This window comes from Curtobacterium sp. MCPF17_018, from assembly GCF_003234135.1.
Taxonomy (GTDB): domain Bacteria; phylum Actinomycetota; class Actinomycetes; order Actinomycetales; family Microbacteriaceae; genus Curtobacterium; species Curtobacterium flaccumfaciens.
Map to the genome: position 1 here is coordinate 1 of NZ_QKSJ01000010.1, position 57,671 is coordinate 57,671.

Annotated in this window: 47 protein-coding genes and 1 rRNA gene (1 of these 48 running past the window's edge); 27 read left to right on the plus strand and 21 right to left on the minus strand. The window is 69.4% G+C overall.

What is annotated here, in order from left to right:
• The 4 genes from rrf to DEJ27_RS12405 form a co-directional block, all read left to right on the plus strand.
• Positions 1-103 (plus strand): 5S ribosomal RNA (gene rrf / locus DEJ27_RS12390); the annotation flags it as partial.
• A 138-nt stretch (positions 104-241) separates the two neighbouring features.
• Positions 242-1,372, plus strand: a complete 1,131-nt coding sequence (locus DEJ27_RS12395) for an ROK family transcriptional regulator (protein WP_110862794.1) — start codon at positions 242-244, stop codon at positions 1,370-1,372.
• Positions 1,373-1,477: 105 nt separating this feature from the next.
• Positions 1,478-3,493, plus strand: coding sequence for a beta-galactosidase (locus tag DEJ27_RS12400; RefSeq protein ID WP_111091021.1), 2,016 nt, complete (start codon positions 1,478-1,480; stop codon positions 3,491-3,493).
• Positions 3,490-5,649 (plus strand): alpha-galactosidase, encoded by a 2,160-nt coding sequence (locus DEJ27_RS12405; protein ID WP_258370031.1) that lies wholly within the window; start codon positions 3,490-3,492, stop codon positions 5,647-5,649. The genes DEJ27_RS12400 and DEJ27_RS12405 overlap by 4 nt, the downstream gene beginning before the upstream one ends.
• A 355-nt stretch (positions 5,650-6,004) precedes the next feature.
• Here DEJ27_RS12405 and DEJ27_RS12410 read toward each other — a convergent pair whose 3' ends face one another.
• Positions 6,005-8,575, minus strand: coding sequence for a glycoside hydrolase family 2 protein (locus tag DEJ27_RS12410; protein ID WP_111091022.1), 2,571 nt, complete (start codon positions 8,573-8,575; stop codon positions 6,005-6,007).
• 116 nt (positions 8,576-8,691) lie between these two features.
• Here DEJ27_RS12410 and DEJ27_RS12415 point away from each other — a divergent pair, with 116 nt between their 5' ends.
• From DEJ27_RS12415 to DEJ27_RS12450, 8 genes are all read left to right on the plus strand, one after another.
• Positions 8,692-10,377: an ABC transporter substrate-binding protein gene (locus DEJ27_RS12415; protein WP_110862797.1), complete on the plus strand. Its 1,686-nt coding sequence runs from the start codon at positions 8,692-8,694 to the stop codon at positions 10,375-10,377.
• A 34-nt stretch (positions 10,378-10,411) separates the two neighbouring features.
• Positions 10,412-11,401 carry an ABC transporter permease gene (locus tag DEJ27_RS12420; protein ID WP_110862798.1) on the plus strand — a complete coding sequence of 330 codons (990 nt, stop codon included), beginning with the start codon at positions 10,412-10,414 and terminating at the stop codon, positions 11,399-11,401.
• A 14-nt stretch (positions 11,402-11,415) separates the two neighbouring features.
• Positions 11,416-12,456: an ABC transporter permease gene (locus DEJ27_RS12425; RefSeq protein WP_110862799.1), complete on the plus strand. Its 1,041-nt coding sequence runs from the start codon at positions 11,416-11,418 to the stop codon at positions 12,454-12,456.
• Entirely contained in the window at positions 12,453-13,409 is a 957-nt protein-coding gene (locus DEJ27_RS12430; protein WP_110862800.1) for an ABC transporter ATP-binding protein, read from the plus strand. The genes DEJ27_RS12425 and DEJ27_RS12430 overlap by 4 nt, the downstream gene beginning before the upstream one ends.
• Positions 13,406-14,299, plus strand: coding sequence for an ABC transporter ATP-binding protein (locus tag DEJ27_RS12435; protein WP_110862801.1), 894 nt, complete (start codon positions 13,406-13,408; stop codon positions 14,297-14,299). The genes DEJ27_RS12430 and DEJ27_RS12435 overlap by 4 nt, the downstream gene beginning before the upstream one ends.
• The gene (locus tag DEJ27_RS12440; RefSeq protein ID WP_111091023.1) at positions 14,296-16,404 is read left to right on the plus strand and encodes a glycoside hydrolase family 36 protein; all 2,109 of its coding nucleotides are present in this window, start codon (positions 14,296-14,298) and stop codon (positions 16,402-16,404) included. The genes DEJ27_RS12435 and DEJ27_RS12440 overlap by 4 nt, the downstream gene beginning before the upstream one ends.
• Positions 16,405-16,668: 264 nt before the next feature.
• On the plus strand, positions 16,669-16,974 hold the full coding sequence (locus DEJ27_RS12445; protein WP_111091024.1) for a hypothetical protein: 306 nt from the start codon (positions 16,669-16,671) through the stop codon (positions 16,972-16,974).
• A complete protein-coding gene (locus DEJ27_RS12450) occupies positions 16,971-18,131 on the plus strand; it encodes a hypothetical protein (RefSeq protein ID WP_146244696.1) in 1,161 nt (386 codons plus the stop codon). Before DEJ27_RS12445 ends, DEJ27_RS12450 begins: the two co-directional genes overlap by 4 nt.
• On the opposite strand, the gene DEJ27_RS12455 is transcribed toward DEJ27_RS12450, so the two are convergent.
• The 6 genes from DEJ27_RS12455 to DEJ27_RS12480 form a co-directional block, all read right to left on the minus strand.
• The gene (locus tag DEJ27_RS12455; RefSeq protein WP_111091026.1) at positions 18,132-18,764 is read right to left on the minus strand and encodes a response regulator transcription factor; all 633 of its coding nucleotides are present in this window, start codon (positions 18,762-18,764) and stop codon (positions 18,132-18,134) included.
• Complete coding sequence (locus DEJ27_RS17800) at positions 18,761-19,963, minus strand: sensor histidine kinase (RefSeq protein WP_181430149.1); 1,203 nt, start codon at positions 19,961-19,963, stop codon at positions 18,761-18,763. The genes DEJ27_RS12455 and DEJ27_RS17800 overlap by 4 nt, the downstream gene beginning before the upstream one ends.
• A gap of 29 nt (positions 19,964-19,992) precedes the next feature.
• Positions 19,993-20,814 carry an ABC transporter permease gene (locus DEJ27_RS12465; RefSeq protein WP_111091028.1) on the minus strand — a complete coding sequence of 274 codons (822 nt, stop codon included), beginning with the start codon at positions 20,812-20,814 and terminating at the stop codon, positions 19,993-19,995.
• The gene (locus DEJ27_RS12470; RefSeq protein ID WP_181430150.1) at positions 20,811-21,650 is read right to left on the minus strand and encodes an ABC transporter ATP-binding protein; all 840 of its coding nucleotides are present in this window, start codon (positions 21,648-21,650) and stop codon (positions 20,811-20,813) included. Before DEJ27_RS12470 ends, DEJ27_RS12465 begins: the two co-directional genes overlap by 4 nt.
• Positions 21,651-21,780: 130 nt before the next feature.
• Positions 21,781-23,277: a M23 family metallopeptidase gene (locus DEJ27_RS12475; RefSeq protein ID WP_181430151.1), complete on the minus strand. Its 1,497-nt coding sequence runs from the start codon at positions 23,275-23,277 to the stop codon at positions 21,781-21,783.
• 154 nt (positions 23,278-23,431) lie between these two features.
• Complete coding sequence (locus DEJ27_RS12480; RefSeq protein WP_111091031.1) at positions 23,432-24,004, minus strand: hypothetical protein; 573 nt, start codon at positions 24,002-24,004, stop codon at positions 23,432-23,434.
• Positions 24,005-24,143: 139 nt separating this feature from the next.
• Here DEJ27_RS12480 and DEJ27_RS18060 point away from each other — a divergent pair, with 139 nt between their 5' ends.
• Both DEJ27_RS18060 and DEJ27_RS18065 read left to right on the plus strand, forming a co-directional pair.
• Complete coding sequence (locus tag DEJ27_RS18060; RefSeq protein WP_258370350.1) at positions 24,144-24,527, plus strand: alcohol dehydrogenase catalytic domain-containing protein; 384 nt, start codon at positions 24,144-24,146, stop codon at positions 24,525-24,527.
• Positions 24,524-25,075, plus strand: a complete 552-nt coding sequence (locus tag DEJ27_RS18065; RefSeq protein ID WP_258370351.1) for a zinc-binding dehydrogenase — start codon at positions 24,524-24,526, stop codon at positions 25,073-25,075. The genes DEJ27_RS18060 and DEJ27_RS18065 overlap by 4 nt, the downstream gene beginning before the upstream one ends.
• 35 nt (positions 25,076-25,110) lie before the next feature.
• Here DEJ27_RS18065 and DEJ27_RS12490 read toward each other — a convergent pair whose 3' ends face one another.
• A complete protein-coding gene (locus DEJ27_RS12490; protein ID WP_111091032.1) occupies positions 25,111-25,626 on the minus strand; it encodes an HNH endonuclease in 516 nt (171 codons plus the stop codon).
• Between the two features lie 436 nt (positions 25,627-26,062).
• Positions 26,063-26,587, minus strand: coding sequence for a hypothetical protein (locus DEJ27_RS12495; RefSeq protein WP_111091033.1), 525 nt, complete (start codon positions 26,585-26,587; stop codon positions 26,063-26,065).
• Between the two features lie 268 nt (positions 26,588-26,855).
• Here DEJ27_RS12495 and DEJ27_RS12500 point away from each other — a divergent pair, with 268 nt between their 5' ends.
• Genes DEJ27_RS12500 through DEJ27_RS12525 form a run of 6 tightly spaced genes read left to right on the plus strand, consistent with a single transcriptional unit; the run spans position 26,856 to position 37,832 of the window.
• Positions 26,856-28,658, plus strand: coding sequence for a hypothetical protein (locus tag DEJ27_RS12500; RefSeq protein ID WP_111091034.1), 1,803 nt, complete (start codon positions 26,856-26,858; stop codon positions 28,656-28,658).
• A 23-nt stretch (positions 28,659-28,681) separates the two neighbouring features.
• On the plus strand, positions 28,682-30,814 hold the full coding sequence (locus DEJ27_RS12505; RefSeq protein WP_111091035.1) for an McrB family protein: 2,133 nt from the start codon (positions 28,682-28,684) through the stop codon (positions 30,812-30,814).
• Entirely contained in the window at positions 30,795-31,997 is a 1,203-nt protein-coding gene (locus DEJ27_RS12510; protein ID WP_111091036.1) for an McrC family protein, read from the plus strand. The genes DEJ27_RS12505 and DEJ27_RS12510 overlap by 20 nt, the downstream gene beginning before the upstream one ends.
• Positions 31,998-32,050: 53 nt before the next feature.
• A complete protein-coding gene (locus tag DEJ27_RS12515) occupies positions 32,051-33,616 on the plus strand; it encodes a type I restriction-modification system subunit M (protein ID WP_111091037.1) in 1,566 nt (521 codons plus the stop codon).
• Positions 33,613-34,785 carry a restriction endonuclease subunit S gene (locus DEJ27_RS12520; protein WP_111091038.1) on the plus strand — a complete coding sequence of 391 codons (1,173 nt, stop codon included), beginning with the start codon at positions 33,613-33,615 and terminating at the stop codon, positions 34,783-34,785. The genes DEJ27_RS12515 and DEJ27_RS12520 overlap by 4 nt, the downstream gene beginning before the upstream one ends.
• A complete protein-coding gene (locus tag DEJ27_RS12525; RefSeq protein ID WP_111091039.1) occupies positions 34,782-37,832 on the plus strand; it encodes a type I restriction endonuclease subunit R in 3,051 nt (1,016 codons plus the stop codon). Before DEJ27_RS12520 ends, DEJ27_RS12525 begins: the two co-directional genes overlap by 4 nt.
• Before the next feature lie 12 nt (positions 37,833-37,844).
• Here DEJ27_RS12525 and DEJ27_RS17805 read toward each other — a convergent pair whose 3' ends face one another.
• The 6 genes from DEJ27_RS17805 to DEJ27_RS12555 form a co-directional block, all read right to left on the minus strand.
• Positions 37,845-38,213, minus strand: a complete 369-nt coding sequence (locus DEJ27_RS17805) for a 3'-5' exonuclease (RefSeq protein ID WP_181430152.1) — start codon at positions 38,211-38,213, stop codon at positions 37,845-37,847.
• A 211-nt stretch (positions 38,214-38,424) separates the two neighbouring features.
• A complete protein-coding gene (locus tag DEJ27_RS17810) occupies positions 38,425-39,018 on the minus strand; it encodes a hypothetical protein (RefSeq protein WP_181430153.1) in 594 nt (197 codons plus the stop codon).
• Positions 39,019-39,023: 5 nt separating this feature from the next.
• A complete protein-coding gene (locus DEJ27_RS12535; RefSeq protein ID WP_111091041.1) occupies positions 39,024-39,626 on the minus strand; it encodes a hypothetical protein in 603 nt (200 codons plus the stop codon).
• A 103-nt stretch (positions 39,627-39,729) separates the two neighbouring features.
• Positions 39,730-40,209, minus strand: a complete 480-nt coding sequence (locus tag DEJ27_RS12540; RefSeq protein ID WP_111091042.1) for a DUF4395 domain-containing protein — start codon at positions 40,207-40,209, stop codon at positions 39,730-39,732.
• Positions 40,206-40,691, minus strand: coding sequence for a co-chaperone YbbN (locus DEJ27_RS12545; RefSeq protein ID WP_111091043.1), 486 nt, complete (start codon positions 40,689-40,691; stop codon positions 40,206-40,208). Before DEJ27_RS12545 ends, DEJ27_RS12540 begins: the two co-directional genes overlap by 4 nt.
• A gap of 359 nt (positions 40,692-41,050) precedes the next feature.
• The gene (locus tag DEJ27_RS12555; RefSeq protein ID WP_110862523.1) at positions 41,051-41,665 is read right to left on the minus strand and encodes a TMEM175 family protein; all 615 of its coding nucleotides are present in this window, start codon (positions 41,663-41,665) and stop codon (positions 41,051-41,053) included.
• Positions 41,666-41,711: 46 nt separating this feature from the next.
• Between DEJ27_RS12555 and DEJ27_RS12560 the strand changes: the two genes are divergently transcribed.
• On the plus strand, positions 41,712-41,930 hold the full coding sequence (locus tag DEJ27_RS12560) for a DUF1653 domain-containing protein (protein ID WP_258370352.1): 219 nt from the start codon (positions 41,712-41,714) through the stop codon (positions 41,928-41,930).
• A 68-nt stretch (positions 41,931-41,998) separates the two neighbouring features.
• A complete protein-coding gene (locus tag DEJ27_RS12565) occupies positions 41,999-45,493 on the plus strand; it encodes a TM0106 family RecB-like putative nuclease (protein WP_111091045.1) in 3,495 nt (1,164 codons plus the stop codon).
• Positions 45,494-45,502: 9 nt separating this feature from the next.
• Here DEJ27_RS12565 and DEJ27_RS12570 read toward each other — a convergent pair whose 3' ends face one another.
• The 3 genes from DEJ27_RS12570 to DEJ27_RS12580 all read right to left on the minus strand — a co-directional run bounded on the left by DEJ27_RS12570 (position 45,503) and on the right by DEJ27_RS12580 (position 47,813).
• Positions 45,503-46,189 carry a hypothetical protein gene (locus DEJ27_RS12570; protein ID WP_111091046.1) on the minus strand — a complete coding sequence of 229 codons (687 nt, stop codon included), beginning with the start codon at positions 46,187-46,189 and terminating at the stop codon, positions 45,503-45,505.
• A gap of 384 nt (positions 46,190-46,573) precedes the next feature.
• Positions 46,574-46,999, minus strand: a complete 426-nt coding sequence (locus DEJ27_RS12575) for an SseB family protein (protein WP_111091047.1) — start codon at positions 46,997-46,999, stop codon at positions 46,574-46,576.
• A gap of 148 nt (positions 47,000-47,147) precedes the next feature.
• Complete coding sequence (locus DEJ27_RS12580) at positions 47,148-47,813, minus strand: GPP34 family phosphoprotein (protein WP_111091048.1); 666 nt, start codon at positions 47,811-47,813, stop codon at positions 47,148-47,150.
• A 141-nt stretch (positions 47,814-47,954) separates the two neighbouring features.
• On the opposite strand from DEJ27_RS12580, the gene DEJ27_RS12585 reads away from it, so the two are divergent.
• Positions 47,955-48,689: a hypothetical protein gene (locus DEJ27_RS12585; RefSeq protein WP_111091049.1), complete on the plus strand. Its 735-nt coding sequence runs from the start codon at positions 47,955-47,957 to the stop codon at positions 48,687-48,689.
• A 26-nt stretch (positions 48,690-48,715) separates the two neighbouring features.
• Here the strand turns inward: DEJ27_RS12585 and DEJ27_RS12590 are convergent, their stop codons facing one another.
• Together DEJ27_RS12590 and DEJ27_RS12595 are read right to left on the minus strand one after the other, a co-directional pair.
• The gene (locus DEJ27_RS12590) at positions 48,716-49,522 is read right to left on the minus strand and encodes an HNH endonuclease family protein (protein WP_258370353.1); all 807 of its coding nucleotides are present in this window, start codon (positions 49,520-49,522) and stop codon (positions 48,716-48,718) included.
• Positions 49,523-49,586: 64 nt separating this feature from the next.
• Positions 49,587-53,015 carry a DEAD/DEAH box helicase gene (locus tag DEJ27_RS12595; RefSeq protein ID WP_146244698.1) on the minus strand — a complete coding sequence of 1,143 codons (3,429 nt, stop codon included), beginning with the start codon at positions 53,013-53,015 and terminating at the stop codon, positions 49,587-49,589.
• A 122-nt stretch (positions 53,016-53,137) separates the two neighbouring features.
• Here DEJ27_RS12595 and DEJ27_RS12600 point away from each other — a divergent pair, with 122 nt between their 5' ends.
• The 3 genes from DEJ27_RS12600 to DEJ27_RS12610 all read left to right on the plus strand — a co-directional run bounded on the left by DEJ27_RS12600 (position 53,138) and on the right by DEJ27_RS12610 (position 55,495).
• Positions 53,138-53,335 (plus strand): hypothetical protein, encoded by a 198-nt coding sequence (locus DEJ27_RS12600; RefSeq protein ID WP_110862532.1) that lies wholly within the window; start codon positions 53,138-53,140, stop codon positions 53,333-53,335.
• A 116-nt stretch (positions 53,336-53,451) separates the two neighbouring features.
• Positions 53,452-54,435 carry a helix-turn-helix domain-containing protein gene (locus tag DEJ27_RS12605; RefSeq protein ID WP_110862533.1) on the plus strand — a complete coding sequence of 328 codons (984 nt, stop codon included), beginning with the start codon at positions 53,452-53,454 and terminating at the stop codon, positions 54,433-54,435.
• Positions 54,436-54,550: 115 nt separating this feature from the next.
• On the plus strand, positions 54,551-55,495 hold the full coding sequence (locus DEJ27_RS12610; protein ID WP_111091051.1) for a D-alanyl-D-alanine carboxypeptidase family protein: 945 nt from the start codon (positions 54,551-54,553) through the stop codon (positions 55,493-55,495).
• A 262-nt stretch (positions 55,496-55,757) separates the two neighbouring features.
• Here DEJ27_RS12610 and DEJ27_RS12615 read toward each other — a convergent pair whose 3' ends face one another.
• Entirely contained in the window at positions 55,758-57,191 is a 1,434-nt protein-coding gene (locus DEJ27_RS12615) for an amino acid permease (RefSeq protein WP_110862535.1), read from the minus strand.
• A 215-nt stretch (positions 57,192-57,406) separates the two neighbouring features.
• Between DEJ27_RS12615 and DEJ27_RS12620 the strand changes: the two genes are divergently transcribed.
• Positions 57,407-57,671 carry the 5' portion of a DUF427 domain-containing protein gene (locus DEJ27_RS12620; protein WP_110862536.1) on the plus strand. Its footprint extends 236 nt past the window's final position, so the window shows 265 of its 501 coding nt (coding positions 1-265); it begins with the start codon at positions 57,407-57,409; its stop codon lies beyond the right edge, outside the window.

The window sequence follows — 57,671 nt, forward strand, 5'->3', positions numbered from 1 at the left end:
CGAGAGGGAAACGCCCGGTCACATTCCGAACCCGGAAGCTAAGCCTCTCAGCGCCGATGGTACTGCAAGGGGGACCTTGTGGGAGAGTAGGACGCCGCCGGACTTAACGTAGAAGAACCAGGGAACCCCTGACCATTCGTGGTCAGGGGTTTTCTGCGTTCCCGGCCCGTTCCCGGCCCGTTCTGGGTCCTTGTCGCCGGGGCCTGGTCAGGCCGTAGGATCAGCCGACGACGGAGGAACGATGACCGAAGCCTGGCCGGCCCTGCCCGACGGCTCCCGATTGGCGCTGCGGGAGATCCTCATCCACGGGGTGCTCTCCCGTGCCGAGATCGCTCGGTCACTCGGGCTCTCACGGGCGAGTCTCACCCGGGCCATGCGCATCCTGGTGTCGCAGCGCCTCGTGGTCGAGGTGGGGACGGACGTGCGAGGTGCTACAGGTCGCCCGTCGGAGCTCCTGCAGGTGAGCAGTGGGCAGTGGGAGTTCCTCGGCGTCAAGCTCACGAAGGACCGCCTGTACGCCGCGGTCACGGACCTGGGCGGACGGGTCCTCGCCCTGCACGAAGAAGGCATCAACGACACCGCCGCCGAGCCGCTCGCGGAGCAGATCACGGCCGTTCTGGAGCGACTCCTGGTGGCCCACCCCGCGATCTGCGCGATCGGCGTCTCGCTGCCCGGTGACGTCATCGTCCGCGAGGGGGAGTCGGTGGTCGCCGGGTCGGTGTTCCTCGGGTGGCACGAGGTGCCCTTCGCCCAGATGCTCGAGGAGCGGACGGGCATCGCCACGTTCACAGCGAACGACGTCCACGCGTTGACGGCGAAGGAGCACTGGTTCGGCGCCGGCGCGGGTCGTGGATCGATGGTGCTGGTGACCGTCGGTGAGGGCATCGGCCTCGGGCTGATCGCGAACGGGCAGGTCTCGACCGGGGAGCACGGGCGCCTGGGACGGATCGGGCACCTGCCGGTCCTCGGCGGTGGGCCGGACTGCGGGCTCGGGCACGCCGGGTGCGCCTCGAGCTACCTGCCGAGCCCGGTCATCGTGCGGAACGCCGGGCACGAGGGGAAGACGTACGACCAGGTGGTCGAGCTCGCGCGGGACGGCGACGAGGGAGCCCTCGCTGCGTTCGAGGATGCAGGCCGCGCCCTCGGGGTCCTGCTCGCCACCGCCGTGCACATCGCCGACCCCGCAGCGATCGTGCTGACGGGGGATGGGCTGCCCGTGTACGACCTGGCGCGGGCGACCGTCGATGAGTCGATGCGGGCCGCCCTGGCGCCGTACACCGAGCCGGTCACGGTGGAGGTGCAGCCGTTCGAGTTCTCTGAGTGGGCACGCGCTGGGGCGGTGCTCGCCATCCGCCGGCTGCTGGGGGAGTGATCCGCTGCAGGGCCAGGCAGAGGTGTCGACGCGTTAGTTACGCACGTTGACAAACGTGGACGCAGGCGGAAGGCTTGAGCGGTCCACACCATCGAAGGAGATGCCGTGACCGCTGCCCCCACCGTCCCGTGGCCGACCGACGGCCTGTCGTTCGGCGGCGACTACAGCCCCGAGCAGTGGCCCCGGGAGACCTGGCTCGAGGACGTTCGCCTGATGCGAGAGGCCGGCGTGAACCTGGTCACCGTCGGGGTGTTCTCGTGGGCGCTGCTCGAGCGGTCGCCGGGGGACTTCACGTGGGAGTGGCTCGACGACGTGCTCGCGCTGCTGCACGCGCACGGCATCGCGGTGGACCTCGCGACGCCGACCGCCGCCCCGCCGAACTGGCTGCTGACCGCACACCCGGAGATCCTGCCCGTGGACGCCACGGAGCGGCGGGAACGACCCGGTGGGCGACTCGGGTGGTGCCCGGCCTCCGAGCTGTTCCGGGAGCACGCGCTCCGCATGGTCGACGCGCTGGCCGAGCGGTACGGCCGACACCCGGCGGTGCGACTCTGGCATGTGAGCAACGAGCTCGGCGGCGGCAACGGCCGGTGCTACTGCGAGGAGTCGGCAGCGGACTTCCGGCACTGGCTCGTCGCGAAGTACGGCGACGTTGAGGCCGCGAACGACGCCTGGGGCACGGCCTTCTGGGGGCACACCTACACCTCGTTCGACGAGGTCTCGCCGCCGCGCGGTGTCGGCGGCGCGCCGAACCCCGGGCTCGCGCTCGACTTCGAGCGGTACTCGTCCGACGCCCTGCTCCGCCAGTACGACGCCGAGAAGGCCGTCATCGAGCAGCACTCGGACGTGCCGGTCACCACGAACTTCATGGTGGGCGCCGGCTCACAGGTCGTCGACTACGCCGGGTGGGCGAAGCACGTGGCGATCGTCGCGAACGACCACTACACGCTCGTCGACGACGCTCGCCGCGAGCAGGACCTCGCGCTGGCCGGTGACCGGATGCGCGGGATGTCGGCGGATCGCCGTCCCTGGCTGCTCATGGAGCACTCGACGGGTGGCCCGAGCTGGCAGCAGCGCAACCGCGCCAAGGAACCCGCGGAGCTCGTCCGGAACGCCCTGGCGCACGTGGCGCACGGTTCCGACGGGGCGATGTTCTTCCAGTGGCGGGCCTCCACCGCGGGCGCCGAGCAGTTCCACTCCGCGATGCTCCCGCACGCCGGCACCCGCACGCGCATCTGGCGCGAGGTGCTCGCCCTCGGCCGGGCGCTGCAGGACCTCGCACCCGTGCAGGGCACCCGAGTCCAGCCGGCCCGGGTCGCGATCGTCGTCGACGAGGCCTCCGGGTGGGCCGTGCAGTCGGGCCTCAAGCCGCACCGGGGTCTCCGTTACGGCCGGGAGCTCCGCGCCTGGCACCGCGCGTTCCACGACCGGCAGGTGCTCACCGACGTGGTCCCCGCCGACGCCGACCTGGACGGCTACGACGTGGTCGTCGTGCCGACGATGCTCGTCGTCGACGACGCGACCGCCGCGCGGTTGTCCGGCGTGCTGGACCGCGGCGCCACTCTGATCGTCACCTACCTGTCCGGCGTCGCCGACGAGACCGCGCGCATCCGCACCGGCGGGTACCCGGGAGCGTTCCGCCAGGTGCTCGGCGCCTGGAGCGAGGAGTTCACCCCGCTGCAGCGCGACGAGCGCTGGACCCTCGACGACGGTGAGGTCGTCACCGACTGGGCCGAAGCGGTCGTGCTCGAGGACGCCGAGTCCGTGCTCCGGTACACCGACGGCCCGCTCGCGGGCCGGCCCGCCGTCACGCGCCGCGCCGTCGGCGGCGGCGCCTGGTACGTGTCTGCGATGCTCGCGGACGACAGCATCCAACGGCTCGTGGACGGGGTGATCGCCCAGCGGGGGATCCTGCGGACGGTCACCGGGCCTCCCGGCCTGGAGGCGGTGCGTCGCGTCGGCGACGACGGTTCCGCCTTCCTGTTCCTCGTCAACCACCGTGCTGACGACGTCACGGTCGTCGCGTCCGGGACGGACCTGCTCGACGGGTCCGGCCACGGGCCGGACACCGTCGTGCCGGCCGGACGCGTCCGCGTGCTGCGCGAGGAGCGGGTCTCGTGACCGTCGTGGAGCGCGAGTCGACAGCCGTCGGTGCAGGCGATCGACGCGTGCACGTGCTGCGGTCCGCCGGGGTGTCGCTGGTGCTGGCATCCGCGGCGGACGGCCTGCCCGAGGTCCTGCACTGGGGTCGGGACGTCGGGCCCGTCGCGCCGGACGACACGGCCGACCTGCTGCTTGCACTCGGCCGGCCGCTCGGACCGAGTGCGCTCGACGCGCGGTGGCCGCTCACGGTGCTGCCGACCGAGCGCGACGGGTGGGAGGGGCGGCCGGGGATCGCCGGGCACGTGGACGGGATGCCGCTGGTGCCGCGGTGGCGTGACGTGATCGTCCTGGCGGATGACCGGCGGATCGTCGTGACCGCCGAGTCGGACCCGTTGGCGCTCCGGAGCGAGTTCGCGCTCGACACCGCGGGGGTGCTGCGGGTGCGGCACACGGTGACGAACACGCACGCCGAGCCCGTGCACCTGCAGGCGCTCGAGGCGACGCTGCCCGTGGGGGAGCGGATCACCGAGGTGCTCGACCTGGGCGGACGGTGGACCCGTGAGCGCACACCGCAGCGCCGGGCCGCGACCGCCGGGAGCCACGCACGCGAGAGCCGTCGCGGGCGCACGGGCCACGATTCGCCGACGTTGCTCGTGCTCGGGACGCCCGGGTTCTCGGATGCCGAGGGCGAGCTGTGGGCGGTGCACCTGGCCTGGAGCGCGGACTCCGTGTACCGGTACGACCAGCTCGCCGAGGCGCGGCCGCTGCTCGGCGCCGGGGAACTGCTGCGCGCGGGCGAGGTCGTACTCGTCGAGGGGGAGTCGTTCACCGCCCCCGACGCCGTGTTCGTGTGGAGCGACACCGGGATCGACGGGCTGTCCGACCGCCTGCACGATTCGCTGCGGAGTCGCCCGGGGCACCCGCGACGGCCCCGGCCCGTGGTGCTGAACACGTGGGAGGCCGTCTACTTCCGGCAGGAGCTCGAGCCCCTGGTGGCATTGGCCGAGACCGCGGCGGACATCGGGGTCGAGCGGTTCGTGCTCGACGACGGGTGGTTCCTCGGCCGGCGGTCGGATTCGACGTCCCTGGGGGACTGGCGGGTCGACCCGACGGTGTGGCCGGACGGGCTGGCGCCGCTCGTCGACCGGGTGCGTGCGCTTGGCATGGAGTTCGGGCTGTGGTTCGAGCCCGAGATGGTGAGCCCGGTGTCCGAGCTCGCCGCGGCGCACCCCGAGTGGATGCTGCAGCGCCCCGAGGACGACGTGCGGACGTGGCGGAACCAGTACGTGCTCGACATGGCGAACCCGCTGGCCCGGCACCACGTGCTCGAGAGCATGTCCCGTGTGATCGGTGAGCACCACGTCGACTTCGTGAAGTGGGACCAGAACCGCGACATCGTGCACGCGGTGCACGCGGGTCGAGCTGGCATCGACGCGCACACCCGCGGCGTCTACGCGTTGATGGACGAGCTGCGTGCGCGGCACCCGTGGCTCGAGATCGAGGCGTGCGCGAGCGGCGGTGCCCGGATCGACCTCGGCGTGCTCGAGCGCACCGACCGCGTGTGGCCGTCGGACTCGAACGACGCCTTCGAGCGACTGCCGATCCAGCGCTGGACCGAGGCGCTGCTGCCGCTCGAGCTGATCGGCTCGCACGTCGGGCCGGAGATCTCGCACACCACTGGACGGCACCTCGACCTGGACTTCCGGATGGCGGTGTCGCTGTTCGGCTCGGCCGGCATCGAGACCGACATCACGAAGCTGTCGCCCGAGGAGCTCGACCGGCTCCGGGCCTGGACAGCGCTGTACCGCCGGGAACGCGGGCTGCTGCACTCCGGGCGGGTGCGGCACCTGGACCTCGGGGACCCGGGGACGGTGGCGACGTCGGTGGTGGCCACCGATCGGTCGCGGGCGCTGGTGCGGGTAGCGCGGACGGAGACGGGGCCGAGGTCGTTGCCGGTGCCGCTCCGGTTCCGTGGACTCGACCGGTCGCGGCGCTACCGGCTCGCTCCGGTGTCCGGGCTCGCTGTGCCGCACGGGCTCGACATGGTGCCGCCGGAGTGGCTCGTGCGCGGGCACCTGGAACTGACCGGCGCCGTGTTCGAGGACGTCGGCGCACGGCTCCCGCTGCTCGCACCCGCGACCGCGATCGTGCTGGAGCTCCGCGCGCTCGACTGAGCGGGTCCGCTGCTGTCCGGCGTGAGCGGGCGGTGGGCGAGCGGGCGGAATGCCGGGGTGACGGCGGTGAGTGACCCGGGTGTTTCGCCCATTCGTCGTGGGTGGTGGGCGGTGCGCGAGCGGGCGGAATGCCGGGGTGACGGCGGTGGGTGTCCCGGGTGTTTCGCCCGTTCGTCGTGGGTGGTGGGCTCGTGGGCGGTGGGCGAGCGGGCGGAATGCCGGGGTGACGGCGGTGGCTGACCCGGGTGTTTCGCCCGCTCGCGGGATGGGGGGCGAGGAGATCGGGCGGGGGTGACGGTTCCGGTTCGCGCGCCCGGGGGATCGTGAACCGGAACCGTCAGGGCGCCGCACCGGGTCAGGGCAGGAGCGAACCCGCGTGGCGGAGGACGAGCGGGTGGACGAGGGCCTCCGTCGCGATGCCCGGCACGCCCGTCACCGTGAAGGTCACCGACTCGCCGGGGAGCAGGGACACCAGGCCCTCGTCGACGCGACCGGCCGCATCCACGCGGTCGGGGAACAGCGAGACGTCGCGTGCGTACGCCGTCGCCGTGACGGTCACCGTCGCGCCGTCGGCCGTCTGGGTCACGACGGTCTGCAGCGGTGCGGGCTCGAGCGCCTGGTCGACGACCTCGGCGAAGTCGTGCACGGTGCGGGTGCCGGCTCCCGTGACGACGAGGACCTCGGCACCGGGGTCGCCGGGCACCGCGAGCGACGACGGCAGCTGCACCCGGTCGGCGTCGGCGGGGGCGGCGGCGAGCATGAACGACGACGACTCGAGCACGGTGCCGTCGAAGGCGACGCGGGAGACGGTGACCTCGTCGGCGACCGACGCCCCGGACGCGTTGACGAGGACGACGTCGAGACCGCCCTCGCCCCCGGACGACGGCTGCACGGTGAGCAGCACGGGCTGGTAGGCCTGCCGGACGGCGTACCAGACGGGCTTCCGGATGCCGGCGTGGTCGACGAGGGCCCAGGACACCACGGGCCAGTCGTCGTTGAGCTGCCAGACGATCATGCCGGTGTTGTCGGGCGTGCGGGAGCGGAACCACTCCATGCCGAAGCGGATCGCGTGCGCCTGGTTGAGCTGTGCGGCGAAGTGCCAGTCCTCGATGTTCGTCGGCGAGGGCAGGTGGCCGCGCATGCCGTCGGCGAGCTTCCGGTTGCCCTGGTCGGCCTTCTGGTGCACGAGCATCTCGTGGCCGTCCGGGTCGAGGGGCTCGTCGTGCACCACTGCGGTCAGGGTCGACCACGCCGGCGGGCCCTGGAACCCGAACTCCGCCACGAACCGCGGCTCCCAGTCGGCGTAGGCGCGGTAGTCGAGGCGGTTCCAGACGTCCCAGATGTGCACGCTGCCGTTCCGTTGGTCGTTCGGCGTCAGGTACTCGTCGAACGAGAACGGGCTGCCCGGCGTGTACGGCCGGGTCGGGTCGAGCTCGGCGACGACCGACGGCAGCAGGGAACGGTAGTAGCCGTTGCCCCAGGTCCGGCCGACGAGCGACGGCCGCCAGCCCCACTCGGCGTAGGCGACGAGGTTCTCGTTGTTGCCGTTCCACACCACGAGCGAGGGGTGCGGGCTGAGGCGGGTGACGGCCTCGCGGACCTCGGGCTCGACCTCGTCGGCGAGCCAGGGCTCCTCGGCGTAGGCGGCACAGGCGAACAGGAAGTCCTGCCACACCAGGACGCCGAGCTCGTCGCACCGGTCGTACAGGTCGTCGGACTCGTAGATTCCGCCGCCCCAGATGCGGAGCAGGTTCATGTTCGCGTCGATCGCGTCCTGGATCCGGTCCGCGTACCGGGCGGGTGTCATCTCGGTCAGGTAGGCGTGGTCGGGGATCCAGTTCGCCCCGCGCACCATGACCGCACGGCCGTTCACGCGGAGCAGGAACGGCGCGCCGTCGGCGTCGGCGGCGGTGTCGAGCGTGACCGTGCGGAAACCGACGCGGCCGGTCCAGACGTCGTCGCCGACGTCGACCCGGACGTCGTACAGCGGCTGGTCGCCCTCGCCGCGGGGCCACCAGACGGCGACGTCGGGAACCTCGAGGCGGACGGTCGCGGCGCCGTCCACGACAGGGCGCACGCCGACCACCCGGCCGGCGGTGTCCGGGGTGTCAACGGGACGGACGGGAGGCTCGGTGTCGGAACCCGGGTGCCCTGCGGACGCGGGGTGCGGGGCCAGGGTGATGCGGGCCTCCAGGCCGGTGCCCGCGGAACCGTCTGCTGACGCGACGGGCGCGCTGCCGATCGCCTGTGAGAAGGAGCCGGTGGAGCCGGCGTGCTCGACGTCGACGTGGGCCGTCAGCACACCGGTGGTGCCGTCGAGGTCGACGAGCGGGCGGACGGCCGCGATGCGGACGCCGCTCCAGGACTCGATGCCGATCGACTTCCAGATGCCGCTCGTGGCGACGTCGACGCCCCAGTCCCACCCGAAGTTCGACGCGTTCTTGCGGAGCGCGTTGTAGGGGTGGTGGTTGACGTGGGGGAGCTCGCCGCCGTGCAGGGCGGACAGGCGCTCGGCGGCGGGGACGGGCGCGTCGAAGGTGACGACGAGCTCGTTCGTGCCCGGGCGGAGGAGGTGCCCGACGGGGAACCGGTACGAGCGGTGCTGGTTGGCGGTGGTCGCGACGACGATGCCGTTGAGCTCGATGGTGGCGAGGGTGTCGAGGCCCTCGGCGACGAGGTCGTGGCGGGTCTCGTCCGGCGCAGTCCACTCGAAGGTGCGGCGGTAGCGCCAGACCGTGTCGCCGATCCACTGGGTGGCGGCCTCGCCGTCGCCGTCGAACGGGTCGGGGATCCGGCCGCCCCGCAGCAGGTCGGTGTGCACGCAGCCGGGGACCTGCGCCGCGATCGGTTCGCGGTGCTCCGCCGACTGCTCGGGCCCGGTCACCGCCTCGAGGGTCCACGTGCCGTCCAGGGTGGTCCGCTCCATTGCGTCTCCTCATCGTTACGGGGCCGTGACCCGACCCCTTGACCGCCTTAGTTTACGCGTGTAACAATCACGCTCACAACGTGGACTCTGCGACGACGCAGACCGAGAGGACAACGATGTTCAACCCAACCCGTTCACGGCTCGCCATCGGCGGCGCCGTTCTCCTCGCAGCCGGCCTCGCGCTCAGCGGCTGCAGCTCCAGCGGCAGCGCCAGCACGAACGACGCCGCTGCCTCGACCCTGGTGGCGTACACCGGCCAGTCCGGCGACTACCAGATCAACTTCAACCCGTGGTCGCCGTCCAACATCGGCGGCGTCGGCACGATCTACGAGTCGCTCTTCTTCATCACCAACGTCAACACGAAGGACCCGAAGCCGCTGCTCGGCAAGTCCTACGAGTGGAACGACGACGGCACGCAGCTCACGATCACGCTGCGCGACGGAGCCACCTGGAGCGACGGCGAGCCCTTCACCTCGAAGGACGTCGTGTTCACGCTCGACATGCTCAAGAAGCAGAAGGCCCTGAACTCGATCGGCTACGACGGCACCGCGAAGGCCGACGGCGACGACAAGGTGGTCGTCTCGTTCGACAAGCCGTCGTTCGTGCTCGGCCCGAACCTGCTCGGCAAGACCTGGATCGTGCCCGAGCACCTGTGGAAGGACATCGACCCGACGACCGACGTCGTGCGCGAGCCCGTCGGCACCGGCCCGTACACGCTCGGCACCTTCAAGGCGCAGGCGTTCACCCTCGAGGCGAACAAGAAGTACTGGGACGGCGCCCCGGCCGTGAAGACCATCCGCTACCTGTCGCTCTCCGGCAACACCGCCGGCGCCGACGCCCTGAAGCAGGGGTCGATCGACTGGCAGACCGGCCCGGTGCCGAACATGGACGACATCCCCGCCAACTACAACGGCTACGACGGCATCACCGTCGGCCAGAACCAGATGGCCCTGCTGACCTGCGCGAACACCGACCTGGGCTGCGCCGGCCCGCAGACCGACCCGGCCGTCCGCCACGCGATCGCCGACGCCATCAACCGCAAGCAGCTCAACTCGCTGGCGTTCGAGAACACCGCGAGCGAGATCTCGCCGACCTTCGCGCTCACCACGACGCAGAAGGACACCATCTCGAAGGACATCGAGCCGGCCGTCATGCCGGAGACCCCCGACACCGACGCAGCGGCATCGGCGCTCGAGGACGCGGGCTACGCGAAGGGCGCCGACGGCATCTACGCCAAGGACGGCAAGAAGTTGTCCCTGACGGTCGAGGTCGTCACCGGCTGGACCGACTACATCACCGCCATCGACACCATGACGCAGCAGCTCAAGGCCGCGGGCATCGAGCTCAAGGCGCAGCAGTCGTCGTGGAACGAGTGGACCGACAAGAAGACCAAGGGCAACTTCGAGCTCGCGATCGACTCGCTCGGTCAGGGCCCGACGGCGAACCCGTACTACCTGTACAACAACTACTTCACGACGGCGAACACCGCGAAGGTCGGTGAAGCAGCCCCGATGAACATCTCGCGGTACAGCAACCCCGACGTCGACGAGGCCATCGCGAAGCTCGCCACGATCAACCCCGAGGACACCGCGGCGACGCAGCCCGAGCTCGACACGATCCAGGAGCACATCGTCGAGGACCTGCCCTACATCCCCGTGATGACCGGCGGCACGACGAGCGAGTTCCACGCGGCGAAGTTCACCGGCTGGCCGACGGAGGACGACCTGTACGCGTTCCCCGCGGTCTGGGCGAGCCCGGACAACGCCGAGATCTTCAAGGCGCTCAAGCCGGCGAAGGGCTGACACCGATGGGATCGCGACCGAGGGGCACTCGACGATGACCTACTTCCTGCGCAAGATCGGCTTCTACGTCGTCGCACTGTGGGCGGCCCTGACGCTGAACTTCATCATCCCCAGGCTCCTGCCCGGCAACCCGGTGGACATCCTGCTCGCCAAGCTCCAGCAGCGCGGCGGGCAGGTGACCCCGGCGACCCGGGAGGCGTACGAGCTGCTCCTCGGTGGCGATTCCTCGGAGCCGCTCATCTCCCAGTACGGCCACTACTTGGTCAACGTGTTCCGCGGTGACCTCGGGGTGTCCGTCAGTTACTTCCCTGCACCCGTCACCGAGGTGATCGGCAGTTCGCTGCCGTGGACCATCGCGCTGGTCGGGATCGCCACGATCCTGGCCGCGATCATCGGCGTCGGCCTCGGGGCCTTCGTCGGCTGGCGGCCGGGCACCTGGCTCGACTCGTTCGTGCCGGCCACCACCCTGCTCGCCGCGGTGCCGTACTTCTGGCTCGCGCTGATCCTGGTGTACTTCTTCGCCACCGGGATCCACCTGTTCCCGGCGCAGGGCGGCTACGACGTCATCCTGACCCCCGGGTTCAACTGGGACTTCATCGCCTCGGCGATCAAGTACGGGGTGCTTCCGGCCGTGACGATCGTGCTCGCGTCGCTCGGGGGCTGGCTGCTCGGCATGCGCAACATGATGGTGTCGACGCTCTCCGAGGACTACATCACCACCGCGCAGGCGAAGGGCCTGTCGGACGGCAAGATCCTGCGGAACTACGCCGCCCGCAACGCCGTGCTGCCGTCCGTCGCCGGGTTCGCGATCTCCCTCGGGTTCATCGTGTCCGGCTCCGTCGTCACCGAGCAGGTGTTCTCGTACCCGGGCATCGGGTCGAAGCTGCTGTCCGCCGTGACGAACAACGACTACGCGCTGATGCAGGGCATCTTCCTGTTCATCACCCTGGCGGTCCTCGGCGCGAACCTCGTCGTCGACCTGCTGTACGGACTGATCGACCCGCGCACGCGGGCACGGAGCTAGGGGAGGAGACGACCATGACCAACATCCAGCAGGAGACCGAGCCCACCATCGGCGCACTGACCGAGGAGGCCGACAGCACCACGTCGATCGCCACCCGGCGCGCGTCGAAGGGCGGCATCCGCAGGTTCCTCCCCACCCTCACCCCGTGGCTCGTCACGGGCATCGCGCTCGTCGCCGGCGTCACGCTGTTCGGGGTGATCGGACCGCTGCTCGTCGGCGACCCGACCACCATCCGCGACACCGGGTTGCAGGGACCGAGCGGCGAGAACGTCCTCGGCACCACCCAGACCGGTCAGGACGTCCTGGCGCAGCTCGCCTTCGCCACCCGGGGCAGCCTGCAGATCGGGCTCATCGTCGGCGTCCTCGCCACGGTGCTGTCCGCGTTCTTCGGCATCCTCGGCGCCTACCTGGGCGGGATCATGGACGAGGCGTTCTCGCTGTTCTCGAACGTGTTCCTCGTCATCCCCGGCCTGCCGCTCGTCATCGTCATCTCCGGCCTGGTGCCGCGTGAGGCCCGCGGGCTCTGGACCATCGCCGTCGTCCTGGCGATCACGTCGTGGGCCGGGTCCGCCCGGGTGCTGCGGGCGCAGACGATGTCGATCCGCAACCGCGACTACGTGTCCGCCGCCCGAGTCGCCGGCGAACGGCCCTGGCGGGTCATCGCGGTCGAGATCCTGCCGAACCTGCTGCCGGTGCTCGCGTCGCAGTTCGTGTTCGCGGTGATCGCGGCGATCCTCGGGGAAGCGGGGCTGTCGTTCCTCGGGCTCGGGGCGTCGAACTCGTCGACGCTCGGCACGATGCTCTTCTACGCCCAGAACGGCTTCGCGTTGGCGAACGGCGCCTGGTGGTGGTTCGTGCCGCCGGGCCTGCTCATCGCCCTGCTCGGCATGGGCCTGTCCCTGGTGAACTTCTCGATCGACGAGGTCATCAACCCGCGACTCGCGAACGTGCGTGCGCAGCGACGGCGTGACCGTCGTGCGAAGCGTGCGGCTCGCTCGGGAGGCCCGGCCCGCGTCGCCACCGCCGGTCACGACACGAAGGGGGTCGCCCGATGAGCGCCACCGACACCGCACGACCGGTCACCTCCGACGCCACGGGCGACGGCCGCCGTCCGGCCGTGCTGACGATCGACCACCTCGACGTCGTCTACGAGACCGAGCACCCCGTGCACGCCGTGAAGGACGTCTCGCTCACCCTGGCGCCCGGCGAGATCCTCGGGCTGGCGGGGGAGTCCGGCTGCGGCAAGACGACCCTGGCCTACGCCATCACCCGGCTGCACCGGCCGCCGGCGAAGGTCGCGTCCGGCAGCATCACGTTCCACGACCGGGACGGCACCGACGTCGACCTGCTCGGGCTTCCACACGAGCAGCTCCGTGCCGTGCGCTGGTCGAAGCTGTCGATGGTGTTCCAAGGGGCGATGAACGCGCTCAACCCGGTCACCACGATCCGCGCCCAGCTCGACGACGCCCTGGTCGAACACCGCAAGGGCCTGCCGCGCAGGGAACGTCGGGCCATCGCCGAGGACGCCCTGCGCCGCGTCGGCGTCGACCCGTCCCGCATCACCGCGTACCCGCACGAGCTGTCCGGCGGCATGCGGCAGCGCGTGATGATCGCGATGGCCATGCTGCTCGAACCGCAGATCATGATCATGGACGAGCCGACCACCGCGCTCGACGTCGTGGTGCAGCGGGAGATCCTGCGCGAGATCGTCCGGCTGCGCGACGAGCTCGGGTTCGCCGTCGTGTTCATCACGCATGACCTGCCGCTGCTGCTCGAGATCAGCGACCGGATCGCGATCATGCTCCGCGGCGAGGTCGTCGAGTGCAACCGTGCCAGCGTGATCCAGCACGACCCGCAGCACCCGTACACGCGGAAGCTGCTGCAGTCGTTCCCGAGCCTGTCCGGAGCCCGCGGCGCGTTCATCCGCACCGGGGTCGAGGACGGCGCCGAACCCGAGACCGACACCCGGGCCGTCGTGGTCCAGGCAGCACAGGAGACGGACCGATGACCAGTGTGACCGTCAGCCACCTCGGCAAGGACTTCCACACCCGCAAGGGCCTGAAGCGCACCACCCTGCGGGCCGTCGACGACGTGTCGTTCGACCTGCTGCCCGGCCGGACCGTCGCGCTCGTGGGGGAGTCCGGCTCGGGCAAGTCCACCATCGCGCGGATGCTCGCGAAGCTCGAGACCAGGACCCGCGGGTCGATCGACGTGCGGCTCGAGGACGGCACCCCCGTCGAGGGCAGCATGTACCGGCGGCACGTGCAGATGGTGTTCCAGGACCCGTTCGCCTCGCTCAACCCGTTCCACTCGATCGAGCACCACATCGCCCGACCGCTGCAGTTGCACCACCGGGCCCGCGGCGCCGACGAGACCGCTGACAAGGTGCGGGAACTGCTCGGCCGGGTGAACCTCGACGAGGACTTCGCATCGCGGCGGCCGCACGAGCTCTCCGGCGGGCAGCGGCAGCGGGTCGCCATCGCCCGCGCACTCGCCCCGGGCGCGCAGGTGCTCATCGCCGACGAACCCGTGTCGATGCTCGACGTCTCGATCCGCCTGAGCGTGCTCAACCTGCTCGGTCGGCTGCAGCGCGAGGACCACCTCGCCGTGCTCTACATCACGCACGACCTGGCGACCGCGCGGCACTTCTCCGACGAGATCCTGGTGCTCTACCGCGGCCGGGTCGTCGAGCGCGGGCCGTCGGACGCCGTCATCCTCGACCCGCACCACGACTACACCCGACTGCTCGCCGAGGCCGCCCCCGACCCGGAGCGCACCGAGCGCCGGATCACCGCGGGGCCGCCGCTCGACCGGACGAAGATCGACAACACCACCTGCTACGACCACACGGTCGGAGCCTGGGTGTCGAGCGAGCCCGCACCGGTCGGGGCGCGATGAGCGACCGGCCGACGTTCGTCGACTGGGTCACCGACGGGTTCTCGGCGCGGTTCCGGGTCGGTGCCGACCAGCCTGCCGCGCTCGTGTCGTTCGTGCCGACCGGCGGAGCGCTCGCCGACGGGCCGGACGACCCGCAGCCACTCGTCGAGCTGACGACGATCGGGCACGGGCGGTTCCCGGGCGGGTTCCGGCACGTGGACTCCACCATCGGGGCGCGCCTGCGCCCCGTGTCGCACCACGTGCACGACGACGGGACCGACCTGTGGTTCCGGATCGTGCAGGTGGACGCGGCCACGGGCCTCCAGGTCGAGTCGGTGTTCCGGGCGCGCGCCGGCGTGCCCGCGTTCCAGACGTGGACGGAGGTGTCGAACGAGCACGGCGAGCACGTCGTCGACTCCGTGTCGTCGTTCGCGACCGGGGCGTTCCTGACCGACTCGGGCGCCACTGTCGACGAACTCGCCCTCGTGCACGCCGACAACGACTGGGCAGCAGAGAGCCGTTGGCGGACCGATCGGCTGCGTGACATCGGGCTCGCGGCGATCGACCGGGAGGCCCAGCACCACCCGCCCCGCAGCCGCGCCGTCGTGCAGAACCGCGGTTCGTGGTCGACCGGCGAGGCGCTGCCGATCGGGGTGCTCCGGGCGGAGGACGCTGTGTCGCTTCCGTACGCGCTCGTCTGGCAGGTCGAGCACAACGGGCCGTGGCTGTACGAGCTCGGGGAGACCCGGCGGCACGCGTACCTGCTGGTGAGCGGCCCCACCGACCAGGAACACCACTGGACCACCGTCGTCACGCCCGAGCAGCCGTTCACCTCGGTGCCGGTGTCCGTCGGCATCGCCGGGTCGATCGACGACGCCTTCGGGGTGCTCACCCGGCAGCGTCGGGCGTTCCGGCACGTGCGGGAGGCCGACCGCGCCCTGCCCCTGGTGTTCAACGACTACATGAACACGCTCATGGGCGACCCGACCACCGAGAAGCTCCTGCCGCTCATCGACGCGGCCGCCGACGCCGGAGCGGACCTCTTCTGCATCGACGCCGGCTGGTACGCCGAGGGGCACTGGTGGGACACCGTCGGAGCGTGGGAGGAAGCGGCGTCGCGGTTCCCGACGGGGCTCGGGGCCGTCATCGACCACATCCGTGCGCGCGGCATGCAGGCCGGCCTCTGGCTCGAACCCGAGGTCATCGGCATCCACTCGCCGCTGGCTTCGACCCTGCCGCCGTCCGCGTTCGTCGAGCACCACGGGGTCCGGGTCGCGGAGCACGGGCGGCACCTGCTCGACCTGCGCTCGCCGGAGGCCCGCGCGCACCTCGACGCGGTGGTCGACCGGCTCGTCGGGGAGCTCGGGGTGACGTTCTTCAAGATGGACAACAACACGATGACGGGGCCGTTCGCCGGGATGCTCGACCACCAGCGGACGCTGCTCGACTGGCTCGACGCGGTGCAGGAGCGGTACCCGGCGCTGCTCATCGAGAACTGCGCCTCGGGAGCGATGCGCGCCGACTGGGCCATGTTGTCCCGCCTGCACATGCAGTCGACGTCGGACCAGCAGGACCCGGTGCGCTCCGCCACGATCGCTGCCGCCGCTCCCGCCGCGATGCTGCCCGAGCAGGCGGGGAACTGGGCCTACCCGGCGCCGACGATGGAGCCGGAGCTGTTCACGCTGTCGCTCGTGAACGGGGTGCTCGGACGCATGTACCTGTCCGGGTACCTCAACGAGATGTCGTCGTCGCAGCGTGCGGTGGTCGGCGACGCCATCGCGGCGCACCGGCAGGTCCTGGACGTCGTCGAGTCCGCAGTGCCGGTCTGGCCCCTCGGGCTGCCCGCCTGGGAGGACCCGTGGATCGCGCTCGGCCTGCACGCCGCCTCGGGCGACCTGTACCTGTCGGTGTGGTCGCTGCCCGGTGCGTCGGCGTCGGCGTCGTTGCCGCTGCCGGCGTTCACCGGGCAGGCGGTGGTCGTCGAGCCGCTGTTCCCGACGGCACTCGGGACGTGGTCCGTGGCGTGGGACGCCGCTTCGGGCTCGCTCGAGGTCACGAACGGCGGCGCGACCCCCACAGCGCGGGTGCTCCGCGTCCGGTCGCAGGAGGCGGACGCGGAGGCCTGAGCGAGCGCGCGTCGCGATGGCAGGGCGCGCGCTGGAGCGGACGGGAGGCACGGTGCGGGCAGGCACCGTGCCTCCCGTTCCGTCGGTGGTCGCGTCCACGGCGCGGGGGACGCGGGTTCGTGTCCGCGCGGTGACGGTTCTGGTTCAGGATCCCCGGGGATCGTGAACCAGAACCGTCAGGAGTGCCGCAGGACGGGATCCCCGCTCGTGCACAGCGCCGTAGGATCAGAGCAGGGGAGTCGCGGAGAGCCGGGGGAGTCGAGCGTGAGTGCACCGATCTGGCTGATCGCGATCGGCGGGGTGTTCGTCGTCCTCGGCGGACTGGCGTACGCCGGACTCTGGCGGTCGTGGATGCGGCGGAGTACACCGTCGATGCCCTTCGGCTTGTTCTGGCTCGGGCTGGCGCTCGCCTGCGAGGGCGTCGCGGCGTTCTGCTTCAACGGGCCTGTGGTGCTCGCCCTCGTCCTGATGGTGGCGTTCGTGCTGTGCGGCGTGCTCGGGATGTGGTTGCTGTTCGGCGGTGCACGGTGGGCCACACCGCGGTGGTCGCGACGGGCGGCTCGCCGATGACCCGGCACGTGCCGTGGGACCCCTGGCCTGACGTCCGCTGGGATGCTCTGGCCATCGTCGACGGTCTCGTGTTCGAGGTGCCGGAAGGGTGGACGGCCCGTCCGGTCGAACCGGGCATCCGGCTTGAGCGCGACGACCACGCGGTGTCCATCGACGTGCGGTCCTTCTCCGGTGATCCGACGGCGGAGGTCGTCCGGCGACTTCGGGACCGACCGGACGCCCTGGTCCTCGAATCCACGGACGACCGGGTCCTCGTCGCCCTGCCCGAACCGGACGACGTCGTCATCCGCGATCTCCGGTTCCTCCGCGAACTGCGGGTCCGGATCGCGGTCGAGTGCTCCGCCCGTGACTGGCCTGGAGCCGGCGCGGTCGTCGACGGGCTGCTCGACTCGCGGTGGCGCCGTCCCCTCGACGAGCCGCCGGCCGGGAACGCAGCGCTCGCCGCAGCCGCCGGCCCGGGGCCGACCCTGCCGTGGCGCACTCCAGACGGGGTGCTCGACCAGCTCGTGCGGTTCCGCGACCGCGGCCTGGTGCCCGCAGCGGCGCGACGCTCGGGCCCCGGGGTCGTCGCGCGAGAGCTCGGGTTCGTCGGGCGGTTCGGCGGCCTCACCGACAAGGGCGACGAACTCGTCAGCCCGGTGGTCGATCACGATGCGCTGCTCGTCGTCGAGTCGAGCGACCCCGCGAGCGACGCTCCGCCACTGAGCTGGGCGTGCTGGATGCAGGGCCAGAAGTGCGTCGTGCGGGCGTCGCAGGACGACGGCTCGGAGGCCCTCGGGATCGTGCGGCCCGGCTCGCTCGTGGCGCACCTGCTCCGGTGGCTCGGCATCGACCCCGTCGACTCGGTCGGTGTCGGCGAGCCTGTGACGATCACGACGGCGCAGTACGAGGACCGCTCCGGTCCGTGCCCCAGCGACGTCGCGTGGTTCCAGCGCGCCTGGGCCGCACCGCGGTGGCGGGCTGTGAACGGCTGGAGCCACCAGGCCGGGAAGGGCGTCCACGGGCTGCTCGTTCCGGGTGTGGGTACGTTGACGAGGGAGAGCGGTGACGGAACGATCACCCTGCGTCCGGAGCGCACCGCGGTGGTCGTTCGGGGTGCTGTCGAGGGAGTGAACGCTTTCGTTGGTCTCACCGACGGCGCCCGGCAGCAGCGCTGATCAGGGGAGGAGCTGGAGCTCCATCGCCCGGGTCACCGCACGGGTGCGGTCGTTCACGCCGAGCTTCTCGAACACGTGGCCGAGGTGCGTCTTCACCGTGGCCTCGCTGAGGAACAGGGCGCGGCCGATCGCCGGGTTGCTGTTGCCCTGGGCGACGAGGCGCAGGACGTCGAGCTCGCGCGGGGTCAGGCTCGGGCCGGCGGCGGCCGGAAGGGCGCCCGTCGCTCGGCGGACGAGCGCTGCGGCCGCGGAGGGCGCGAGCGCCGTCTCGCCCCGTGCCGTCGCCCGGACGCCGGCGAGGATCTCGGACTCCGGGGCGGCCTTGAGCAGGTAGCCGGTGGCGCCGGCCTCGATGGCGGCGAGGATCTGGTCGTCGGACTCGTACGTGGTCAGGATCAGGACGCGGACGCCGGGTTCAGCGGCGAGGATCTCCGCCGTCGCCGCATCGCCGTCGAGCACGGGCATCCGGAGGTCCATGAGCACGACGTCGGGGCGTTCGGCCAGTGCCACCGTCACCGCGGCGCGGCCGTCACTGGCCTGGCCGACGACCTCGACGTCGTCGGCGTCCTGCAGCAGGGCCACGATGCCCGACCGGACGATCGGGTGGTCGTCGGCGACCACGACGCGGATCACGGGGTCACCTCTGCCACGGGCTGACGACCGACGGCCTGGAGGCTCGGCTCGGGTCCGGTGGGCAGGCTCGCGTCGACGACGGTTCCCCGGCCCGGGGTGCTCGTGATCGTGCAGGCACCGCCGGACAGCGCCAACCGTTCGTAGAGACCCCGGAGACCGTGCCCGGCCGTGGGGACGCCGGTGTCGAAGCCGACGCCGTCGTCGGTCACGCGGACGCCGACGCGTTCGCGCGCGTGCTGCAGGACGATGCGCACGGAGCCGGCATCGGCGTGGGCACGGATGTTCGCGAGGGACTCCTGGACGACCCGGAGCAGCACGACCTGGGCGTCGCGGTCGAGCGGGCTGTCGGTCGCGTCGACGGCAACGGGTGTGCCGGTCTCGCGGGTGTACCGCTCGGCCAGGCGGTGCAGGGCGCCGGCCAGGCTGCCGCTCGTGGCACCGGCGACACCGGCGGCGATGAGGGCACGGGAGTCCTCGAGCGCCGCTCGTGCCGACTCTTCGAGGACCACCAGCCGTTCCTCGAGCGCGGCACCGCGGTCGTTCGCCAGGTCCTTGCGGGCACGTTCGGTGAGCATGACGATGCCGGCGAGGTTCTGCGCGACGGTGTCGTGGATCTCGCGGGCCAGGCGCTCCCGTTCGCTCGCGACTCCCGCGCTGCGGTGGGCCTCGGCAAGGGAGTCCTGCGTGGCGCGGAGTTCGTCGAGGAGTTGGCGGCGCTCCTCGGACAGGCCGGCGACGCTCGAGATCCACACGCCCATCGCGCAGGCGCCGATCACGCTGATGCCCTCGATGAGCACGGTGCTGACGAGCGTGTCCGGGCCGCCGGAGACCTGCAGGCCGATGCCGCTCGCGACGCCGACCGCGACCGAGAGCAGGACGGCGGTGCGGACCCGTTCGGACTGCACCCAGACGAGCGGGAACGCGATGCACTGCACGATCGCGGTGCTCGGCACGACGGCGGGCAGCACCAGGGCGGCGACGAGGACCAGCGGCAGGAAGGCCGCGGCGTCACGGGGGCTGTCGTAGCCGCGGTGGCCGAACACGGCGTAGGCGACGACGAGCACCACGACCGCGGTGAACGCCGGCCAGCGGGCGCCCCACGGAGACCACCCGAACACGGTGATCACCGCGGTGAGGAGCATCGTGCCCGCGAAGAAGACGTGCAACCACCGGTTGCGCATCCACGTCTCGCCGTTCATCTGCCCAGCATCCCACCAGCGGGGCGCCATCAGGCGTCCTTGCGGTTCCAACGGAACGTCAGCAGGCAGGCCACCGTGCCCAGGACCAGCCACGCTGCCAACACGAGGGCTCCGAGGCCGAGGTGCCACGCGCCTCCCGGCTCACCCGACTCGAACGCACCGGGCAGGAAGACGGAGCGCATGCCGGACGCCATCCAGCGCAGGGGGAAGACGGACGCGACGTCCTGCAACCAGGTGGGGAGCTGCGTGAAGGGCAGGTAGACGCCGGAGATGAACTGCAGCACCAGCACGATCGGGACGATGGTGGCGGTGGCCCGCCGGCCCTCGCGGGGGAGCGCCGAGACCGCGATGCCGAGGACACAGCTGGTGGCGATGCCGAGGACCATCACGCCGGCGAAGACACCCCACCGGCTCGCGTCAGTCGGCAGGTCGACGCCGAACACCAGGCTCGCGATCGCCAACAGCAGTGCGGTCTGCACGAGCGTGGTGACGAGGACCATGCCGATCTTGCCGACGAAGTACGACAGGACCGGCAGGGGCGTGCCGCCGAGGCGCTTCAACGTGCCGTCGCTGCGCTCGCCCGCGATGTCGACGCCGAGGGACTGCGTGCCGGAGAGCAGGATCCCCGTCGCTACCAGGCCGGGCAGGTAGTAGGTGGCGTAGTCCACGTCGACCGGTCGGCCGTTGCTCGCGACGGCACGGATCGGGTCGGCGTCCGCGAAGGCGACCGAGAACAACGCCAGCATGATGATGGGGAAGAGGAACGTGAAGAACACCGCGTCGGGGGCGCGGAAGTAGGAGCGAATCTCGTAGCCGATGCGGCTGGCGCTCGTGCGCGCTGCGGTGTTCATCGCTGGCCCACCATGTCGAGGTAGACGTCCTCGAGGGACGGACGGATGACTTCGAGGTCGTGCATGGGTGCGGTGCTGCTGCGGATGAGCGCCGTCGGGTCGGTCGTGCGCTCGTCGTGGTGTCCGCCGTCGTCGTCGCGCCAGCGGACCCGGGGTGTGCGGGCCTCGGCGCCGCCGATCTCGTCGATGGGTGCGAGGTCGAGGAGCTTCCCGTCGGCGATGACCGCCGCCCGGTCGGCGAGCTGGGCGGCTTCGTCGAGGTAGTGCGTGGTGAGCAGGATCGTCGTGCCGTCGTGCTGCACCTGGCGCAGGAGGTCCCAGAACTGCCGGCGGGCCTCGGGGTCGAAGCCCGTGGTCGGTTCGTCGAGGAACAGGACCTCGGGTCGGCCGATGATGCCGAGGGCGACGTCGACGCGGCGGCGCTGGCCTCCGGACAGGCGGCTGATGCGGGTGTTGCGCTGCGTCTCGAGCCCAGTCGCGGTGAGGAGCTCCTCGACGCCGCGGTGCTTCGGGTACAGCGTCGCGAAGTGGTTCAGCTGCTCGGCGACGGTGACGTTCGGGGACTCCGCGCTGGTCTGCAGGACGATGCCGATGCGTGCGTTGTGGCTGCGGCTCGTCCGTGCGGGGTCGTGGCCGAGGACGCGGACGTCGCCGGCGGTGCGGGAGCGGTACCCCTCGAGGATCTCGACCGTCGTGGACTTGCCGGCACCGTTGGGGCCGAGCAGAGCGAAGGTCTCGCCGCGTTCGATCGTGAAGGAGACGTCGTCCACTGCACGTTTGCCGGTGGCGTACTGCTTGCCGAGGTGCTGGACCTGGATGGCGGGGGACTCGGGCATGGGTCCAGCTTCGCCGCCGGGTCGCCGTGGCGGATCGACCGGGGCGGTGGTCTCGGCATCGTCCGATCGGGGGATGGCATGACCGTGCCCGCCGATCGTGGCGATCGGCGGGCACGGTCGGGCAGAGCTATCAGCCGATGCTCGGGCTCGCGGTCATACCGACATCGCCCGTGTGGGCGAAGCCGTCGGTGCCCGCGGTTCCGACCCACGTCCACAGTGAGCCGGTGTTGGCCTGCACGGCGACGGCGACGTCACCGCCGACGGTGTCGACGGCCGGGCTGGTGCCGACCTTCATGCCGACGCCAGCGGTGTGTGCGAAGCCGGCGTCACCGGGCGCACCGCGCCAGGTCCACAGGTCACCGGTGTTGGCCTGCGCTGCGACGGCGAGCTGCGAACCGACCAGGGTGATGGACGGGTTCGTGCCCGCCTTCATGCCCAGTGCGGTCTCCTTCGCGAGACCCGTCGTGCGCGGCGTCCCGCTCCACACCCAGAGCTTGCCGGTGTTCGCCTGCGCCGCGACTGCGATGGTCGAGCCGTTGACGCGCGTGACCGACGGGCTCGTGCCGTCCTTCATGCCGAGACCGGTGTCGGCTGCGGTGCCCTTCTGGGCTGCGGTGCCGTACCAGGTCAGCAGCTTGCCGCTGTTCGCCTGGAACGCCACGGAGACGCCGCTGCCGACGGTCGTGATCGACGGGTTCGTGCCGGCCTTCATGCCGTAGCCGGTGGACATTGCGGTCCCGGCCGATCCGGGCGTCCCCGTCCAGGTCCAGAGCTCGCCGGTGTTGGCCTGGAACGCGACCGCGTACTGGCCCCCACCGAGCGAGGCGATCGCCGGACTCGTGCCGAGCTTCATGCCGACGTTCGCCGAGCCCGCGGTCCCCGTCTGCCCGGCCTTGCCTCGCCACGTCACCAGGGAGCCGTCCGGCGCCGCGAACGCGGCAGCGGAATCGGAGCCGGTCGAGGCGATGGCGGGAGACGTGCCCTCCTGAACGGCTCGCCCGGAGTTCGCGGCGAAGCCTTCACTGCCCGCCTCCCCGGTCCACGTCCACAGCGTGCCGGTGTTGGCTCGGACAGCGACGTGCGACTGGACGATCGTGCCCGGGAAGTTCGGGAACGACCACGGGATCGGTGTGCCCTGGGTGACGATCCGCTTGCAGGTGAAGTAGTCGTTCAGGCCGTTCTGGCTCGTTCCGTCGCGCTTCACCTCGAAGTGCAGGTGGTTGCCGGTCGAGTTGCCGGTGGTCCCCACCGAGCCGATCCGCTCGCCCTTCGTGACGGTCTCCCCGACCGAGACGAGCGGGCTGCCGTTGATCATGTGTCCGTAGAGCGTCTGGTAGCCCGCGCCGTGGTCGATCACCACGTAGGTTCCGTAGCCGGTCGTGGCCGAGCTGTTGATGACCGTGCGGACCGTACCGGCCGCGCCCGCGACGATCGACGAACCCCCGGAAGCGGCGATGTCGATGCCGGAGTGCGGAGTGCCATTGCAGTGGGCTCCCACGTACCCGGTCACCTCTCCGGACGTCGGCACGATGACGTCCCCCGTTGCCGCCTGCGCTGGTGCCACAGCGATCAGGCTCAGTCCGGCTGCCAGAGCAACCGTCGCCGACAAGGCGAGAATCTTCTTCATGTGTTTCCCCTCAACGACCGCCGACGGTGGCGGTCGGTGGAACTCTCGCAGGGAGTAGAACAACATTTCCACCCCCCGATCGGGCCGAGGGGTCTGCGGGGCGTCGGTACTGGTTCGCGATCGTCGGGGATCGTGAACCGGAACCGTCAACGCTTCAGTACTGCGGACGGATCCAGTCCGTCGGTTGCACGAAGCGGGCGCGGGGCAGGACCTCGTCCGGCTCGGCGGTCCGCACGCTCGTGATGATCGTGGCCTCGCCGTGCTCGTACGAACGGCGGGCGATGCCGTCGCGCTCGTCGATCACCAGCGTCGTTCGGAACGCCGGGTCCTCGCCGTGCTCGAAGGTCACCAGGATCGAGCGCTCGCCGATGTGCTGGATCAAGATCGGGTGGACGTCGTCCGTGGCGCGGCCCCACCGGAGCATCAGATCGGGCACGGCCATCCGGACGACGGGGGACGAGACCATGCTCCGGGCGAACGACACCTCGATCGGACCGTCGTCGGGGTCGTGCAGCACGCCGTCGCGGTATGAGACCGGCTTGGCGCGCTGGCGGACGAGCGTCCAGGTCTGCGCGGGCTCGTCGATGTCGACACGGAACTGCCAGTGCTGCTGCGGGGACTCCTGGTGGACGCCCTCGAGGATGTACCGGGCGGGTCGGCGGAGGGCGGCGAGCTCCTCGGCGATCGCGGGACCGTCGGACCGGGTGAGGAGTTCGTCGAAACGCACGGTGCCAGCATGGCGCACCACGTGCCGTGGACCGCATCCCCTGACGGGCGGGAGGCGCGGGGCGGGGTGGTGCCGGGCCTCCAGGCCGTGGGGTGGTCGCGTCAGGTTGCGTCAAGCAACGTGCGCGTAAACGGGGAGGATGCAGGTCGTCGGAGTCGAACAGTTCGGAGGGCCCGAGGCCCTCGCCGTCCACGAGGTGCCGGAGCCGCACGCCGGTGCGGGGTCCGTGCGGATCCGGGTGCAGGCGTTCGCCGTGAACCCGACCGACACGGGGGTGCGTGCCGGGCAGCGGGACAGCTCGCAGGCCTCGCCGCCGTACGTGCCGGGGATGGACGCCGCCGGCGTCATCGACGAGGTCGGGCCCGACGTCACCGGATGGCAGGTCGGCGACCAGGTCATGGCGATGGCGCTGCCGCTCAGCGCCCACGGTGGCGCCTACGTGCAGGAGCTCGTCGCGCCGGTGGGTCGTTCACGCGGATCCCTCGCGGGACGTCGATCGAGGCTGCGGCGACCGTGCCCATGAACGGGTTGACGGCGTTGCAGATCCTGTCGCACGCCTCCCTCGCGCCGGGGCAGACGCTCGCCGTGACCGGAGCCGCTGGGCTGCTCGGGAACTACGTGGTGCAGCTGGCGAAGGCCGCTGGGCTGACCGTCATCGCTGATGCTGCTCCGGCCGACGAGGCACTCGTGCGGTCGCTCGGGCCGGACCACGTTGTGCCGCGCGGCGCTTCCTTCGCCTCCGCTGTCCGTGCGCTCGTGCCGGACGGGGTCGATGCGCTCGCCGATGCTGCCGTGCAGCGCGACGAGGTCGTGGACGCCGTTCGCGACGGGGGAGTCTTCTTCGACGTGCGGGGGTGGCAGGGCAACGGGGCTCGGGGGATCGGGTTCGTGCAGGTGATGGTGTTCTCGGAGTACCGGTCGTTCGACAAGCTCGAGCAGCTGCGGCACGCGGTGGAGAGTGGGACGTTGACGCCGCGGGTGGCGGAGGTGCTGCCGGCTGCTCGGGCTGTGGAGGCACATGAGCGGTTGGAGGCCGGGGGGACGCGGGGGCGGTTCGTGTTGACCTGGTGACCCTCACTGCTTACGCGACTTGAGCGAGTCCTCGTTCAGCCCAGTGCGACGCCCTTCCTGCGGTTGCACGGTCCGCAGAGTACTTGCAAGTTCTCCGGCTCGTTGCTGCCACCACGGGAGAACGGGATCACGTGGTCGAACTGGAGCTCCGACGTCGTCCCGCACCAGTTGCAGCGGCCACCGTCGCGGGCCCACACCAGCTCTTGGACGTCACGGGGAACTGCTCCGCGACGGCGTTGCACAGGCTCGGCCGGACTGTTCGCGATCGTGTGTGCACGCGCGATCGTGGCGGCTTGTCGGCGGTCTCGGGTCTCGAGGAGCGCGAAGACCTGCTCGGGCAGCAAGTTGTCGTTGTCCCAGAACCAACGGCCCCGGAACCACCAGTACTGGCGCTCCTTCACACGGCCGATCTTGACCGGCGTGCGGTCAGATGAAGCGAAGACCTCGCTGATCTCGTCCTTCCGGAGCTTCGCGCCCACGTAGTAGGTCGAACGTCCAACGGTCAGTTCGACCCGGCCCTTGCGCGTGAACAGGTTCACACGGTGCCTCATCGACACGTTCTCGGCTCTGCGTAGCACGCGCTGGTCCCTTCGATCTGCCGCCGCTTTCCGCAGATCATCTTGGCGGGCTCCGACGCCCTCGGCTATCACCCTTTTGGGGAGGAGCGCCTCCGAACACGCCAGCTCGCTTCTTCGCTAGGCGCTGCGCCGCAAGATGCTTGATGATGGCGACGACCGATGGACTGATGTCGCGCCAGACTCCGTTGATCTACGGAACTTCGACCTTGCCTGGGGAACCCCCTCGCAGCCCCGGACCCAGCCTTCGCCAGACGCAAAGGCCTCGCGCCGAGCGTTCGTGTCCACGATGAGGACGCCAGCACGGCCGACGAAGACGACGATGTCGACCCGAAGTAGGGGTCCCGATCCTCGCGGATGACGTGCTGCGGACAGCTGTCCTCGCAGGAGTGAAGTGTCGGGCGCGGTGTCGTCAAGTGCGCGACAGGCTGCCGCGAGCAGTCCGCGACCAGGCCACTCCCGAATTGTCACGGAACGTCAGTTCATCGACCCCGCGGCTGTCAGACGCAGTGAACGGACGCACCGGGTCGACGATCTCGCTGACAGGCTTCACGTAGTCCCACCGGAAGAATCGTCCGTCGGGCTTTCGCTGATCACGATTCGGGACGAAGTACTCACCCGGCGGAACACAGCGGAGCGTAGGAGTCTTCTCTGTGGTGAAACCGTGGCAGGTGACACGAACGTCGTACACCGGGTCATCAGAGGAATTGCGAACAACCACTCCGTAGATCGGCTCGCCGCCGTGCAGGATCTGCATCGCCGCCCACGAGCTGATCTGCGTGGCATGCAATCGGCGCGACACTTCCTTCGATTGCTCGTCGCGGGACGACTCGATCATGTACAGCCGTTTCGCTTGTACCCCTGCGGCTACCGCTGCGATGAGCGCCCCTGCCGTTGCGAACGCGCTGACCCCGTCGAAGAAGATGCTCCACCCCATGAACGCAACCTACCGCTGCAACGCAATTTGCAACATGGCCAAATCGGTGGGGTGCTCGTCGACTGCGACACGCAATCGTCGACTGCACGGATCACACATGACCTGCAGGTTTCCGCGCTCGCTGTTGCCGCCGTGCGAGACCGGCTGACGTGGTTGAACCGCGGCTCAACTGTCGCATCTGCAACTGCGGAAACGTCGCCTTCGGGGCGTCGAAACCCACTAGCCTGAGCGACGTCGAAGGTTCGTCAACTCTTCCGGAAGGTTGCTCGTGAGCGCTGGCCCTGTCCTCTTGTTCCTGCACGGTGTCGGAACAGGCGATGTTGAAGATGGCTGGCAGGTCGCGCTTTCAGGGGCGCTCGTCCGGCTGGGTTACCCCGCACTTGAGCCCGACAGATGGATCGCGCCGAAGTACGCCTACGCCCTTCGAAACGGGGACGGCAAGTACCGGGTTCCCCCGATCACCGTGAAACAGCTAGGCAAGGACGATGCCAGGATCAATCGGCGGGAGTTCGAGCGGCGCACGAGTGCGATGGAGTACCGGCTCGGCCAGCACGAGGATCTGCCGAACTGGCCGGGCGCTGGCACCGTCGTCGACGTGGCCTTCGAGACCAACCCCTTCAAGCAGGCGCACAACTACCTGCACGACGAGCAAGCTCGTGCGCGGGTACTCACGCGGGTGCTCGACGCACTCCCCGACTCGGGAGAAGTGTTGATCGTCGGACACAGCCTCGGCTCCGTTGTCGCCGCCGATCTCGTCCGCCGGCTCCCTGCTGGGCTGAACGTGGTCGGGATGATCACGATCGGGAGTCCTCTGGCGAGCGGTTCCGTGCGCGCGACGGACCTGCGAGAGGCGATGCAGGAGCCGCCGACGAACCTTGGCTGGTGGATCAACTTCTGGAACGGTTTTGACCCGGTCGCGGCGCACCGCGGTCTGTCGTCGGTCATGCCGTGGTTGCTCGACCTCCGAGTCACGACGCCACCAACTCCTCGTGTCCACGACGCGGTCGAGTACTTGTCTGACTCGAGAGCCGCCGAGGCGATCGGGTACGCGATGCACGGCTCGCTCTCCACTGATCTCGTACGGACCGTCAACGCAGTCGACGTGCCGCTCGATGCAGACGAGCGGGTCGTTCTGCTCGCGCTCCGGTACGCGCACCTGGTGGCGACGCACCTCAAGGACGATCAGCAGGACAGATTCACCGGAGCGCTCCGAGCAATCCAGTCGGAAGCGGTGGAGTCGATGCTGCAGCGTCGAGACGTCGAGGGAAGGCCACGTCCTGAGCTGATCGCTCAGCTCGCATTCGACCTTGCAGATCCGACCGCGGAAGCGACTCCGCCCGCACCGGGGATGTACCTCACCAAGGAGGACGCGCTTGTTCAGCTCATCGTGCTCGCGTCCGACAACTTCCTCCGCCCCTTCGACATCGGCTTCAGCGAGTCCATCAAGCGGCAGGCGATGCGGGACCTCACAGCAGAACTCGGGCTCGGAAGCGTTCTTGGCGGGGACGTCCTCGATGCGGTCGACCGAGCCGAGAAGGTCCTCGCCGGGAGCAAGGGGCCGAACTGGATCAGGATCGGCGCGATGGGTGCCGGCGCGGTGGCCCTCGTCGTCGCGACGGGTGGTATCGCACTCGCCGCCGGTGCGGGTCTTGCCGGAGCGGCCGCTCTGACGAGTGCTCTCGCAGCATTCGGACCTGGCGGGATGATCGGCGGCCTGATCACTGCCGGAACTCTCGTCACAGCGGGCGGTGGTGGGATCGCGTTCGGGCTCGCGAGTTCGGGCACGTCGTCCGAAGCAGTCGAATCGATCGTGATGCGACAGCTCGCAGCGGTCATCCTGCGCCAGAGACTTGATCTCGAGCAGGACCCCGCTGTGTGGCACCTGCTCGTCGAGACCGAGCGGCAGGTGAGGCGGGCGCATGAGCGACTGGACGAGTACTCCGATCCGAAGTCGCCGGTGCTCGTCGAACTCCGCAAGAAGATCCAGCTCGTCGAGCGGGCGCTCGACTTCATGCGCGAGGAAAGCCTCGAGCCAGGAGCAGAACCGCAGACCTCCTCGGCAGCTCGCTGATCGACTGGAAGGACACGACGATCATGAGCCGATCCGACAACAGGACGAACCGCCTTCGGGCAGCCCTTCGCTACCTCGACGAACAGGGAGGCGCAGCGAATCGGCTCGACGTCTGGAACGCAGCACGCACGCGAGTTCCGCTCGAAGGCGAAGAACTCGAACCGAACCAGAAAGGAAAGCCGCAGGGGCAGTCGGATTTTTTCTGGGGTTCCGCTGGTCTGGTGCACGCGGGATTCCTGACCAAGCCGGTCCGCGGCGAGTGGCACGTCACGGACGATGGGCGTCGCGCCTCGGCCGACGCCGTGCCTTTCGAGCAGTTCCGTGAGGAGCTGAACGAGCGGCAGCGTGCCTTTCAAAGGGCGCTCCGGGAAGACCGTGAGGTGCGTCTCCGGACCGAGATCCTCCCGCCGGACAACCGCGCCGAACTGGTCCGGACAACGAGTCAAGTGTTCGTCGAGCGAGGTCTCGGTGCGCTCGACTCCGTGTTCGCGCCGGGTCGCCAGGTCTGGCGAACTGGAGTCGTCGATGAGCTCGAACGATGCTTCCTCGAGCAACCGGACGTCGATGGAGCTGATTTCCTGGACAAGCTCGGTCGACAGTTCGACGACACGTCCGACGACGCGAAGCTCCTGATGGCTGAACTCATCGGTTGGCAGGTGCTCCCTCTGCAAAATCCGGGCGAGAGGAAGAAGCGGCAGCGCGTCGAGTTCCTCCTGCAACGCATGGATCACCCCGTCACGATCCCGGCAGAGATCGATGATGCGTTCCGCGCGTGGTCCTTCAATCCGGGCACTGCGATGTCGGTCCAGCCCTACCGAGCGCTGTCCATTGTCGTGCACTGTGCGGCGAGGTGGATTGCCCTCAGCCCGGAGTCGCGCGAGCACGCACTCGACGACCCTTGGGCTTGGCGGGACCTCGTGGACGGCCTTCCCGGTGCCTCGTTCCCCACGCAGCGCAACGAGTTGCTCTACCTCGTTCACCCCGGTGTGTTCGGCGAGGTCATCTCCGGCACAGCTCGTGATGCGATCCGCCAGGCCTTCGCCGGCGAGGTCGAGGGTCAGGCCGACGACGACCCTGACGCCCTTTTCCAGCAGATCGCGATTGCTCTGCAGGGAAAGGCAAAGGGGCCCGCGAAGTTCTACGAGGAGCCGTTGCTCGGCAGGTGGCAGCCGGTAGAGCCGAAGACTGTTCAGGCGGATGGCCGACGGCGTGAAGAACTCGACGATCCTATCTCCGTCCCGGTGTCGGAGCCGACGAGCCGGACGCCCTTCCCATCCATCATGCCCGCGCTCGCCGATTCTCTCCACATGCCGCTTCCGTGGCTGCAGGACACCCTCGACCTCATCGAGCGTCGCAAGCAGGTGATCCTCTACGGCCCTCCGGGCACCGGGAAGACCTTCCTCGCCCAGGCGCTCTCGAAGCACGTGACGGATGGCACAGACGGCGAGACCACCATCGTCCAGTTCCACCCGACGTATTCGTACGAGGACTTCTTCGAGGGCTTCCGCCCCGTCGCCAACGACGACAGCGGTAACCTCGCCTTCACCCTGCGGAAGGGCCCGCTTCGCCGCCTCGCAGACGCTGCAGCAGCGAACCCCGAGGCGAACTACTTCCTGGTCATCGACGAGATCAATCGCGGCAACATCGCGAAGGTGTTCGGCGAGCTGTACTTCCTGCTCGAGTACCGCGACAGCGAGATCTCCCTCCTCTACAGCGATGAGCCCTTCACCCTGCCGAGCAACATCTTCGTCATCGGCACGATGAACACCGCCGACCGATCGATCGCGATGCTGGACGCCGCAATGCGGCGACGCTTCGCGTTCATCGAGCTGCACCCGGAACGCGAGCCCGTGCAGAACGTGTTGTCGCGTTGGGCGGCGACCAAGGGCCTCCGGGACGACCGTGCCGACCTGCTGACGCGACTCAACGCGCAAATCCAGGATCACGATGCCAAGGTCGGGCCGTCGTTCCTGATGCGCGACCTCGCCGGGACCGGTCTGCAGGACGTGTGGCGGTACGAGATCCTGCCGCTCCTGGCGGAGCACCACTACGGCGAAGGCGTCGACCTGGAGGCCCGGTACGGCCTGGCAATGCTGCGTCGCCGGACGACGCCCACGCCGGCGGACGGGGCCGAGGGTGCTTCCGACGACGATTGAGCTGCGGGAGGCGGACCAGCCGGTGGTGCACCGGCTGCCGCGGGCGGTCGCCGTCGGGCTCGCGTCGGCGAACATCGCGACGGTCGCGCCGACGCTCGGCGACGATGAATACCGCGTGAGCGGTGTCCGGAAGGTCGGCGTCGTGCGGATCGCCGGGTACACGGTGTGGCTCAAGCCGAAGACGCCGGTGCGGCGGCTGTTCGCGATGCTCGGGTACGCCCGTGCCGGGAGTGCGATCTGGACGGAGGACGACTTCGGGTTCGAGGAGGACGAGGACCTCGTGCCGGCGTTGGCGCACGCGTTCGTGCGGCAGGCCTCGCGGGCGTTGGCCGGAGGACCACTTCGTGGATACGTCACGCGCGAGGACGCGCTGCCGCTCGTGCGCGGTCGGTGGCGGATCGGTGACCAGCTGACGCGGCGGGGCGGGCAGCCGCTACCGGTCGAGGTGTCGTTCGACGACTACGTGGAAGACATTGCAGAGAACCAGGTGCTGCTGACTGCTGTAACGCGGTTGTTGCGACTGCCAGGTGTGCCGGCCGATGTGCTCGGGGCGCTGCGGCGGATCGTGCGGGTGCTCGATGGAGTGTCGGTGATCCCGGTCGGGGCTCCTGTGCCGGTCGTGCGGGCGGGTCGGCGCAACGCGCGGTACTCGTCGGCGCTGGCGTTGGCGTCTCTCGTGCTGTCGGGGTCGTCGGTCGAGCAGCGTTCTGGGTCCGTCGTGGCGTCGGGGTTCCTGGTCGACATGTGGTCGGTGTTCGAGGACTTCGTGTCGGCTGCGCTGCGCGAAGCGTTCAAGCCGTACGGGGGAGTGCTGGTGTCGCAGTACAAGTCGACGCTCGACGTCGAGAGGACGGTGAAGATCGCCCCAGACCTCGTGTGGCTCGTCGACGGCGAGGTGCGGGCATGCATCGACGTGAAGTACAAGGTCGAGAAGCACGGGCAGTACCCGAACGCTGATCTGTACCAGATGGCGGCGTACTGCCGGAGGTTCGGGTTGGGGGAGGGATGGCTGGTGTACGCGGCGGGCTCCGGGGTCATCGAGTCCGTGCGCATCGTTGACGGGCCCAACGTCACGCGGACATTCGTGGCGCTCGACGTGAATGGAGCAGAGCTCCTGGCGCAGGTCGACCGCTTCGCCGCCCGCGTCGCGCGCTTGGTATGTCCTGTGCTCCCGCTACGGTAATCAAGCGGCCTGGGCCACATCGAACCGACCGGCCAGCCGCAGGAGATATCACGATGGCACCGACGACCAAAGAGGCGCAGCGCGCCGAACTGCACAAGACGATCTGGCGGATCGCGAACGACCTTCGGGGGAGCGTCGACGGGTGGGACTTCAAGTCCTACGTGCTCGGCATGCTGTTCTACCGATTCATCTCAGAGAACCTCGCCGCGTACATTGACAAGGGCGAGAAGGCAGCAGGTGAAGCCGGGTTCTCCTACGTGAACCTAGCGGACGAGTTCGCCGAGCATGGTCGCCGCGAGACGGTCTACGAGAAGGGTTTCTACATCCTCCCGTCAGAGCTGTTCCAGAACGTCCGCAAGCGCGCGCCGCACGACCCAGACCTCAATGAGACCCTTGCAACGGTATTCAAAAACATCGAGGGCTCGGCCCTCGGGACGGACAGCGAAGACGATCTCAAGGGCTTGTTCGACGACCTGGATGTCAACAGCAACAAGCTCGGCAACACCGTCGCGAAGCGCAACGAGAAGTTGGTGAAGCTCCTCGACGCCATCGGGGAGCTCCCGCTCGGTGACTTCGAGAACCACTCGATCGACCTGTTCGGTGACGCGTACGAGTACCTCATGCAGATGTACGCGTCGCAGGCGGGGAAGTCCGGTGGGGAGTACTACACGCCGCAGGAAGTGTCAGAGCTCCTCGCGAAGATCACGGTCTCCGGCAAGACGAGGGTGAACAAGGTCTACGACCCGGCGGCGGGCTCGGGGTCGCTGTTGCTCACGTTCGCGAAGGTGCTCGGCAAGGAGAACGTCGGCGGGTTCTACGGTCAGGAGATCAACCTGACGACTTACAACCTTGCTCGGATCAACATGTTCCTGCACGAGCTGAACTACGAGCAGTTCAGCATCGCGCACGGAGACACGCTCCTCGAGCCAGCCCACTGGGATGACGAGCCGTTCGAGGCGATCGTGTCCAACCCGCCGTACTCGATCAAGTGGCCGGGCGACGCCGACGCCCTACTGATCAACGACCCGCGATTCGCGCCCGCAGGTGTGCTTGCGCCGAAGTCCAAGGCGGACCTCGCGTTCACGATGCACATCCTGTCGTGGCTCGCGGTCAACGGCACCGCTGCGATCGTCGAGTTCCCTGGCGTGCTCTACCGCGGGGGAGCGGAAGCGAAGATCCGCAAGTACCTCATCGACAACAACTACGTCGACGCTGTGATCCAGCTGCCACCAGACCTGTTCTTCGGCACCACGATCGCAACCTGCATCATTGTGCTCAAGAAGTCGAAGGCCGAAAACTCGGTGCTCTTCCTCAATGCGTCGACCGAGTTCAAGCGCAGCGGCAACAAGAACAAGCTCACGCCGGACAACCAGCAGAACATCCTCGCCTCATTCGAGGACCGCGCGGATGTCGAACACTTCTCGAAGCTCGTCTCCAACGAGGACATCGCCGCGAACGACTACAACATCGCGGTGTCGTCCTACGTCGAAGCCGAAGACACCCGCGACGTCATCGATATCGCCGAACTCAACGCAGAGATCGCTCGCATCGTCGCGCAGCAGGCAGAGCTCCGCTCCTCGATCGACGAGATCGTTGCTGATCTGGAGGGCACGGCATGAGTCGCGTCGATGAACTGGTTGCGGAACTAGCACCTGATGGTGTTGAGTTCGCTACTCTTGGTGAATTGCTCGCGTATGAACAGCCTACGAAGTACCTCGTCGCCTCCATCGAATACAGTGATTCATACACAACACCAGTCCTCACAGCGGGCCAGACGTTCATCCTTGGCCGAACCGCCGAGACTGACGGTATCTATCCTGCGTCTGCTTCGATGCCGACGATCATATTCGACGACTTCACGACCGCATTCAAGTGGGTTGATTTCCCATTCAAGGCCAAGTCCTCGGCTATGAAGATGCTCACACCGAAGAACCCGGCGCGAGCCAGCTTGCGATACCTCCACTACGTCATGCAGACGATCCGTTACGAGCCGCAGGATCATGCGCGGCAATGGATTGGTACCTATTCAGGGTTCGAGGTACCTGTGCCGCCTCTCGAGGTGCAGCGGGAGATCGTGCGAGTATTGGATCAGTTCACTCAGCTGGAAGCGGAGCTGGAAGCGGAGCTGGAAGCTCGCCGCCGGCAATACGAGCACTACCGAGACTCTTTGTACGATGGCATCGATCGCGCAGGCTGGGTGCCCCTATCCCAAGTGGGGCAATTTGAACGGGGTAGCGCATTGCAGAAAAAGGACCTTGTTAGTGAAGGTATTCCCGCGTTCCATTACGGACAGGTCTATACGCATTATGGAATTAGTACGCGAGTGACGAAGTCGTACGTAAGTGCCGACTTCGCGCTGAAGAAGAGGCTTTTGCGCCCAGGCGATCTCTTTATCGCGACGACGTCGGAAAATGAGGAAGATCTCGGAAAGTCCGTCGCATGGCTGGGCGACGTGCCTGCAGTTGCAAGCAGTGATGCCTACATCTTTCGATCTGACGCTGATGCGCGGTTTATCTCGCACTTTTTTGCGAGCGCACTCTTTCATAAGCAGAAAATGCCGTTCATTACAGGTGCGAAGGTGAAGCGATTGTCTGGCGATGCTCTCGGGAAGATTTGGATGCCGCTGCCTTCCCTTGCTTATCAGAAGCAGATTGCCGATTCGCTCGACAAGTTTGAAGCGCTCGTCCATGACATCAGTGTTGGACTTCCTGCCGAGCTTAATGCACGTCGTTCGCAATACAAGTACTACCGGGACAAACTCCTGACTTTCGAGGAGGCAGCAGCATGAGTGAGCTGTCTCCGCGCAAGTACGATCCGATCGCCGTGTCCTCCGAGACTACGGTGGTTGCCGAGTACATCCCCGACGCTGCGGCATCCTCCTCGTATCAGTCCGAGGCGGATCTTGAGCGCGAGCTTGTACGCCTGCTGCAGTCGCAGGCGCACGAGTACCTGCCGATTACGTCGGAGGCGCAGCTGATCGCGAACTTGCGCTCGCAGCTCGAGGCGTTGAACTCGACTACTTTCTCTGACGCGGAGTGGGAGCGGTTCTTCTCTGAGCGGATCGCAGGCGCGAACGATGGCATCGTCGACAAGACGGTGCGCATCCACGAGGATGCCGTCCAGCTACTGAATCGCGACGACGGTTCGATCAAGAACGTCACGTTGATTGACAAGCAGAACATCCACAACAACCGTCTCCAGGTCGTCAACCAATACGAGATCGGCGTCGGCGAAGGTGGCTCTGCCCGCTCGAACCGTTACGACGTCACCGTCCTCGTGAACGGCCTGCCGATGGTGCACATCGAACTCAAACGTCGCGGCGTCGACATTCGCGAAGCCTTCAACCAAATCGATCGCTACCAGCGCGACAGCTTCTGGGCGGGCTCTGGCCTCTTTGAGTACGTGCAACTGTTCGTGATCAGCAACGGGACGCTGACGAAGTACTACTCCAACACCACCCGGCGCCAGCACCTCAGTGAGGCGGTCGGCTCGAAGCGGGTGGGCAAGACGTCGAACTCGTTCGAGTTCACCTCGTGGTGGGCCGACGCGCAAAACAAGCCGATCACTGACCTGTCGGCGTTCGCGAAGACGTTCTTCGCGAAGCATGCCCTGCTGAATATCCTGACGAAGTACTGCGTGCTGACGGCCGACCGCATGCTGCTCGTGATGCGCCCTTACCAGATCGTCGCGACCGAGCGGATCCTGCAGCGCATCGACATCGCGACGAATTCCAAGACCCTCGGCAGTGTCGCCGCGGGCGGATACGTGTGGCACACCACCGGTTCGGGTAAGACCCTGACTTCATTCAAGGCTGCGCAGCTCGCGTCGAAGCTGCCGAGCGTCGATAAGGTGCTCTTCGTTGTGGACCGCAAGGACCTCGACTACCAGACGATGCGCGAGTACGACCGCTTCGAGAAGGGCGCCGCGAACTCGAACACCTCGACCGCGGTGCTGAAGAAGCAGCTCGAAGACTCGAACGCACGGATCATCATCACGACGATCCAGAAGCTCACGACGTTCATCGGCGCGAACAAAGGCCACGCGATCTATGACGGCCACGTCGTGATCATCTTCGACGAGTGCCACCGGTCGCAGTTCGGCGACATGCACACTGCGATCACGAAGGCGTTCAAGCGCTACAACCTCTTCGGCTTCACCGGCACGCCGATCTTCGCGTCGAACTCCGGCAGTGGCGGCAACCCGCAGCTGAAGACCACCGAGCAAGCGTTCGGCGAGAAGCTGCACACGTACACGATCGTCGACGCCATCACTGACAAGAACGTGCTGCCGTTCCGCATCGACTACGTCAACACCATCAAGGTCGGCAGCCCCGACGACAGCCAAGTCTCCGCGATCGACAAGGAGAGTGTGCTGCTCGATCCGCGGCGCATCTCCGACATCGTCCGGTACACGCGCGAGCACTTCGATCAGAAGACGAAGCGCGCCGACCACTACACGCTGGGCGAACGACGGGTGCGGGGTTTCAACGCCCTATTCGCGACCGCCTCGATCGGTGCGGCGCGGACCTACTACAACCACTTTCAGCTGCAGCAGGAGGGCTTGCCGTCAGACCAGCGCCTCAAGATCGGCCTGGTCTACTCCTACGGCGCGAACGAGGCCGTCGAGGACGGTGCCCTCGACGAGGAAGGCTTCGATACCGGCTCGCTCACCATGGACGCTCGGACCTTCCTCGACGACGCTATCCAGGACTACAACGAGCTCTACGGCACGTCCTTCGACACCACGGCCGACCGGTTCCAGAACTACTACAAGGACCTTTCGCTCAAGCTCAAGTCCCGCGAGATCGATCTCGTCATCGTCGTGAACATGTTCCTCACCGGCTTCGACGCCACCACGATGAACACGCTCTTCGTCGACAAGAACCTCCGCGCCCACGGCCTCATCCAGGCATACTCGCGCACGAACCGCATCCTGAACTCCGTCAAGACCTACGGCAACATCGTCAGTTTCCGCGACCTTGAGGACGAGACCAACGACGCCATCGCCCTCTTCGGCAACAAGGACGCCCGCGGCGTCGTGCTGCTCAAGCCTTACATCGAGTACTACAACGACTACGCCGAGAAGGTCACCGAGCTGCTGAACGCCTTCCCGCTGGGCGAGCAGATCATCGGCGAGGCCGCGCAGAAGCAGTTCATCCAGCTCTTCGGCGCGATCCTGCGCCTACAGAACATCCTCACTTCCTTTGACGAGTTCGACGGCTCTGCCTTGCTCACCGATCGTCAGGGCCAGGACTACCGCAGCGTCTACCTTGACCTCTATGCCGAGTTCCGCAAAGAGAAGGGCGCCGACAAGGAGCAGATCAACGACGACGTCGTCTTCGAGATCGAGCTGATCAAGCAGGTCGAGATCAACGTCGACTACATCCTCATGCTCGTGCAGAAGTACCGCGACGAGCGCGGGGACGGCGACGACAAGGAGATCCGCGCGGAGATCACTCGTGCCGTCGACGCCAGCCCGACCCTGCGCAACAAGAAGGACCTCATCGAGGACTTCGTCGACTCGCTCTCCGTGGACGGCGAGATCGACAAGGAATGGCGGGCCTTCATCGCCGCCAGGCGCGAGGCCGAGCTCGAGACGATCATCATCGACGAGCAGCTGCGACCCGACGAGACTCGCGTCTTCATCGACGCAGCCTTCCGCGACGGACAGATCCGCACCAGCGGTACCGCGATCACCAAGGTATTGCCGCCGGTGTCACGGTTCTCTGCAGACGGCGGCCACGGTGAGAAGAAGCAGCGTGTGATTCGACTGCTCGACGCCTTCTTCGATCGCTTCTTCGGCCTCAGCTCCAAGAACGGAGAGTGGGGGGTGTGAGCCGGCGGGCGTTCAGCGGCAGACGCCGACCCACAGCCCGTACCGCGCCCGCGTCATCCCCACGTACAACTCCCGGCGCTCGAGCTCCCACCGCTCCCGCTCGGCTTCACTCATCGATGCACGTGCATCGGCGAGCAACCGCCCCCGAACGTGCGCGAGCAGCACCTGCTTGAACTCGAGCCCCTTCGACCGCTTGACGGTGCCGACCTTGACCGCGTCGACCGGCTTTCCGTCGTAGTCCTCGAGCGACACGAAGCGCACGCCCGCTGGGCGGAGCACGGTCATGACGTCGTCCGCCTGCCGGTTCGTCGCGGTCAGGATCCTGACGTCGCCGCGCGAGGTTCCGACGAGTCGCATCACCTCGTTCAGACGAGCGAGCATCGCGGCATCGTGGTCGGCGCGTCCGGCAGCGCAGTGGACAACGGGCGCGGGCCCGTTCCGGGTGACGGCGGATACGGCGTCGCCAGTGCCGTCCACGCCTTCGATGTCCGTGAACGGGTCCGCTGCGACCATTTGCTTCGCGAAGTCGAGGATCTCTGCCGTGTTCCGGTGGTTCACGTCCAGTGCTGAAAGTAAATTGCGTGTTACGGGTTCAGTGTTGGCGGGCGGCTGCCTCTGTGGCTGCCTGCACGTAGCGTCGGGCAGCGCGGGACTGGCGGAGGAGGAGCGGCGTGAAGACGACGGCCGCCAGGAGGAGTGCGCCGCAGAGGACCCGACCGAACCCCGCGGTGAAGGGGTCGTCATCGACGAGGTTCGGGAGCTGTGGCCCGGCGATGCCGAGGTAGAGCAGCAGGAACTGGCCGAGCGCGATCGGTTGGGAGACGGCGCGGAGACGGGCGAGGTTGAACGCCCGTCGTGCGAGGTCGGAGTCGGGCGGCTCGATCGGAGCCCGCTTGGCGATCGCCTGTGAGACGGTCTTGCGGCCGGAGCGCGAGAGTCCTCCGAGAGGCGCCTGCATCTGAGGGGTCAGGCGGAGGGTGGTGGCGATCATCGAGAACGCCCCGGCGAGTCCGCCGACAGCCGCCGTGCACCCGACGACCAGGAGCAGCCGTCCTGGTCCAGCGCCCACGCGCTCGGGTACGACACCGAAGATCCCGCCGACCACGGCTCCGGCCAGGGCGATCCAGACCGTGCGGCGCCAGGCTCGGCGGGCAATCGCTTCGGGCGTCTCTGATCCCTCCGTCACGGTCGTCATACGACGGAGACCGGCGTGTCGGTGCGGCGTTCGTTGTCGGCCGTCGCGGCTTCCGCGTAGCGCCGAGCTCGGCGGCCTCGGACGACCAGCAACGGTACGAGGAACACGACTTCGATGACGAAGAGCGCCAGCAAGATCCGGCTGATGATCGCGCTGCCATCGCTGGTGACGACTCGTGCGAACTGGGGCGCGGCGGCTCCTGCGAACAGCAGGAGGTTCTGGACGAGGATCAGCCCGTTGAACATGGCGGTCCCGCGGGCGAGGGTGAGCGCGCGGTGCTGCAGCTCCGGGCCCGCGTCGTCCGCAAGCGGAACACCCGAGCGGATAGCGCTCTTGATGATCGTGCGACGGTCTCTCGTCAGGTCCTCGGTCGCCTGCGTGATGATCGATGACGCGCGTGCACTGGCGGGGAGCAACGAGAGCATCCCGGCCAGGCCGACCAGCACGGCGACGCACGTGAAGATCGCCAGGGCGACGGTCCAGCCGTCCTCGTCCCGCGACGTTGCCCAACCCGCCACCGCTCCGGCGACCGCGGCGATCGACACGACCAGGGCGGTGCGACGCCGGGCACGCCGGATGGTTCGTTCGTCTTCCCCCACCCGCTCACCCTACGGGGCGGGGCGCAGCCGCGTTCTGGAGCCGAGCACCTGTCGGACGCTGGCGGTGCGGTCGAGGTGAGGCGGGCCTCCAGGCCGGACGCCGTCAGGCGACGCCGCGCCGCGGACGGAAGATCCCTGCGCGGACCAGCCACACGTAGAGCAGGCAGCCGATGCAGACGTCGAAGACGGCGTTGAGGAACGCGGCGACCAGTGCGACCGCGGCACCGATCGGGGCGGCGTACGGCACGCCGAGCAGTGCGAGGAGCAGGGCGACCGCGGTCACGAACAGGCCGACCTGCTGGGCGAAGGTCGGGGGTTCCGGAGCCTCGAGTTCGGCGGGCGGGGCGAGGCGCGGGCGGACGACCCGTCGGAAGAGTGCACCGTAGGGGTGTCGGCGGATGCCGGCGATGCCTCCGACGGCGAAGAGCACGACGATGACCGCGAGCAGCACGATGCCGGCGGCCCACGTCTCGGGGATCAGCGTGAGGACGATCGTTGCGGCGAGGAGCACCGTGGTGATGGCGGCGCCGAAGCGTGGGGAGCGCGGGTCGATGCCGCGTGTGGTGTCGGTCGTGGTGGTCATCGGGACTCCTGGGTGCCGGTGGTTCCTGGGGTGCCTGTGCTGCGTGTGGTTCCTGCGGTGAGGACGGTGTCGAGGGCTGCGGCGAGCTCGGGTGGGCGAGGTGGGCCTCCGAAGCGGGTGCGAACGGTCCGGGAACCGTCGACGAGCAGGACCGTGGGGGTCTGCAGGACGCTGAAGCGGCTCGCCAGTCCGGGGTGCTCGGCGAGGTCGATCTCCAGCCGGGTGACGCCGTCGTGTCGGGCGGCGACGGAGTCCAGGTGCCGGGCCGTCGCGGGGCAGCGGGCGCAGGTCGGAGTGGAGAACTGGACGAGGGTGGCACGCGTGCCGAAGGCTGTCGGCGGGGCGAGGTCGGCGACCGTCCCGGCGTCGCCCGGTGCCGTCGTGGTCCGTGCGCGGCCGGTCTTCGCGCGCAGGAGCAGACCGAGCGCCGTGGCGAGTGCGAGGACTCCCACGAGCACGGCGACGGCCAGGATGTCGGTCATGCCGTGACGGTACGTGGTTCGGCAGCGTTCCGGGCCAACGTGACCGAACGTGACGGGGGCAGGTGTCGGGCCGTGGTTCGTGGCCGTGGGCCGTGGGCCGTGGGCCGTGGTTCGTGGGCCGTGGTTCGTGGGCCGTGGGCCGTGGGCCGTGGGCCTCGGGCCTCGGGTCTTGGGTCTTGGTCTTTGGTCTTGGGTCTCCGGTCTTGGTTCGGGTCACATCCACTGTCGGTGGACCGACCTCTGCCTCGCTTGAATAGGCATACTTTTCAAGGCAACGGGCCACGGCTTGGCGGCGCGGTACCCGTCCCGCGTGGATGTCGGCGTGCGTCCCGCACGCCGGCGAACGGAACGCGCCGCGCTCAGACGCGTCGGAGCAGCCGGGCGACGGCGCCCTGCAACAGCAACAGCAGCGCCCAGAGCAGGCCGATGCTCGGGAACACCACCGACAAGACCAGCGCGGCCGACAGCAGTCCGGCGGCGATGAGCCCCCGCGCCGAGTCGCCCAGCGGGGTGGCGAGCAACTCGGGGTTCCGTCGGAGCACGAGTTCGATGGTGGTGAGCGCCAGGCTCGTCACGACCATGCTGCCGAGGTAGAGCGCGTGGGCCACACGGTCGTCGTTCTCGCCGCTGTTGAGCAGGTTGGCGGCGAACGGCAGGAACACGATGCTGATGAGCCAGACGAAGTTCAGCTGCATGATCCGCGGGTTGTAGGACCGGACGTGCTCGAACACCTGGTGGTGGAGGATCCAGAAGCGCGAGATCAACCAGAAGGTGATGAGGAACTCGAGTAGCGCGGGCCAGTGCTGGCGGAGCAGGTCGCCGGCGCTCTCGCCCGAGGTCATCTCGCTGGCGATGTCGACCAGCGGCAGGATCAACAGCGTGATGGCGATCGCGACGGTGGCGTCGGAGAAGTTCACCAGGCGGTCGAGTCCGCGGTCCGTGCGGGCGTGCTCGGTGCGTGCGTGCTCCGTCATGGGGTGAGTGTAGGGAGTGCACGGGCCGCCGCCCTAGCATCGGGGCGTGAGCTTCGACGTGACACCCGGGCGGTACCGGCACTTCAAGGGCAACGACTACGAGGTCGTCCTCGTCGCCCGTGACGTGGAGACCGAGGAGCCGGTGGTCGTGTACCAGGCGCTCTACGGCGATCGCGGACACTGGGTGCGTTCACTCGCCGACTTCACTGCACACGTCACCCGCGACGGGTACGACGGGCCGCGGTTCGTGCCGGTCGGCACCTGACAGCCCGAGCAACCGGTGTCGGCGCTCGCCCCTAGGCTTTCAGCGCACCGGAGAGCAAGGGGGAGCGCATGCAGATCGGCGTCGACGGGCATGTGCTGCTCAGCCCGAGTGACCTGAGCACGTGGTCGACCTGCGAGTGGGCGTTCCTCCGCCGGCTCGACGCCAAGCTCGGTCGCGGGGAAGCCCTGCCGGACGTGCACGACGACATGCTCGAGCGCACCGCCCGACTGGGGGACCAGCACGAGCTCGACTACCTCGACATCCTCAAGCAGACCCGCGACGTCGTCGAGTTCGACCGCCCCGCCCCGCCGGACTACGCACGCGCCGCCGCCGAAGCGCGCCAGGCCTTCGCCGACGGCGCCGACGTGCTGTACCAGCCGACGTTCCACGCAGCTCCGACGGCCGACGCCCCCGGGTTCATCGGCTTCGCGGACTTCATCATCCGCAACGACCGGGGCGAGTACGAGGTCTACGACACCAAGCTCGCCCGCCACGCCAAGATCAGCGCCCTGCTGCAGCTCGCCGCGTACGCCGAGCAGATGCAGGCGCACGGCATCCCGACCGGTCAGCAGGTGCACCTGGTGCTCGGCGACCGGACGACGACCACGCACGACCTCGCCGACATCGCGCCGGTGTACCGCACGCAGCGCGCCGAACTGCAGCGGGTCATCGCCGAGCGCATGGCCGCCGACGAGTCACTGCAGTGGGGTGACCCGCGCTACTCCTCGTGTGGCCGATGCGACGTCTGCTCAACCCAGGTCGCCGAACACCGCGACCTCGTCCTCGTCGCGGGCATGCGCCTGGACCAGCGCGCGAAGCTGATCAAGCACGAGGTGCGGACGATCGACGACCTGGCGGTCCGCACCCGGGCAGTGCCGGGCTTGTCCCGCGCGACGCAGGATCGGCTGGTGCGTCAGGCGAGCCTCCAGATCGAGACGGAAGGCGCCCGACGGAAGGGCGCCGACGGGCCGGACCAACCCGTCAAGCCGCGCTTCGAGGTCCTCGACGCCCGCGCGCTCGACGCGATCCCGGCACCCGACCCGGGCGACGTGTTCTTCGACTTCGAGGGCGACCCGCTGCACACCGAGGACGGCGTGCACTGGGGCCTCGACTACCTGTTCGGCCTGGTCGACGACCGCGCCGAGTTCACCGCGTTCTGGGCACACACGATCCGCGACGAACGCACCGCGCTCGAAGGCTTCCTCGCCTTCATCGATGAGCGCCGCCAGCGGTACCCCGGCATGCACATCTACCACTACGCGGCCTACGAGCGGACGCACCTGCTGTCCCTCGCGGCCCGGCACGGCGTGGGTGAGGACGCCGTCGACGATCTGCTGCGAGCCGGCGTCCTGGTCGACCTGTACCCGATCGTCCGCAAGGCCCTGGTCGTCGGCAGCCACAGCTACTCCATCAAGAAGCTCGAGCCGCTGTACATGGGGTCGGACCTGCGCGAGAGCGACGTCACGAACGCCGCGGACAGCATCACCGCCTACGTCGACGCGATCGAGGAACTCCGGAACGGCGACGCCGCCGAGGGGCAGCGGATGCTCGACCAGGTCGCCGACTACAACGCCTACGACTGCCGCTCGACCCTGCGCCTGCGCGACTGGCTCCGTTCGCTGCGCACCGACGACCCCGACGCCGCCGACCCGGCGCTCGAGCTCGAGGTCCCACCGATCCCCGTCGAGCGCGAGCCCAATCCGGTGTACGTCGCCCTGGCTGCGCAGCTGGAGGACGTCGACGCCCTCGACCGGACGCCCGACCAGACCGCGTTGGCGCTCGCCGCGGCCGCGATCGACTACCACCGCCGCGAGGCCAAGACCTTCTGGCAGGACCACTTCGACCGCCTGCGGAACCCGGTGGACGACTGGGCCGACACGCGTGACGTCCTGGTCGTGGAGCGTGCGTCCGTCGAGCGCGACTGGGACACGCTGCCGCGTGCCCGCTCGCAGTCGCGGGAACTCCGGTTGTCGGGGACGCTCGCGCCCGGTTCGCGGCTCCGGCCTGGAGGCACGCCCCACCTGGTCTACGACGACCCACTTCCGCCATCGGTCGCCGCTCCGGGCCCCGGGTCGAAGGGCGCGTCGCCGCGCGCCGTGATCGTGGACGTCCGGGACAACGGCGATGCCGTCGAGGTCCTCGTGAAAGAGGGCCTGCCCGTCGGTGGCGAGCCGCACCACGAGTTCCCCGTGGCCCTCGCCCCGTCGGCACCGCCCCGCGCGAAGCCCCAGCCCGAGGCGATCGCGTGGTGGGGTCAGGCCGTGCTCGACGAGTTGCCGGCGATGCTGCCCGACCCTGCGCTCGACCTGCTGCGCCGGGTGCCCCCTCGTGGCCCGATCGTCCCGGTGCAGGGCGACGACACGGTGTCGGCTGTCGTGTCGACCCTGCTCGGTCTCGACCGGTCGTACCTGGCGATCCAGGGCCCTCCCGGCACGGGCAAGACCTACGTCGGCTCGAACGTCGTCGCCCGGCTCGTCCGCGAGTACGGCTGGCGCGTCGGGGTCGTCGGACAGTCCCACGCGACGTCGGAGAACTTCCTGACCTCGGTCGTGAACGCCGGCGTCCCCGCGGACCGGGTCGTGAAGGTGCCGAAGTCCGGCGCGACCGAGGACGAGCTCGACGCCGCAGCCTGGACCCCCGTGAAGAACGGCGCCGCGGTCGCCGCGTTCCTGTCCTCGTGCAAGGCCTCGGGCACGGGCGGTGTCGTCGGGGGCACGGCGTGGACGTTCGCGAACGAGTCGACGATCGAACGCCGTTCCCTCGACCTGCTCGTGGTGGACGAGGCCGGACAGTTCTCCCTCGCCCCGACCATCGCCTCGTCGGTCGCCGCGACCCGGCTCCTGCTGCTCGGCGACCCCCAGCAGCTGCCCCAGGTGTCGCAGGGTTCGCACCCCGAGCCCGTCGACGAGTCCGCGCTCGGCTGGCTCGCCGACGGACAACACGTCCTGCCGTCCGAGTTCGGGTACTTCCTCGCCCGCACCCGCCGCATGGAGCCCGCGCTGACCGAATCCGTCTCGGCCCTGTCCTACGACGGGCAGCTGGCCTCGATGGTCTCCGGCAGGTACCTCGACGGCATCGACGCCGGGGTGCACGCCGTGCCGGTCGTGCACACGGGCAACACGACGTCCTCTGCCGAAGAGGCCGCCCGGGTCGTCGCGCTCGTCGGTGACGTCGTCGGTCGCACCTGGACCGACGGTTCCCAGACCCGGGACCTGACCGACGAGGACGTCATCGTGGTCGCGCCGTACAACGCGCAGGGGGCGCTGATCCGGCAGGAGCTCGACCGCGCTGGCTACACGGGCACCCAGGTCGGCACGGTCGACCTGTTCCAGGGCCGAGAGGCCGTCGTGTCGATCGTGTCCCTGGCGGCGTCGAGTGCGGCGGACATTCCGCGCGGCCTCGACTTCCTGCTCATGCCGAATCGGTTGAACGTGGCGATCTCGCGGGCGATGTGGGCGGCGTACCTCGTGCACTCGCCGGCGCTGACCACGGGGCTGCCCCCGTCGATCGCGGGCCTGTCCCTGCTGTCCCGGTTCATCGAGCTCGTCGACCCTCGCCGCTGAGCTGGGGGGTCACCCCGACTCGACGGTGCCGATCGTCGAGCTGTAGGTCGCCACCGCCCCGAACCGCGCTCCGATGATCGTGACGGTCCACGCGGAGCCGTCCGGGGCGACGGAGTAGAGGACGCGTGCGCCATCAGGAACGGCAGCGAGGCCGGTGTCGTCGGGCAGGAGGATCCGCTCCGGCGCGGTCATCCCGACGGACAGGGTCGACGGGTACGGACCGGCGCCGAACCTCTGCTCCATGACGAAGGCGAGCGTGCCCGCGCTCTGCACAACGGCCGACCGCTCGGTCTCGACGCTCATCGGAGCTGGTGGCGCGGCAGGTTCCGGCGTCGCTGCCGGAACAGCAGACTCCACCGGGGCAGCGATCGCCGAGCGATACGGGACCGCGACCGAGCCGACGGCGGCGCTCCTGCTCTCGAGCGGGAGCGAGAGTGCTGGTAGGTGGACGCCGGTACCGGCCAGAGCAGACCCGATGACCGCGTACGCCATGAGCGCCGTCCCGACGCAGCCGAGGATCACCCCACCGCGGCCGAACGCCCGCGCAGCGGCCGAGCCCCATCGTGCGGTCTTGATCGCCTGCACGCCGAAGACGATCGCCGAGATGCCGATCGTCGAGACGATGAAGCCCGTCTGGATCCCGGACCGTTGCGGCTCGACGAGTGCGATCACCACGCTGCCGAGGCCGAGCAGCATCGCAAGGGTCGCGAACGCCCAGTGCCTCGTGCGCCTGCGCGGCTTCGCGTTCAGCAGCGGTGATGGCGCGTTGAGTGTCGGCAGCCGGCGCGGACCGCTTCGCGAGGGCCCTGACGAGTACTCCGGAGGGGACCAATCTCGTGGTCCTGGCCCGCCCAACGGCATCGTCGTTCCCCCGTCCGCTCAGTCCGACGGACCCATCCTGATGGGCAACGTCGACGTGAGCGATCCCCAGAACTGGGTTGACGGGTTGGCCATGCCTGAACACTGCGGACCGGTACGATCCCGGGCTCCCGACGCTTGATTGGTATGCCTATTCAAGCGTTCGTCGAGTGGCGACGGCGTGCCGCCGGCACCTGCCCCCGCACCCGCTCGGAAGGGGCATCAGTCGTCGGCAGTCGGGACGCCACCCTGAATCTGCACCCGCATCTCGGCGAGGACGTCGGCGTGCAGGAAGTTCGCTTCGGCCGCACTGGTGGGATCGACCACGATGCCGAACTCCTCGGGCAGCGCGGACACGAGTTCGGACATCGGCACCGGACGCCCCTCGGCGTCGGGCAAACCGGCGGCGAGTTCGCCCGGGTCGGTGAAGACGGGCACGAACGGCTTGTCCCGGATCATGACGTGGGCGACGCTGCCGGCCTCTGGAGTGCCCGCCGCCTTCCAGGGGACCCACGCCGCGCTGCGCAGGAAGCCCGCCGGCGAGGCGGCCATCCTGCGTCGCAGTTCGGCAGACGCGGTCGGCGGGGCCTTGTCGACGCCTCGGCCGAAAGCTGATCCGTTCGTCTCATCGGTACTCACGCCAGCCATGCTGTCACGGTCGGCGGAAACGGCGGGGCCGAGCCGCGCCTCCAGGCCGTGCCCGGCGCACGCGGACGTGCGCCGGGCGTCGAGGTCGCGTACCCGGGCTGGTTGCCGATGCCCCGGACGCCAGGGATCGCCCAGGGCAGCGCCGACCTCAGCTCGCGGTGATCGAACCCGTCGCTGCGATGGTGCCCGCCATGATGACGACCATCGTCGCGGCCTCGATCTCCTCGAGCACAGCCTTCACCGCCGGGCTCGCCCAGGTGCCCGAGGTGATCTCCTTGACCAGGTCCTTGTCGACGGCACCGAACTGCTTGCGCAGGGTGTTCGTCGCGTCGAGCAAGCCGATCACCGCGGCGGAGAACGGCGTGGGTCCTGCCCGGCCAGCCAGCACGTCCGCGATGCCTGATCGCAGCAGCGCCTCCGGGGCTCCGTCCCGCTCCGGGTGCTTCGTGGTGGGGAAGAGGCCGAGCACCTTCCCCTGCTCGACCCTGATGACGCCGCGCTCGACGAGTCCGGCGAACACGTCGTCGCGCAGCTGGCGCTTGCCGAGTCGGCTCACCCACCACTTCGCCTTGCGCGGTGCACCGGCCGCCGCGATGGAGCCGACCACGCCGTCGAGCACGGGGTCGCCCGTTGCGGCGCCGTTCACGACGGTGACGAGTCCGTCCTGCAGTGAGACGACACCGCGCAGCGCGAGGTCGGCGAGGACCGCTCCCGCGAGACCCGTGTCGAGCGTCGAACCATCGAGAGCGTGGCGTCCGTCGGGCTCGACCTGGAGGAGCGCGAACGCCTGTGGGACCGTGAGCTGCTCAGCCATGTCCGCAGCCTGCCACGCGGGGCGGAGGCACGCCGGGCCTCCGAGCCGACACCCAGCGGCGCCGGACCGCTTGATGCCTGGATAAGGTGCTGTCCCGTGGGGATGCGCGGTTTGGTGTGGGACGGGACGCGACGACACGGCGTGCTGCTCGCGATCGCCCTGGTCCCGGTGCTCGCTGCGGTCGCGGAGACGGCTGCGCTGACGCTGTCCCGCGACCCGGACTGGGGCAGCGGCATCACCGGAGTGGTGGCGGCGATGACCGTCGCCGGGCTCGTCGTGGGCGTGCGCTACAACCCGCTGAACGACATCGCGACCCGGAACCGTCGGTCCGCGCAGGAGCGGACGTCGCGGGAGTCGCGCCGCTCGTTCCTCGACTTGCTGGTGCTCGACCTGGTCTTCATCGTGCTCGGCTTGCCGTTCGGCGGCGTGCTCGCGATCCGCGAGGGCGACCCGAGCGCGTGGTTCCTGTCGCTGGTGTTCGGCTTCCTGTCCGCGATCGCGTTGCTGCTGGCCTGGGTGGTCGACATGTTCGTCGTGCTGCCGATCGTGTCGATGGTCGGCGCTCTGATCGGCGCGAAGGGATCGAGCAGGACCGCGGCGTCGGCCGGGGCGGTGTTCCTGTCCGTCCTGGTGTTCGCCGTCGCGGTCACCGTCGCCGTCCCGAGCACCGACCACGGGTACCTCGGGCGGGCCGGGCGGTTCCTCGAGGCCATCGGGGTCCTCGCCGGTCTGCCGTTCCGGGACGCCGCGAACCCCGCGCTCCTCTGGCTCGCCCGGCTCGCGCTCGTGCTGCTCGTCCTGTCGATCATCTGGCTGGTGCGTGAGGGGCGCGGGCTGCGTCACGCCCGGGGAGACCGCCCACGCCGGCCGCGCTGACGGCAGCGGCGGCAGCCAGCCCGACGTCAGCAGGCGTCCAGCACCCGGGCCATCGCGTCCCGCTCCGCCGGAGCCACCCACAGGCGGTACTTCGCCTTCACCGTGACCTGGTGCTCGACGTAGGTGCAGCGGAACGCCTTGTTCGCGGGGAGCCAGGTGGCGGCGTCGCCGGAGCCCTTCTGCGAGTTGGACCGCCCGTCGACGGCGAACAGGTTCGCCGGGTCGTTCGCCAGCGCCTGCCGCTCGGTCTCGGTGAGCTGCTGGGCCCCGGTGCGCCAGGCGTTCTCGAGCGCGACGACGTGGTCGATCTGCACGAGGGTCGAGGTCGTGTTGCCGCGCACGAAGTCCACCGTCGCGCCGGTGTACGGCGAGACGAGGGTGCCGGTGAGCACCTTGCAGCGGCCCTCGCGGGTGATGTCGGCGAGGTCGCGGGCGAGGACGTCGTTCCGGGTGTCGCACCCGTTGCGGTCGACGTCGAGCCAGGCGCTGCCGAAGTCGCCGGTGCGGTCGTAGCCGGTGCCGGCGGCCTTGCCCTTGACGGGCAGGTCGGCGAGCTGGGTGCGTGCGCGGACCGCGTCGGCGTCGGTTCCGCGGCTGACGGTCGGACTGGAGGCGGGGGTCGCCCCCGACGACGCCTGCTGCGGTCCGATGGTGGTCGTCTCCCCGGCCGTGGGACCGCCCGCCGCGGTCGTTCCCCCCTTGGTCGTGCCCGCCGCGTCGGCGTCCGGTCCGAGGACGCCGGACGCATCGAGCGCGTACCCGCCGACGGCGAGGGCCAGGACGACGAGGACGGAGGTCAGGGTGATGCGGCTGCGGCGTCGGTGGGACGTCATGCGGTGGGACTCCAGGTGGTGCAGGGCGGAACGGTGGTGCGGGTGCAGGTGCGGGCGGTGCGGATCAGGTCAGCAGGGAGCGGATGTCGTCGGCGGTCAGGTCGTCGGCGAACAGGGCGTCGTCGTCGATCATCGTGGCGAAGAGCTCGGCCTTGCGGGCCGCGAGGGCGAGGACCTTCTCCTCGATGGTGTCCTCGGCGATGAACCGTTGGACGCTCACCGACCGGGTCTGCCCGATGCGGTGCGTGCGGTCGACGGCCTGGGACTCGGCGGCGGGGTTCCACCACGGGTCGAGCACGAACACGGTGTCCGCCTCGGTCAGGGTGAGCCCGAACCCGCCGGCCTTCAACGAGATGAGGAACGCCGGGGCCGTGCCCTGCCGGAAGCGCTCGATGACCTCCGGGCGCTTGCGAGTGGATCCGTCGAGGTACTCGTAGCCGATGCCGCGGGCGTCGAGGGCGTCGGACACCATCCGCAGGAACGAGGTGAACTGGCTGAACACCAGGGCGCGACGGCCCTCCGCGGCGAGCTGCTCGAGTTCGTCGAGCAGCAGGTCGAGCTTGGCGGAGGGGATCTGAGGTGCGGAACCGTCCGAGTCGCTCGCCGGCGTCGACACCAGCGCCGGCGACAGCGCGAGCATCCGCAGCAGCGTCAGCGACCGGAACACGATCATCCGGTTCTTCGACAGGTCGTCGATCAGGTCGAGGACCTTCAGGCGCTCCCGGTTCAGGGTGCGCTCGTACAGCTCCCGGTGCGCGGGGTCGAGCGTGACCCGGACGACTTGTTCCTGCTTCGGCGGCAGGTCGGCCGCGACGGCTTCCTTGGTGCGGCGGAGCATGAGCGGCCGGATCCGTCGGCGCAGCCGCCCGGTGAGTTCCTGCCGGGCCTCGCCGCGGAGCTCGGGCGACGCGAGGGGCTTCACGTAGTCGTCGCCGAACCGGGTCCAGGTGGACAGCAGCCCGGGCGCGACGATGTGGAACAGTGCCCACAGGTCGGTCAGTCCGTTCTCGAGCGGGGTGCCGGTGATCGCGAACTTCACCGGTGCCTGCAGCTCCGAGGCCACACGGTGGGTCTGGGACTGCGGGTTCTTCACGAACTGGGCCTCGTCGAGCACCAGCGCCGACCACGGCAGGTCGGTCCAGGCGCGGGCGTCGAGCCGGAGCAGCGCGTACGAGGTGACGACCACGTCCGACGCAGCGGCGGTCCGGGCGACGAGCCCCGGGTCCTTCAGCGACGTCGAGGTCACCGTCGCGACCCGCAGCGACGGCACGAACTTGGCCGCCTCGGCTGCCCAGTTGCCGACGACCGAGGTCGGTGCGACGACCAGGAACGGGGGCGCGTCGGGCTCCGCGGCACGACGTGCGGCGACCATCGCGAGCACCTGCAGGGTCTTGCCGAGGCCCATGTCGTCGGCGAGCACCCCGCCGATGCCGTGCGTCACCAGGAACGACAGCCACGCGTACCCGGCGTGCTGGTACGGCCGCAGGTCGGCGTGCACGGTGTCCGGCACGGGGACGTCACCCGGGGGAGTCGCCCCGAGCAGCCCCGAGGCGATCGCCTGCCACCGCTCGTCGTGCGAGGTCTCGTCGGCCAGCAGGTCGAACTCCGACCACAGCCCGGCGTGCAGGGGCGTGACGGCGATCGGCTGGTCGGGCTCCCACTCGTCCAGGTCGCGGGCCTCGTCGATGAGCTCCTTGAGCCGGTCGAACGCGGGGTCGGCCAGCGACAGGTACGAGTTGTCGACGAGCTTCAGCCGTCGCTGCCGACCAGCGAGCGCGGTGAGCAACGGCGTGAAGGGGATCTGCTTGCCGTTGACGCTGACGATGATGCCGAGGTCGAACCAGTCGTGCTTGTCCGACGGCATCGTCGTGACACGGATGTGCGGCCGCCCGCTCAACCGCTCGTAGTCGAGCCGCTCGCCCTGCACGACGGTGCGGACGCCGAGCGACGGCAGCTCGGGCAGGAACTCGTTCGCGAACACCGCGACGTCGGCCCCGTCGATGGTGCCGTCCTGGAACCAGTCCAGTCCGCCACCGGGTCCGGCGGGGCGGACGGGAGGCCCGGCCTGCGTCACGTCGTCGTCCGGCGTCGTCGCCGTGGTCGGCTCCACGGCCGTGACCGTGACCGTGGCCGCGGGCGGGTCCGCCACGGCTGCGTCCTCGGTGCCGGCCGGATCGTCGGCGGCACGGAGCCCGGACAGTTCGGGGAGCGGACCGTGCAGGGACACCGGGTCCTTCCGGCCGTCAACGTGCCAGTGCCAGTGCAGGTGCACGCGGTCGTCGGTGCGCGGGGCCCGGGCCGGCTCGAAGGTCGCGGTGAGCACGAGCTCGGGCGGGGTGCGCTCGGGCAGCTCCACCGAGCCGTCGGAGCTGACCAGGCCGAGGGCGCCGCGCAACCGGGGCGACCAGTCGGCCAGGAACTCCTCGACCTCGGCGATCGGCACGGTGATCCGGGTGCCCTCGACGAGCATGCGCCGCTGGTCCTCGGGCACCGGCGCCGGGGTCGGTGCGACGGCCACCGTGAACTCGGGGCTCTCGCGGAACACGTACACGCCGTGGTCGCCGATCATCCGCGCTGCTCCGGGCACCACGGGCCGGCCGTCGAGCACGGCACTCGCGCCGATCACCACGGCGCCGTCGTGTCGGGCCACGTCGAGCAGCACCTGGGCCTGCGTGCCGAGCACCGCACCGCCCTCGCGCTTGCCGGTGACGAAGGCGATGTCGAGTGCCGCGGCCTGCTGCAGGAGCGGCCAGAGCAGGGGGCTCCGGAAGTCGTCGAGGTGCAGCCAGTCGCTCTCACCCGGCAGGCCCGCGAGCTGCCCGGCACGGTGCAGGGCGGCGAGCTGCAGGAACCAGGCGTGCTGCTCGGCCCCGACGCCGAGCCGGTTCTGCGAGTAGGGGAGCGTGCCCCAGGTCAGCTGCCCGCGCACCCAGTTGCCGGCGTCGCTGCGGGTCACCGGACGGACCCCGAGCCGCACGCTGCGGGACGGAGCCGGCAGGGCGCGGCCGGCGGCACGGGCGCGCGAGGCGAGCTTGGCGGGGACCGCGTCACGCAACTCGAACTGCAGTCCCATCCGGGTGCCCTGCGGGGTGGGCGCCCGTTCGTCGTCACCGGCGAGGCGGGCGAGGTCGTGCCTCCAGTCCGAGGGCGGCGGAGCCGGCGTCTCCGGGCGTGGGCCGGCGTTCGCGGCGAGGGCGCGGGCGTTGATGGTGAGGAGCGCGGCCGCGACGTGCTTGCAGTCGCCGCCGAGCGGGCAACTGCAGGTGCTGCGGACCGGGCGGACGAAGTCGCCGCGTGCCGGGGTGGTGTCGACGCGGAGTTCGTACGGGTCGTCGGCGGTGCCGGACACGACCGCGGTGACCGTGCCGTCGTCGTCGTGCCAGGTGGCGTCGTCCACCAGGCCGGCGCGGACGACGTCGCGTGCGCGGCCGAAGGTCTGCGGCCCGACGAAGCGGATGACGTCGACGGCGTCGATCATCGGGGCAGCAGGCACGGGACCATCGTGCCAGCCACCACCGACGATCCGCGCCGCCACTCTGTGCGCCGCACATGCGACAGGACTACCGTCCAACTCGGAGCGCGACGACAGCGGTCCACGGAATCGATTGGAACCTCATGCCGGACCGACTGCGGTGGGTACGCGACTCAGCCGACCACTGGAACGGGTTGCTCGACTCCGAGGTCGTGTGCGACATCACCCGCACTGATTCGTACACCGTCGATTCCCCGGACCACTCGTTGACCGGCGGGCACTCGTCGTTCGAGAGCGCAGCGGCGCAGGTGCACGGCTGGGTTCGCTGGACCGGCCGTTAGGCCGCGGAACGCAACCTGGTTGTAGGACCACCCGCTGCTCCCTAGCGTGAGAGGGCAGGCCGGGGACCACCCGGAGGTGACCACACCGCTCTGCTCCAGGAGAGAGAGGTGTTCCCATGACCGACACGACCGAGTCGCAGTCGCCTGCCCACCTGCCTGCTCCACCACGCTCGCTCGTCGCCGTGGCCGGCCAGGACACCGACGAAGCCATCAGCTCGCTCGCTGGCATGTACGCGGGCAAGTCCTGGTACTCCCGAGCCCTCGACCAGGACTACTGGTTCAAGTACGTCGGCGTCGGTGACGAACGGCTGAGCATCCGCCGTTCCCAGATGCACGGGTACCTGCGGGGAGACGTCGCCACCGAGGGCGAGGTCGTCGTGCAGTGGCTCGAGCGCGGCGAGGCCCGCGTCGACGTCGGCCGCGACGAGGTCCGCATGCAGCCGGGCATCCCCACCATGTTCCCCGTCGAGCGCCGGTTCGAGATGGAGTACCAGGACTGGGACCAGCGCCTGGTGCACCTGCGCCGCGACCTGGTGCTCGACGTCGCCGCCGAGGACCACCTGGTCGACGGCACCATGGCGTTCGACACCACCGCGGCGCCGGACCCCGCCGCCGTCGGACTCTGGCGCACCGCCGTGTCGGGGGCGCTCCGGGCCCTCCGCGAGGAGGGCGAGGGGTCCCTCGCCTGGCACGAGGCGCAGCGCGACGTCGCCCGTGCGCTGTTCCGGATCTACCCGCTGCAGGCCGAACGGTTCCCCACCGGCTACGGCACCCGCAGCGACGGACGCCTCCGGGCCGCGGTCGAGTTCATCCAGGCGCACGCGCACGAGCCCCTGACCGTCGCCGACATCGCGCAGGCCGCGGGGCTGAGCATCCGCGGGATCCAGGAGTCGTTCCAGCGGGCGTTCGAGCGCTCGCCGATGACGTACCTGCGCGAGGTGCGGCTCGGGCGGGTGCACGAGGAACTTCGGATCCTCGACCCGCAGGCGACCTCGGTGGCGGACGTCGCCCGGCGGTGGGGCTTCGCGCACATGGGGCGGTTCGCCTCGGTGTACGCGAACCGGTTCGGGGAGTACCCGCGGGAGACGTTGCGGCGCTGAGCTCTGCTCCTCCCAGCAGCGTGAGCGCCCCTCGAAATGGGGGTCCCCCGGCCTGGGGTAGAACTGACAGTCTGCTCGGGGGGGTGCGAGGGGCGTACCCCCTGAGGGGAGCTCCATGAGCAGTCCATCCGGTCCGACCGAGGACGACGGTCATCCCGTCTTCCTCGGGGAGACGAGCAGACGATCCGTCCTGCTCTTCGCTGCCGCGGCAGCAGTCACTGCGGCGACGCTCAGTGGCACGTCTCGGGCGTTCGGCATCGAGCCGTCGAACCTGACGTACCCGTCGTACCCCGAGTCGACCTCGACGCGGGATCGTGCGTTCTCGGCCAGGGCGGCCGAAGAGTTCGCGAACGGCAAGATCCCGGTCAGCGAGCTGACCTACGTGGCGGAGTCGACGAACGCCCTGGGCAAGCAGTACCTGCTGGCGAGCGCCGCCACGGCCTACTCCGCCCTGGGCAAGGCGTACCAGGCCGCGCTCAACAAGCCGATGACGATGGCCGAGGGGTACCGGGACTACGCGCGCCAGGAGTACCTCTACCAGGGGTACATCCAGCAGAAGCCTGGGTTCAACCAGGCGGCGTACCCCGGGACCTCGATCCACGGGTTGGGTCGGGCCGTGGACTTCAGCGGAGGTGTCAACAGCTACGGCACGCCCGAGAAGGCGTGGATGAACGCCAACGGCCCGACCTTCGGCTGGCAGCCGGTCGGCGACGGTTTCGACTCCCGTGAACCGTGGCACTTCGAGTACGACGGCTCCTACCAGCCGGAAGAACCAGCACCGCCCGTCAACGAACGACAGGAAGACACAGACATGAAGCTCATCACCAACAACGGACGCACCTGGCTCGTCGGCGAGTTCACGGCGGTCGAGATCGACACCGACTTCCTCAACGAGCTGAAGTCGGCCTACAACGTCCCGGGTTCGCTCGGCAACCTCCGCGCTGCACTCGCGGCGCAGTACGGCGAACCGGTCGCCATCCAGGCCGCCGGCAACGTCGAGGGCATCATCGCGGTCGCGAAGAAGAACCGCGCGGGCCTGGTCAGCGAGCTCAAGCGCTGACCACCGACCACTGCACGGACGAGGGGCCTGCCGGCGATCTGGCAGGCCCCTCGTCTGCGTGTGCTCGCTGGTGCTCCGGGCACGTGCTCGTGCAGCGGTGTCGGATCGGTTAAGCGGCCTCAGTAGTCCCCATCGCTGACGTGAGCTCCCGAGCTCTGGCACTTCCCGCGATGGGGAGCGAGAGTCGTCACCGAATCGCAACGTGCCGACACCCGGTTGTTCACGAGCGAGCACCCGGCAGGTCCTCCCGGGCGTCGGGTGCTCAGTCGCGCAGGGGCTTACCGCCGGTCACCTCGCCCGTCGCCAACTTGCTGTGGCGTCGTGAGTACCCGAAGTACACCCCGAGCCCGATCGCGAACCAGATCGCGAACCGCACCCAGGTCTCCCACTGCAGGAACGTGACGAGCCACAGCGACGCGATGACGCCGATGATCGGGATGACGGGCATGAACGGCAGCCGGAACTGGCGGTCCAGGTCGGGCTGCCGGTAGCGCAACACCACCACGGCCGAGCACACCACGACGAACGCGAGCAGGATGCCGATGTTCGTGAGCTCGGCGACGACACCGATGGGCAGCACCCCGGCCAGGATCGCCGACGCGATGCCGAGGATCCAGGTCACGCGGGTCGGCACGTGCCGCTTCGGGTCGGTCTTCGCGAACCACTTCGGCATCAGGCCGTCGCGACTCATCGAGAACCAGACGCGCGAAGCACCGAGCATGAACGTCACCAGCACCGTGACGATGCCGACGATGGCACCGATCGCGATGACGTTGGCGACACCGCCGAGGCCGACGGACGCGAACGCCGACGAGAAGCCCGACGCCGGGTCGATGTCGGTGTACTTCTGCATCCCGGTGAGCACGAGGGTCGCCAGGACGTACAGCACCATCGAGATGCCGAGGGACAGCAGGATCGCCTTCGGCATGTGCTTGCGGGCGTCGGTGGACTCCTCGGCCGCGGTGGACATGGCGTCGTAGCCGAACACGGCGAAGAACACGGTCGCGGCACCGGTCATCACGCCGCCGAAGCCGAACGGGAAGTACGGGGAGTAGTTCGCACTGTTGATGTGGAACACGCCGAGCACGACGATGAGCACGACGAGCGCCACCTTGATGCCGACGGCGACGAACTCGAACCGGGCGGCGCTGCGGATGCCGCGCGTCAGCACGAACGCGGTGAGCAGGCACAACGCGATCGCGAAGACGTCGATCACGTGCCCGTCACCGGTGCCCGGGGCGCCGAGCATCCACGCGGGCAGGTCGATGCCGAACTGGCCGACCAGGAACCCCACGTAGCCGGAGATGCCGATCGCGACCACCGCCACGATCGCCGTGTACTCGAGCAGCAGGTCCCAGCCGATGAACCACCCGACGATCTCGCCGAGCACCGCGTAGCCGTACGTGTACGCGCTGCCGGCCTTCGGGATGAGCCCCGCGAACTCGGCGTACGACAGGGCAGCGGCGGCGCTCGCGACCCCGGCGACCAGGAAGCTGATCAGCACCGCGGGCCCGGCGACGCCGTTCGCGACGGTGCCGGCGAGGGTGAAGATGCCGGCGCCGATGATGCCGCCGATGCCGATCGCGGTGAGCTGCCACAGACCGAGGTGCCGTTTCAGGCCGTCCTCGCCCCCGGCCTCGTCATCGATCGTGTCGATGGGCTTCCGTCGGAACAGGGTGCGTGTCGTCGTCGTCACCCGCCCATGGTGCACCCGGAGGCGGTCGCGCGCACGTGCGGGCTGTGGGTGTTCGGGCGGCTGGCTGAGCGCGTGCGCGGCGGGGTTTCGCGGTGGGCGACACTTCTCGCGCCGCCGATCCCGTGAACTGTCGCTGGGCGCGAAAGGTCGGGCGCACGAAAGCAGCCCCGCGCACGCACGCGGCGCACCGCAGGCGCCGGGCGTAGACCTGGAGCATGCGCCACCCGAAGAGGACCGAGCCCGGCCCCGGCCAGGAGTCCGTCTGGGACTACCCCCGCCCACCCGCCGTCGAGCGGGTCACCGCCCGCGTCGTCGTCCGTCTCGGCGGCACGGTCGTCGCCGACACGACCGACGCCCTCCGCGTGCTCGAGACCTCGCACCCGCCGGTCTACTACCTGCCGACGGCCGACCTGGCCGAGGGCGCGCTCGTGAAGGCGTCCGGTTCGAGCATGTGCGAGTTCAAGGGCCTGGCGCGCTACT

Excerpts from the sequence above, each read along its gene's own strand:
- DEJ27_RS12525 (WP_111091039.1), top strand. The coding sequence starts at position 34,782 with ATGAGTGAGCTGTCTCCGCGCAAGTACGATCCGATCGCCGTGTCCTCC.
- DEJ27_RS12520 (WP_111091038.1), top strand. The coding sequence starts at position 33,613 with ATGAGTCGCGTCGATGAACTGGTTGCGGAACTAGCACCTGATGGTGTT.
- DEJ27_RS17805 (WP_181430152.1), bottom strand. The coding sequence starts at position 38,213 with ATGCTCGCTCGTCTGAACGAGGTGATGCGACTCGTCGGAACCTCGCGC.
- DEJ27_RS12590 (WP_258370353.1), bottom strand. The coding sequence starts at position 49,522 with ATGACGTCCCACCGACGCCGCAGCCGCATCACCCTGACCTCCGTCCTC.
- DEJ27_RS12605 (WP_110862533.1), top strand. The coding sequence starts at position 53,452 with ATGACCGACACGACCGAGTCGCAGTCGCCTGCCCACCTGCCTGCTCCA.
- DEJ27_RS12490 (WP_111091032.1), bottom strand. The coding sequence starts at position 25,626 with ATGAGGCACCGTGTGAACCTGTTCACGCGCAAGGGCCGGGTCGAACTG.
- DEJ27_RS12545 (WP_111091043.1), bottom strand. The coding sequence starts at position 40,691 with ATGACCGACATCCTGGCCGTCGCCGTGCTCGTGGGAGTCCTCGCACTC.
- DEJ27_RS12475 (WP_181430151.1), bottom strand. The coding sequence starts at position 23,277 with ATGAAGAAGATTCTCGCCTTGTCGGCGACGGTTGCTCTGGCAGCCGGA.
- DEJ27_RS12610 (WP_111091051.1), top strand. The coding sequence starts at position 54,551 with ATGAGCAGTCCATCCGGTCCGACCGAGGACGACGGTCATCCCGTCTTC.
- DEJ27_RS12395 (WP_110862794.1), top strand. The coding sequence starts at position 242 with ATGACCGAAGCCTGGCCGGCCCTGCCCGACGGCTCCCGATTGGCGCTG.
- DEJ27_RS12495 (WP_111091033.1), bottom strand. The coding sequence starts at position 26,587 with ATGGGGTGGAGCATCTTCTTCGACGGGGTCAGCGCGTTCGCAACGGCA.
- DEJ27_RS12410 (WP_111091022.1), bottom strand. The coding sequence starts at position 8,575 with ATGGAGCGGACCACCCTGGACGGCACGTGGACCCTCGAGGCGGTGACC.
- DEJ27_RS12515 (WP_111091037.1), top strand. The coding sequence starts at position 32,051 with ATGGCACCGACGACCAAAGAGGCGCAGCGCGCCGAACTGCACAAGACG.
- DEJ27_RS12540 (WP_111091042.1), bottom strand. The coding sequence starts at position 40,209 with ATGACCACCACGACCGACACCACACGCGGCATCGACCCGCGCTCCCCA.
- DEJ27_RS12440 (WP_111091023.1), top strand. The coding sequence starts at position 14,296 with ATGAGCGACCGGCCGACGTTCGTCGACTGGGTCACCGACGGGTTCTCG.
- DEJ27_RS12600 (WP_110862532.1), top strand. The coding sequence starts at position 53,138 with ATGCCGGACCGACTGCGGTGGGTACGCGACTCAGCCGACCACTGGAAC.
- DEJ27_RS12505 (WP_111091035.1), top strand. The coding sequence starts at position 28,682 with ATGAGCCGATCCGACAACAGGACGAACCGCCTTCGGGCAGCCCTTCGC.
- DEJ27_RS12420 (WP_110862798.1), top strand. The coding sequence starts at position 10,412 with ATGACCTACTTCCTGCGCAAGATCGGCTTCTACGTCGTCGCACTGTGG.
- DEJ27_RS12430 (WP_110862800.1), top strand. The coding sequence starts at position 12,453 with ATGAGCGCCACCGACACCGCACGACCGGTCACCTCCGACGCCACGGGC.
- DEJ27_RS12575 (WP_111091047.1), bottom strand. The coding sequence starts at position 46,999 with ATGGCTGGCGTGAGTACCGATGAGACGAACGGATCAGCTTTCGGCCGA.
- DEJ27_RS12435 (WP_110862801.1), top strand. The coding sequence starts at position 13,406 with ATGACCAGTGTGACCGTCAGCCACCTCGGCAAGGACTTCCACACCCGC.
- DEJ27_RS12425 (WP_110862799.1), top strand. The coding sequence starts at position 11,416 with ATGACCAACATCCAGCAGGAGACCGAGCCCACCATCGGCGCACTGACC.
- DEJ27_RS12450 (WP_146244696.1), top strand. The coding sequence starts at position 16,971 with ATGACCCGGCACGTGCCGTGGGACCCCTGGCCTGACGTCCGCTGGGAT.
- DEJ27_RS12570 (WP_111091046.1), bottom strand. The coding sequence starts at position 46,189 with ATGCTGCTCGGCCTCGGCAGCGTGGTGATCGCACTCGTCGAGCCGCAA.
- DEJ27_RS12465 (WP_111091028.1), bottom strand. The coding sequence starts at position 20,814 with ATGAACACCGCAGCGCGCACGAGCGCCAGCCGCATCGGCTACGAGATT.
- DEJ27_RS12580 (WP_111091048.1), bottom strand. The coding sequence starts at position 47,813 with ATGGCTGAGCAGCTCACGGTCCCACAGGCGTTCGCGCTCCTCCAGGTC.
- DEJ27_RS18065 (WP_258370351.1), top strand. The coding sequence starts at position 24,524 with ATGAACGGGTTGACGGCGTTGCAGATCCTGTCGCACGCCTCCCTCGCG.
- DEJ27_RS12415 (WP_110862797.1), top strand. The coding sequence starts at position 8,692 with ATGTTCAACCCAACCCGTTCACGGCTCGCCATCGGCGGCGCCGTTCTC.
- DEJ27_RS12565 (WP_111091045.1), top strand. The coding sequence starts at position 41,999 with ATGCAGATCGGCGTCGACGGGCATGTGCTGCTCAGCCCGAGTGACCTG.
- DEJ27_RS12555 (WP_110862523.1), bottom strand. The coding sequence starts at position 41,665 with ATGACGGAGCACGCACGCACCGAGCACGCCCGCACGGACCGCGGACTC.
- DEJ27_RS12470 (WP_181430150.1), bottom strand. The coding sequence starts at position 21,650 with ATGCCCGAGTCCCCCGCCATCCAGGTCCAGCACCTCGGCAAGCAGTAC.
- DEJ27_RS18060 (WP_258370350.1), top strand. The coding sequence starts at position 24,144 with ATGCAGGTCGTCGGAGTCGAACAGTTCGGAGGGCCCGAGGCCCTCGCC.
- DEJ27_RS17800 (WP_181430149.1), bottom strand. The coding sequence starts at position 19,963 with ATGAACGGCGAGACGTGGATGCGCAACCGGTGGTTGCACGTCTTCTTC.